This is a genomic window from Pseudomonas sp. v388 (assembly GCF_003935425.1).
GTDB lineage: Bacteria > Pseudomonadota > Gammaproteobacteria > Pseudomonadales > Pseudomonadaceae > Aquipseudomonas.
Genome location: NZ_RHQN01000007.1, coordinates 57,672 through 115,342, shown reverse-complemented (window position 1 = coordinate 115,342; position 57,671 = coordinate 57,672). Strand labels below are relative to the sequence as shown.

General features: G+C 61.4%; 43 protein-coding genes and 3 tRNA genes (2 of these 46 cut by a window edge). 15 read left to right on the top strand and 31 right to left on the bottom strand.

What is annotated here, in order from left to right; all coding sequences use genetic code 11:
* The 3 genes from EGJ27_RS17445 to EGJ27_RS17435 form a co-directional block, all read right to left on the bottom strand.
* Positions 1–2,753: the 5' portion of a dermonecrotic toxin domain-containing protein gene (locus EGJ27_RS17445; RefSeq protein WP_125831985.1), read on the bottom strand. 2,296 nt of this gene lie to the left of the window's left edge; 2,753 of the gene's 5,049 nt are visible here — the first part of the coding sequence; its start codon is at positions 2,751–2,753; its stop codon lies off the left edge, out of view.
* Positions 2,754–2,903: 150 nt separating this feature from the next.
* Positions 2,904–8,054, bottom strand: coding sequence for a dermonecrotic toxin domain-containing protein (locus EGJ27_RS17440; protein WP_125831984.1), 5,151 nt, complete (start codon positions 8,052–8,054; stop codon positions 2,904–2,906).
* 132 nt (positions 8,055–8,186) lie between these two features.
* The gene (locus EGJ27_RS17435; RefSeq protein WP_125831983.1) at positions 8,187–8,741 is read right to left on the bottom strand and encodes an NADPH-dependent FMN reductase; all 555 of its coding nucleotides are present in this window, start codon (positions 8,739–8,741) and stop codon (positions 8,187–8,189) included.
* Positions 8,742–8,973: 232 nt separating this feature from the next.
* On the opposite strand from EGJ27_RS17435, the gene EGJ27_RS17430 reads away from it, so the two are divergent.
* On the top strand, positions 8,974–9,186 hold the full coding sequence (locus EGJ27_RS17430; RefSeq protein ID WP_125831982.1) for a hypothetical protein: 213 nt from the start codon (positions 8,974–8,976) through the stop codon (positions 9,184–9,186).
* A 44-nt stretch (positions 9,187–9,230) separates the two neighbouring features.
* On the opposite strand, the gene EGJ27_RS17425 is transcribed toward EGJ27_RS17430, so the two are convergent.
* Genes EGJ27_RS17425 through EGJ27_RS17410 form a run of 4 tightly spaced genes read right to left on the bottom strand, consistent with a single transcriptional unit; the run spans position 9,231 to position 11,922 of the window.
* Positions 9,231–9,788 (bottom strand): GNAT family N-acetyltransferase, encoded by a 558-nt coding sequence (locus tag EGJ27_RS17425; RefSeq protein WP_125831981.1) that lies wholly within the window; start codon positions 9,786–9,788, stop codon positions 9,231–9,233.
* A 42-nt stretch (positions 9,789–9,830) separates the two neighbouring features.
* A complete protein-coding gene (gene dnaQ / locus EGJ27_RS17420) occupies positions 9,831–10,610 on the bottom strand; it encodes a DNA polymerase III subunit epsilon (RefSeq protein ID WP_125831980.1) in 780 nt (259 codons plus the stop codon).
* Positions 10,611–10,662: 52 nt separating this feature from the next.
* Complete coding sequence (gene rnhA, locus EGJ27_RS17415; protein ID WP_125831979.1) at positions 10,663–11,109, bottom strand: ribonuclease HI; 447 nt, start codon at positions 11,107–11,109, stop codon at positions 10,663–10,665.
* Between the two features lie 54 nt (positions 11,110–11,163).
* Positions 11,164–11,922, bottom strand: a complete 759-nt coding sequence (locus EGJ27_RS17410) for a methyltransferase domain-containing protein (RefSeq protein WP_125831978.1) — start codon at positions 11,920–11,922, stop codon at positions 11,164–11,166.
* Between the two features lie 83 nt (positions 11,923–12,005).
* On the opposite strand from EGJ27_RS17410, the gene gloB reads away from it, so the two are divergent.
* From gloB to fabI, 8 genes are all read left to right on the top strand, one after another.
* Positions 12,006–12,785 carry a hydroxyacylglutathione hydrolase gene (gene gloB / locus EGJ27_RS17405; protein ID WP_125831977.1) on the top strand — a complete coding sequence of 260 codons (780 nt, stop codon included), beginning with the start codon at positions 12,006–12,008 and terminating at the stop codon, positions 12,783–12,785.
* A gap of 99 nt (positions 12,786–12,884) precedes the next feature.
* Entirely contained in the window at positions 12,885–14,459 is a 1,575-nt protein-coding gene (locus tag EGJ27_RS17400) for a LysM peptidoglycan-binding domain-containing protein (RefSeq protein WP_125831976.1), read from the top strand.
* Between the two features lie 124 nt (positions 14,460–14,583).
* Positions 14,584–16,413 carry an extracellular solute-binding protein gene (locus EGJ27_RS17395; RefSeq protein ID WP_125831975.1) on the top strand — a complete coding sequence of 610 codons (1,830 nt, stop codon included), beginning with the start codon at positions 14,584–14,586 and terminating at the stop codon, positions 16,411–16,413.
* Positions 16,410–18,266, top strand: coding sequence for an extracellular solute-binding protein (locus EGJ27_RS17390; RefSeq protein WP_125831974.1), 1,857 nt, complete (start codon positions 16,410–16,412; stop codon positions 18,264–18,266). The genes EGJ27_RS17395 and EGJ27_RS17390 overlap by 4 nt, the downstream gene beginning before the upstream one ends.
* 1 nt (position 18,267) lies before the next feature.
* Positions 18,268–19,341, top strand: coding sequence for a microcin C ABC transporter permease YejB (locus EGJ27_RS17385; protein WP_125831973.1), 1,074 nt, complete (start codon positions 18,268–18,270; stop codon positions 19,339–19,341).
* A 1-nt stretch (position 19,342) separates the two neighbouring features.
* Complete coding sequence (locus EGJ27_RS17380; RefSeq protein WP_125831972.1) at positions 19,343–20,362, top strand: ABC transporter permease; 1,020 nt, start codon at positions 19,343–19,345, stop codon at positions 20,360–20,362.
* 1 nt (position 20,363) lies between these two features.
* Positions 20,364–21,974: an ABC transporter ATP-binding protein gene (locus EGJ27_RS17375; RefSeq protein WP_125831971.1), complete on the top strand. Its 1,611-nt coding sequence runs from the start codon at positions 20,364–20,366 to the stop codon at positions 21,972–21,974.
* A gap of 18 nt (positions 21,975–21,992) precedes the next feature.
* On the top strand, positions 21,993–22,787 hold the full coding sequence (gene fabI / locus EGJ27_RS17370; RefSeq protein ID WP_024687900.1) for an enoyl-ACP reductase FabI: 795 nt from the start codon (positions 21,993–21,995) through the stop codon (positions 22,785–22,787).
* A 229-nt stretch (positions 22,788–23,016) separates the two neighbouring features.
* On the opposite strand, the gene EGJ27_RS17365 is transcribed toward fabI, so the two are convergent.
* From EGJ27_RS17365 to EGJ27_RS17325, 9 genes are all read right to left on the bottom strand, one after another.
* Entirely contained in the window at positions 23,017–24,891 is a 1,875-nt protein-coding gene (locus EGJ27_RS17365; protein WP_125831970.1) for a SurA N-terminal domain-containing protein, read from the bottom strand.
* A gap of 208 nt (positions 24,892–25,099) precedes the next feature.
* Entirely contained in the window at positions 25,100–25,372 is a 273-nt protein-coding gene (locus EGJ27_RS17360; RefSeq protein WP_002552737.1) for an HU family DNA-binding protein, read from the bottom strand.
* A 147-nt stretch (positions 25,373–25,519) separates the two neighbouring features.
* On the bottom strand, positions 25,520–27,916 hold the full coding sequence (gene lon / locus EGJ27_RS17355; RefSeq protein WP_125831969.1) for an endopeptidase La: 2,397 nt from the start codon (positions 27,914–27,916) through the stop codon (positions 25,520–25,522).
* Between the two features lie 209 nt (positions 27,917–28,125).
* Positions 28,126–29,409, bottom strand: a complete 1,284-nt coding sequence (gene clpX, locus EGJ27_RS17350; RefSeq protein ID WP_125831968.1) for an ATP-dependent Clp protease ATP-binding subunit ClpX — start codon at positions 29,407–29,409, stop codon at positions 28,126–28,128.
* 106 nt (positions 29,410–29,515) lie between these two features.
* The gene (clpP, locus tag EGJ27_RS17345) at positions 29,516–30,157 is read right to left on the bottom strand and encodes an ATP-dependent Clp endopeptidase proteolytic subunit ClpP (RefSeq protein ID WP_002552734.1); all 642 of its coding nucleotides are present in this window, start codon (positions 30,155–30,157) and stop codon (positions 29,516–29,518) included.
* 91 nt (positions 30,158–30,248) lie between these two features.
* Positions 30,249–31,559: a trigger factor gene (gene tig / locus EGJ27_RS17340; protein WP_125831967.1), complete on the bottom strand. Its 1,311-nt coding sequence runs from the start codon at positions 31,557–31,559 to the stop codon at positions 30,249–30,251.
* A gap of 371 nt (positions 31,560–31,930) precedes the next feature.
* Positions 31,931–32,015: transfer RNA gene (locus EGJ27_RS17335), tRNA-Leu, on the bottom strand.
* 57 nt (positions 32,016–32,072) lie between these two features.
* Positions 32,073–32,148, bottom strand: a tRNA-His gene (locus tag EGJ27_RS17330).
* 51 nt (positions 32,149–32,199) lie between these two features.
* A tRNA-Arg gene (locus tag EGJ27_RS17325) sits at positions 32,200–32,276 on the bottom strand.
* Positions 32,277–32,571: 295 nt separating this feature from the next.
* Here EGJ27_RS17325 and folD point away from each other — a divergent pair.
* Positions 32,572–33,426 carry a bifunctional methylenetetrahydrofolate dehydrogenase/methenyltetrahydrofolate cyclohydrolase FolD gene (gene folD, locus EGJ27_RS17320; protein WP_125831966.1) on the top strand — a complete coding sequence of 285 codons (855 nt, stop codon included), beginning with the start codon at positions 32,572–32,574 and terminating at the stop codon, positions 33,424–33,426.
* 60 nt (positions 33,427–33,486) lie between these two features.
* Here the strand turns inward: folD and EGJ27_RS17315 are convergent, their stop codons facing one another.
* The 6 genes from EGJ27_RS17315 to EGJ27_RS17290 form a co-directional block, all read right to left on the bottom strand.
* Entirely contained in the window at positions 33,487–35,259 is a 1,773-nt protein-coding gene (locus tag EGJ27_RS17315; RefSeq protein WP_125831965.1) for an ABC transporter substrate-binding protein, read from the bottom strand.
* Between the two features lie 88 nt (positions 35,260–35,347).
* Positions 35,348–35,620: a DUF2160 domain-containing protein gene (locus EGJ27_RS17310; protein WP_125831964.1), complete on the bottom strand. Its 273-nt coding sequence runs from the start codon at positions 35,618–35,620 to the stop codon at positions 35,348–35,350.
* Between the two features lie 10 nt (positions 35,621–35,630).
* The gene (locus tag EGJ27_RS17305; protein ID WP_125831963.1) at positions 35,631–36,431 is read right to left on the bottom strand and encodes a carbohydrate ABC transporter permease; all 801 of its coding nucleotides are present in this window, start codon (positions 36,429–36,431) and stop codon (positions 35,631–35,633) included.
* Between the two features lie 9 nt (positions 36,432–36,440).
* Entirely contained in the window at positions 36,441–37,304 is an 864-nt protein-coding gene (locus EGJ27_RS17300) for a carbohydrate ABC transporter permease (RefSeq protein ID WP_125831962.1), read from the bottom strand.
* Positions 37,301–38,410: an ABC transporter ATP-binding protein gene (locus EGJ27_RS17295; RefSeq protein ID WP_125831961.1), complete on the bottom strand. Its 1,110-nt coding sequence runs from the start codon at positions 38,408–38,410 to the stop codon at positions 37,301–37,303. Before EGJ27_RS17295 ends, EGJ27_RS17300 begins: the two co-directional genes overlap by 4 nt.
* Positions 38,410–39,504 carry an ABC transporter ATP-binding protein gene (locus EGJ27_RS17290; protein WP_125831960.1) on the bottom strand — a complete coding sequence of 365 codons (1,095 nt, stop codon included), beginning with the start codon at positions 39,502–39,504 and terminating at the stop codon, positions 38,410–38,412. Before EGJ27_RS17290 ends, EGJ27_RS17295 begins: the two co-directional genes overlap by 1 nt.
* A 290-nt stretch (positions 39,505–39,794) precedes the next feature.
* On the opposite strand from EGJ27_RS17290, the gene EGJ27_RS17285 reads away from it, so the two are divergent.
* The gene (locus EGJ27_RS17285) at positions 39,795–41,630 is read left to right on the top strand and encodes a sigma-54-dependent Fis family transcriptional regulator (protein WP_125831959.1); all 1,836 of its coding nucleotides are present in this window, start codon (positions 39,795–39,797) and stop codon (positions 41,628–41,630) included.
* A gap of 160 nt (positions 41,631–41,790) precedes the next feature.
* On the opposite strand, the gene cysS is transcribed toward EGJ27_RS17285, so the two are convergent.
* Entirely contained in the window at positions 41,791–43,173 is a 1,383-nt protein-coding gene (gene cysS / locus EGJ27_RS17280; RefSeq protein WP_125831958.1) for a cysteine--tRNA ligase, read from the bottom strand.
* A gap of 9 nt (positions 43,174–43,182) precedes the next feature.
* Positions 43,183–44,877, bottom strand: coding sequence for a glutamine--tRNA ligase/YqeY domain fusion protein (locus EGJ27_RS17275; RefSeq protein WP_125831957.1), 1,695 nt, complete (start codon positions 44,875–44,877; stop codon positions 43,183–43,185).
* Positions 44,878–45,086: 209 nt separating this feature from the next.
* On the opposite strand from EGJ27_RS17275, the gene EGJ27_RS17265 reads away from it, so the two are divergent.
* The gene (locus tag EGJ27_RS17265; RefSeq protein ID WP_125831955.1) at positions 45,087–45,590 is read left to right on the top strand and encodes a peptidylprolyl isomerase; all 504 of its coding nucleotides are present in this window, start codon (positions 45,087–45,089) and stop codon (positions 45,588–45,590) included.
* A complete protein-coding gene (gene lpxH, locus EGJ27_RS17260; RefSeq protein WP_125831954.1) occupies positions 45,587–46,333 on the top strand; it encodes a UDP-2,3-diacylglucosamine diphosphatase in 747 nt (248 codons plus the stop codon). The genes EGJ27_RS17265 and lpxH overlap by 4 nt, the downstream gene beginning before the upstream one ends.
* A 161-nt stretch (positions 46,334–46,494) precedes the next feature.
* Here the strand turns inward: lpxH and EGJ27_RS17255 are convergent, their stop codons facing one another.
* The 5 genes from EGJ27_RS17255 to EGJ27_RS17235 all read right to left on the bottom strand — a co-directional run bounded on the left by EGJ27_RS17255 (position 46,495) and on the right by EGJ27_RS17235 (position 52,063).
* The gene (locus EGJ27_RS17255) at positions 46,495–48,033 is read right to left on the bottom strand and encodes a DHA2 family efflux MFS transporter permease subunit (protein WP_125831953.1); all 1,539 of its coding nucleotides are present in this window, start codon (positions 48,031–48,033) and stop codon (positions 46,495–46,497) included.
* A 63-nt stretch (positions 48,034–48,096) separates the two neighbouring features.
* Positions 48,097–49,302 (bottom strand): efflux RND transporter periplasmic adaptor subunit, encoded by a 1,206-nt coding sequence (locus EGJ27_RS17250; RefSeq protein WP_125831952.1) that lies wholly within the window; start codon positions 49,300–49,302, stop codon positions 48,097–48,099.
* A gap of 5 nt (positions 49,303–49,307) precedes the next feature.
* Complete coding sequence (locus tag EGJ27_RS17245) at positions 49,308–50,807, bottom strand: efflux transporter outer membrane subunit (RefSeq protein WP_125831951.1); 1,500 nt, start codon at positions 50,805–50,807, stop codon at positions 49,308–49,310.
* Positions 50,804–51,292, bottom strand: coding sequence for a MarR family winged helix-turn-helix transcriptional regulator (locus EGJ27_RS17240; RefSeq protein WP_125831950.1), 489 nt, complete (start codon positions 51,290–51,292; stop codon positions 50,804–50,806). The genes EGJ27_RS17245 and EGJ27_RS17240 overlap by 4 nt, the downstream gene beginning before the upstream one ends.
* A 159-nt stretch (positions 51,293–51,451) precedes the next feature.
* A complete protein-coding gene (locus tag EGJ27_RS17235; RefSeq protein ID WP_125831949.1) occupies positions 51,452–52,063 on the bottom strand; it encodes a tRNA-(ms[2]io[6]A)-hydroxylase in 612 nt (203 codons plus the stop codon).
* Between the two features lie 147 nt (positions 52,064–52,210).
* On the opposite strand from EGJ27_RS17235, the gene EGJ27_RS17230 reads away from it, so the two are divergent.
* On the top strand, positions 52,211–53,074 hold the full coding sequence (locus EGJ27_RS17230; protein WP_125831948.1) for a universal stress protein: 864 nt from the start codon (positions 52,211–52,213) through the stop codon (positions 53,072–53,074).
* A 121-nt stretch (positions 53,075–53,195) separates the two neighbouring features.
* Here the strand turns inward: EGJ27_RS17230 and EGJ27_RS17225 are convergent, their stop codons facing one another.
* Entirely contained in the window at positions 53,196–53,660 is a 465-nt protein-coding gene (locus tag EGJ27_RS17225; RefSeq protein WP_125831947.1) for a DUF1289 domain-containing protein, read from the bottom strand.
* Between the two features lie 400 nt (positions 53,661–54,060).
* Here EGJ27_RS17225 and acnB point away from each other — a divergent pair, with 400 nt between their 5' ends.
* A complete protein-coding gene (gene acnB, locus EGJ27_RS17220) occupies positions 54,061–56,670 on the top strand; it encodes a bifunctional aconitate hydratase 2/2-methylisocitrate dehydratase (RefSeq protein ID WP_125831946.1) in 2,610 nt (869 codons plus the stop codon).
* A 216-nt stretch (positions 56,671–56,886) separates the two neighbouring features.
* On the opposite strand, the gene EGJ27_RS17215 is transcribed toward acnB, so the two are convergent.
* Positions 56,887–57,671 carry the final stretch of an NAD-glutamate dehydrogenase gene (locus EGJ27_RS17215; RefSeq protein WP_125831945.1) on the bottom strand. Its footprint extends 4,072 nt past the window's final position, so only the last 785 of its 4,857 coding nucleotides appear in the window; its start codon lies off the right edge, out of view; the stop codon is at positions 56,887–56,889.

Here is a 57,671-nt window from a genome sequence, read left to right as displayed (position 1 = left end):
GAGGTCACCGGCGCGATGGCATAACGCGTCGTGGTCACGCTGATGAGGTCGGGGTCCAGGTCATGGCCGGGGAAATCACGTTGCAGGGCTTCGAGCAATCGCTGCCGGGCAAAGTCATGCAGCAGCGGCACGTCGGCCAGGAAGTCATCGGCCGGGGCGTTATCGCGGAAATACGCTTGCAGCAGTGCGGTGTAGAGGTCCAGATCCTCCAGCGAAGCCATGGTCACCCAGTCCGGCATCGCGCTGGTAAACAAGAGGTTCTGGATGCGGATCGCCATTGCATCCAGCCAGGTCAACAGCCAGTCATCGTTGCTCGCCAGATCCACACTGCCTGTGAGCGCCTCGACGGGCAGATGCTGCTGCCGGGCGTCTCGCAGCGCGACGGCGTACTCATCCACCACGCGTTGCCGGCCATCCTGTTGCATGCGCTGCAGAAAATCCCCGTCGGCCCGATCCAGGGTGACGGTCACCGACGCCCCGGCGGCCAGCCTGCTGTCCACCCACTGACGATCCTGGCCGGGGAACATCTCCAGCCATCGGGTACGCCAGTCGGGATTGGCCAGCCGGGCCTGCAGCCACGTTTGCAGCGCCGCTCGGGAATTCATCATTTTCAACCCGATGAACGGCGACCAGAACAACAGGTTCTGCTCCGGCTGATCGGGCAACTGCATGACCCAGGCGACATTGAGCCCAAGGGCAAACCGCTTGCCGTTGAAGCCGATGCTGACGGCATGCACGTCCACCAGATCGCGATGCAGTGTGCTCGAGGGGCGGTCCAGCACGCTTTGCAGCAGATCGAGCAACGACGGAGCAACGGCGTACTTGCGGCGTGCCACCACCAGTTCCAGACGCAACAACTGCTCGCGCAGGGCGCGCAAGGTCAGGCTGACCCGCTGTTGCGTCCTGGCGCTGCGCAACGGCTGCTCGTAGAAGGCCTCGATGCTCGCCGTGCAGGTGGCCTCAAGGGTCGTGGCGACCCTGCTGACCATCTGCTCGAGCAGCTCGGCATTAATCATGTCCTCCCCTTCGCCGCCGGTCGGCCACGTCGCTAACGGGGCGCGGCGTGCGCCACTGAGGCGTTCGAGCACCTGCTCGCTGCAGGTGAGCCGAAGATGGTCGCCTGCGCCGGGTCGGGAATAACCCAGTGCCGCGAGGTACGGGTGCAAGAGCTGTCCGGCCAGCTGTTGCAACGACGGGCGTCGGTCGCTGATTTCGCTGAGGGTGTCCTCGATCCGGCTCAGTTGCTCGCCCCACGACGGCACCGGCGCCTGCGTCGCCACCGACACCGGCTTTGCCGCAGCAGGCCAGGCGCTGGGAAAATGCATCGGTTCGCTCAGCCAGCGACCGCCGCCGCCCATGCCCGGCAGTCGGCCGTCGATCAGCAGTCGGACATCCAAAGCATCGTCAAGCATCGCCCGCAGCTCGCCCTCATCCCGGCAACGCTGCCTGAGCGCCGTAGCCAGGTTACTCATCTGCAGACCGATGACGGCTTCGATGCAGTGATAGAACAGAGGTTGCTCCAGCGGATGGTCCGTGATCCGAAGGCTCACCCAGGCTTCCAGGGCCGGCAGCGCATTCTGGTCTTTCAGGCTCAGGTAGTTGCGCAGTTCGCGGCGGCCTGTGGGGCTGTCGAGCAAATCATTCAGGGCCTGCCGGTTCTTGAGCAGCCGCAGGCCCTTGAAGGGTGAGTAAAGCCCGTACGACCCCTGCTCCAGTCGGAGCAGATAAAGGCTGACCAGCTTGCAAGGCTCGCCCCCGTCGACCGTCAGCGCCAGCCGGCTGACGGGCACGCTCGACGGCTCGTACAGCGGCGAGGTGGCAAGCCGGGCCAGAAGAGTCGTGGAAACAGACGCCATGTCGCTCTGCACCAGCACGTGATGAGCGAACAGGTCCGCCAGCGCCTGGGCGAACCGCTGACGACGGGTCACTGCGCAGCGATCGGGGTTGTTCCAGTAATCGCCGATCAAGTGTTCATATTCATCCTCAAGACTGTCCATGCGCAGGTCGAAGTCGGACATGCCGATGGTGTCCAGCGGCTGCCCCGCAAGCCCTGTGAAACGGCGCCGCTGCCCGGCGGGCAACCGCTTGCCGGTCAACACTTCAAGGGCCAGCTGTTCGAAATTCTGGACCCGAACGGGATGCTCGCGGCTGGCACCGTGCCTGACCCCGGTATGCTCCACCACCTGCACCAGTGGAAGCTGGAGATCGACCTCGCCATTGGGCCAGAGGCTGCTGAGCCTGGCAGCCAACAGCCGGTTCAGCACCTGACTGAGGGTCGGCAGTGCTTGCAGGTCATTCGCCAGCCGGCGCAAGGTCTGCGCCTGATGGTCGATGGCCTGCCACATGCACTGCTGGAACATCGGGCCCTCCACGAGCCGGATGTAAAAGGGAGGATTCTGCTCGACGGCTACCGAGAACGCCGTCTTGAGGTAGGCACTGAACAGCTTTTTATCGGAGAAGCGCAGCAGACCATGGGCCAGCGTGTCGAGGTACAGGACCTGCGCGTCAAGGGTCCAGCGTTGCACCAGCAAGGCGGTGACCATGCCGAAGGGCTCGGGCGAGCCGTCTTCAAGAATCAGGCGGTACACCTCGCACGAGTCCCGGGGCGAGGCCATTGTCTGCTCGGTGTCGACCAGATGCTTGAGGTAGCTGAACTCCTCGGCGTCGATTCGTTGCTCGGTCCGAGCGATTCGCAGGTTACGCAGGAAACGCTGACGCAGCGCCTCGCTGTAAAAATAGGGGGTAGCAGGCATGGCAAATGTCCTTTTGCACGAGCGCCATGGGCGCTCGGGCGCCCGTGGCAGATAAAGGTGCAAAAGAGCCTAACCAGACGCCGCCGCAGATCTGCCGTAGATATTTCAACCCCGGCCATTTCTCGGCACACCGCCCTTCCCGGTGCTGACTTAGCGTTGGAAACGCTCACGCCCCAGCAGGGAAATCAGCATGGCGACCGAGTCGGCATTGCCCAGAATCACCCGACAGCGCGCTGTCACGTTGGTCAGGAAAGCCTGGCGCGCGCCGGCCAGGGTGCGCTGGCCGGTCAGCCTGAGGATCTTGCCGAACGTGACGCCGTCGGTGTGATCGAAGTCGCGCCAGACACCGCCGCCATTGCGGGTGCGGAACAGTTCTGCGGAGGGCGTTCTGTGGGACAGCGACTGGGTCCGCAACTCCTGCAGCACCCGCTTGTACCAGGCGGCCATCGGCACGTTGTCATCGAGCAGGTCCGTCGGCGGCGCGCAAGCGTCCAGGTACGCGATGTCTTCGGTTTCGCTCTGCAGATGCGACAGCTCGTGCAGCAACGCCATGACTCGAAAATGATCATCGGCATTGAAGGCCCGGTCGCCGGGCAATGCGTTCTTGAGGAAATACGAAGGCGGTGAAAAAAACATCTCGCCCAGAAACAGGCGTCGCTGTTGATCGCCCTTGAACACGAAAGCGGCCAGCCCCTCGTTACCGGCCTTGACCGCGCCGACCACGAAACGCCCGGAATCGAGGATCGACAGCGACGGGTCCGACAGGCCCTCGAACAACTCCAGGATTCGTTCCCGCACTCCATCGATCAGCCTGGGCTCGATGTCCTGCACGCCGAAAAAGTCCCGCAGGATGATCTGCACAGGCTGCGCCAACCCGCCGCCGAACGGCGTGCGAAGGTTGAACAGCGCGGTTTGCAGATAGCCCAGCGCCTGGTGGACGCCCATGCTGATCCGCCGGGCCTGGTCCCGCGAGTAGGCGCGAATATCCGGCATGCCCTGGGCGAAGACCTCCATGTAGCTGCGCAGCTCGACCTGCAGCTCATGTTCCTGCAGGTTGAGAATGGTCGGAGCACCACCGCGCAGGCCCATATCCAGTTTCAGTTGCCAGCGCTGGTCCTGGCTCAGTTGCAGCTTCGGCCCGTCGGCACTGTCGCCACGGATGCTCCACACGCCAAATCGCTCGTGGACCTGATAGACCTTGCCGTCCACGGCGGCGTACTTGGCCTGGGTGAGCGGGTCCAGGTACAGGTTGTACAGACTGTCGTACTGCAGGCTCGCCAGCTCGACATCATGTCTTTCGAACGTTCTCAGGCGCTGCATCAATTCCGGGGTCAGGACCGCATTGCTCCAGGAAAACACCGTCGGGCGTGGGGCCGGCCGGATACCCGAGGTTTCGTATTCGTCCTGGGTGCGAGCGCTCACCAGTGTCACCAGGGCTGCGGAGAATTCCGACAAGGCCCGGCCCCAGCGCTGCTCGGACACTGAACTGACCGACGCGCGCAACAGCGACTGGCTCTGCCACAGCGAAATCAACAACCCCAGCTTGCCGGGCATGAACATCAGTACCTGCTCGGTGCTCAACGTCATCAGGTGCAGGAACGACGCCCAGTCGGCCTGGGCACTGGTTACCGTCTGCTGGCGACTGAGCACCTGCATCAGTTGCAGGCTGGTCTCGAACAGATGACGCAAGGCGTTGCCTTCGATGACGCGGTTGCCCAGGCTGACCTCACCGGGCTGACCGAACGGCACGTCCATGACGCCTTCGGTACTCCAGGGAATATGCGCCTCGATCAGACCGCCGTTGGCGTATCGCGAGCGTAGCAGCGGCTCGACCCGATCAAGCACCAGTTGCTGCAACGGTCCCTCGCGACGCAACTGTTCCAGCAGTTGGTGCCGATCACGAAATTCCACGAAGCCGAACGACTCGCTGAAAAGGCTGTGCAGCACCACCGGCCCCTGGTCCGGGTCTTGCGGGCCGATCAGAAACAGGCCCTGGACACGATCAGCAGCCATGTCCGCACGCGGCAACAGGGTCAAGGGCCGCAACACGATCGTCCGGCCGTGCACCGGGTCGCGGGCCTTGCCATCGGGCATGGTCACCACATTCTCGATGTAATCGTAGGCTTGCTGGCTCAACTGCCCCTGCAGCTTCATTTCCAGCGCCGGTGCCAGCAAGCGCGCCGGCGCCTGCACCATGAAGCGCTCACGGCGCTGCGGGTAATCCGCGCGCGCCGGGTTGAAGCGTTCGGCAAGCAGGTTCTGATAGCGCAGGCCCACATCCAGGGTGTGTACCAGCCCGGCGAGGTAGTCGGCGGTCAGGCCCGCCGGCAGCGGCGCATCCGGCGATGGCTCCAGGCTCAAGGTGCCGCCATGGCGCGTGGAGAAGTGGTTGAGCGCATAGCCCACCAGGCTTTCGCTGCGCACCAGGGTGGCCGCCGGCACCGCCGACGGCAGGCTGCCGGGCGGCACAGGGGCCGGAACATACTCGGTGAGGGTGAGGATGATGCGTCGCGGGTCCAGGTCATGATCGGGAAAATCCCGTCGCAACGCCTCCAGCAGCTGCTGGTGGGCAAAGACCTGCAACCGGGGAATATCGCTGAGGTAATCCTGCGCAGGGTCACTGAAACGGAAATAATCGGAGAGCACGTCGGCGTAGCGCCCCAGGTCTTCCAGCGAGGCATTGCCGAGCCAGTCGGGCAATGCGGTCGAAAAGAGCTGGTTCTGGATACGGATCGCCAACGCGTCGAGCCAGGCCTGAAGCCGGTCATCGCTGCTGGCCAGGGTCACATAGCGACTGAACGGCAGCGCGGCCAGGCCAGTATCCTTGCCCTGGCGCAAGGCGCCGGCAACCTCCTGCTTCTGACGTTGCTGTTCGTCCTGCTGGATGCGCCGCAGAAAATCCCCTTCGACCCGTGCCAGCGACAGGGTCAGCGTCTCGCCGTTGGCCAGCGCTTGATCCAGCCATTGCCGCTCTTCGCTGGCAAACAGCAGCAACCATCTGCTACGCCAGACCGGTTCCTGCAGCCGCTGCGCCAGCCGCGTCTGCAACTGCGCGCCGGAACTCACCGCCTGCAACCCGCTGAATACCGACCAGAACAGCAGCTCAGCGTCGATCCGACCCGGCTGGCGAATGGCCCAGGCAATATTGAGCCCCAGAGGAAAATGCCGGTCGCCGATCTCGACTCGCAGGGCGTACACCTGGGCCAGGTCGCGACGCCCGGCGCTCAAGGGGCAGTCCAGTACCTGTTGCAGACAGTCAAGCAATGACGGCGCGATGATCTCCAGACGACGGGCCACCGCCAGCTCCAGGCGCAGCAGGTTGTCACGCACGCTATCGGCGATCTGGTCGAAGCGCCACTCGAACTTCGGGTTGCGCCAGGGCCGGTTGTAGAAGACATCGACCCCGCCGATGCAGAGCGCCTCCAGCTCGTCACGGCTGCGGGACAACACATATTCCAGCGACGCTACGCTGAGTGGCGACTGCCCAGCCCCCAGAGAATCGCGGGGGACATTCACTTGGGTGTGCGAGGGGAGCGGCGCGGTCGATTTTCCACTCACCCGCTCCAGCAGCAGGTCGGTCAGGCTCTGGATGCGAAGACCTTGCGCCTGTGCCGGTGCGTTGCCGCCGGCGCCGGCCGCACCACCCTGGCTGAACCAGCTCAGCAGAATCTTCTCCCCTTCATGGGGCTTGGGGTAACCGAGTGCCGCCAGATACGGACTCATGACCTGACGGGCCAGCAGTTCAATGCCCGGACGCTGGTTTTCAAGCCCACTGAGTACCGAATCGAGCAGGGTTAGCTGCTCCATCCATGACGCAGCCGGAGTCGCGGGTGGCCGCATGGCGGGCACCAGCGACGCGGGCCAGCGGGTCAGGAAATTCGCCGGTTCCCGCCACCAGCGACCGGCAGCGTCAATGTACGGCAGACGCGCATCGAGCAGGCTCCGTACGTCCAGCGCGTCATCGAGCATGGCAAGCAACTCGCCTGCCTCGTTGCAGCAGCGTTGCAGCGCGATGTTGATGTTGCGTTGCTGCAACCCGATGATCGCATCGAGGCAGTCAAGAAACAGCGGCTTGTCCAGCGGGTAGCCATGCAGTTGCCAGCCCGAGGCAGCGGTTACGGTAGCCAGGTCACCCAGTGACAGATACTCATTGAGTTCCAGGCGTCCCTGCGGGCTGCCGATCAGGTCGGTCAGGGCGTTCCAGTCGGTCAGGTGGCGGATGCCCCGCGCCGGCGAGTACAGCACGTAGGCGCCCTGCTCCAGGTGAATCAGATACAGCCCCACCAGCTTGAACGGCCCCAGGCCATCGGCCATCAGCGACAGTCGGCTGACGGCCACCGGCGCCAGCGCGTACAGCGCCGCACCGAGAATGCCGGTCAACGCGGTTGCCGCGGCCCCCAGGGTCCGTTCCTGCATCCAGACCTGATGACTGAAGCCGTCGGCCAGTGTCTGGGCGGCCCGCTCACGCCGGGTCACGCCGTGCCGGTCGGGAGCGGTCCAGTAAGTGCCCAGCAGGTGCTCCAGGTCATCTTTCAGGTCAGGCAGTCGCAGACGCAGATCATCGACGGTGAGCGTGTCCAGTGGCCGGCCCTCGAGGCTTCGAAAACGAAAACGCTGACCGGCGGGCAGCGTCTCGCCCGTCAGCGCATCCAGGACCAGCCGCTCGATACTCTTGACCAGCACGACGTGCTCCTGACTCGCGCCGGGTGGCTGCGGGGCGGTTTCGACCAGTTGCACCAGCGGCGCCTGGAGATCGGGCCGGCCGTCGGGCCAGATGGCAGTCAGCTTCGCGGCCAGCCGCTGCGGCAGCACATGGGGCAGCGACGGCAATTGCTGCAAGTCGTTGGCCAGCCGACGCAGGGAACGGGCCTGGTGGTCGACGATTCGCCACATGCCCAGCTCGAACGGCGAGCCCTCCAGCACCTGGTATTCGAAGTCGGGTTCCAGATCGGCGCGCACCGCGAACAATCCTCTGAGGTACGTCGCAAGCTGCAGATGATCGGTAAACCGCTTGAGGCCATGGGCCAGGGTGTCGAGGTACAGGGTTTCGTCGCTGGCATTGCGACGCACGATCAGCAACGCCGAAACCAGCCCCAGCGGCTCGGGCGAGCCGTCCTCCAGCAGCACGTGGTAGAGCGCCGGCTGGGCCTGACCTGCCGCCGTGGGTTGGCGGGCAGCCACCAGGCGCTGCAGGTCCTGCAATTCATCGGCCGTGATCAGCGCGCCGGCATAGGCGTCCTGCAGATGCTGTGCGAAACGCTGGCGCAGCGCTTCGCTGTGAAAATAGGGTGTGGCGGGCATGGCAAGCTTCCTTTTGCACAAAGCGCCACCGGACGCGCGAGGCGCCGGTGGCGGTAACAGTGAAAAAGGAGCGTAACCAGCGATAGCCGGGAGCCTGCCGTATATATAGCAACCGGCCGGGCGGGAAGCGGACTAGCGGTTTTTCTCGACCCAGGCAGCGAACGCGTCAATGAAGCTTTGCAGGAAAGGCCGGGTGTTGTCCGAAAGCACCCCCGACTCGTCGAAGAATGAACCGGCGCCGCCCAGGTAGGATTCGGGCTGCTGCAGACAGGGCACGTCAAGGAACACCAGCGACTGGCGCAGGTGGTGATTGGCCCCGAAACCGCCGATGGCACCTGGTGAGGCGCTGATAACCGCGCCCGGCTTGCCGCTGAAGGCGCTTTTGCCATAGGGCCGCGAGCCCACGTCGATGGCGTTTTTCAGCACGCCGGGCACCGAGCGGTTGTATTCGGGCGTGACGAACAGCAGACCGTCGGCAGACGCGAGTTTTTCACGAAAAGTGGCGTAGGCTGGAGGAGGTACAGGGCCGTCGATGTCTTCGTTGTACAGCGGCAGGTCGCCGATTTCGACGATATTCAGATCCAGGCTCGGCGGAGCCAGCTCTGCGAGCGCGAGAGCGATTTTACGGTTGATGGAGTCTTTGCGCAGGCTGCCGACCAGCACTGCAATGGAGTGGACCTGGGTCATCTAGCGTCACCGTTTGCGGATTCGAGGAAGGGTTAGTTATAGATCAGTTCCCGGTTATAGACGACGCACAGGGCTTTTCATAGCATCGATTTTGCGCCGCAACGGCCCGGATTATTTTTTCCCGGCCGGCAAACTACCCTGGCAATCGACGGTCTACAGGGCCGGTTGCCCGCTGTCGATGAGACGGCATGTCAGGCAAAACAGGCGGTTATCTTCAGAGGTTACTAAGCAAATGGCTTCAGTTCGCGTCGGACAGTTTCATGCAAGAGATGCGGAAGGCCGTATCTACCCGGTGCATGTTTTTCAGGATTCAACGGCAGATACTGCCGATGGCAAGGAACCGGTAATGACCTATCGACTGGCAATCGGCGACCGGGTCACTCACTTGGGCGGGGATGATTTCGAACTGGCTCAGTCCGGAATCAGGATGACGCGCATTCCCTGATCGCCGTTCGGAGTGCACGGGCAATGGCCGGCGCGAGTGGCGATTCAGGCATCTGAAAAGATCAGGTACCAGAATATCGCTGCTTCGCGGGTCTTTGGGTCCAGTCCGCGATAGCGCAGGTGGTCGACGCCGCCGACCCGATAACCGCAGCGTTCGTACAACCGGCAGGCCGCCAGGTTGTTGTTCTGGGTTTCCAGCATCACGCCTGGCAAACCGCGTTTGCGGCTCCAGAACTGCGCCACGTCCAACAGCGAACGGGCCACGCCGAGGCGCCGCGCCGACGCGTCCACCGCCAGCTCGTCCACATGCGCAAAGCCGTTCCAGTGGGTGCTGAGCACCACATGCCCTACCGCCCGGTCGCCCAGCCAGGCGACCAGCACCGTGCTGTCGGCGGCCTCACGATGGTCACAGAATTCCTGGGAATCGATCCCGTAGTTCTTGCGGTAAGGCTCGACCGCCTCGACCGGCCAGCTGGCGACGCTCTGGCCCATCAGGACCTGCGCATACCCGCTGACCAGAAAGGTGAATTCACTGTTGAGGATGTAGTCCTCGAAGCATTCGTCAGCTACCCGAATGCTCAGGCCGGAATCGGACACCGTCATTGCGCCACCGCCCGGCAGGTGCCCGGCGTGCGGCCCGCGCCGTCAGGACGAGGCAGCCGCACGGGCTTCCTGAAGCTGTACCCACAGCGCAGGCGCACCGGCGGCCTTGGCGATGGCCGCCATGCGCGCTTCATGTTCGGCCAGTTCGCTGTCGGAGGCGCGAATGACCCGGCATGGCTGGCGCCCGGCCGGCAGGCGACGGATCTCGCTGCCGCGGCTGCCCGAGCCTTCGCCCGAGCCATTGCCGTCAGTGGCGTTGCCGGCCAGCGACAGGCTGGTCTGCCCGCCGGTCATCGCCAGATAGACGTCGGCCAGAATTTCCGAGTCGAGCAAGGCGCCGTGCAATTCGCGGCCGGAGTTATCGACCCCGTAGCGCTTGCACAACGCATCCAGGCTGTTGCGCTGGCCCGGATGCCGTTCACGGGCCATCGCCAGGGTATCGAGGACCGTGCAATGCTGGGTGATATCGGCCCGGTCGTGGGCACCCATCAACGCGAATTCGTTGTTGATGAAGCCAACGTCGAACGCCGCGTTATGGATGATCAGCTGCGCGCCCTTGATGAATTCGAAGAATTCATCGGCCACCTCAGGGAAACGCGGCTTGCCGACCAGAAATTCGTTGGTAATGCCGTGGACGCCGATGGCGCCCTCGTCACTTTCGCGGTCCGGTTGCAGGTAAACATGGAAATGCCGCCCGGTCAGGCGGCGGCCGATCACCTCGACACACCCGATCTCGATGATGCGGTGGCCGTCGGTCACCGGCATGCCGGTGGTCTCGGTATCGAGAACGATCGAACGGTTATCTAGGTTTTGCGATGCCATTGACTGTTGCCTCGTTTGCAGGCGGCGATCTTAACACGGCAGGCGCAGCGCCTCAGCCCTGCCTGCGGACCTCGTCCACACCCCGATTGGCGAGCTGGTCGGCACGCTCGTTGCCGGGATGGCCGATATGGCCGCGCACCCACTGCCACTTCACGGTATGGCGATTGACCTGCTCGTCGAGCAACTGCCAGAGATCGGCATTCTTGACCGGTTCCTTGGCGGCGGTCTTCCAGCCGCGCTTCTTCCAGTTGACCATCCATTCGGTGATGCCTTTCATCACGTACTGGGAGTCGGTCACCAGGGTCACTTCGCAGGGCCGCTTGAGTTCTTCAAGGCCGCGGATGGCGCCGGTCAGCTCCATGCGGTTGTTGGTGGTATTGGCTTCGCCGCCCCACAGCTCCTTTTCGACGCCCTTGCAGACCAGCAAGGCGCCCCAGCCGCCGGGGCCGGGATTGCCCTTGCAGGCGCCGTCGGTGAACAGTTCAACGCTATCGCTCATTACAGACTATCCAGATTCGAGAGGCTTCATTGCGCGGCATGGGCAGGCGGGGGGTCAAGGCTCCTGGCTTTGCCGACTGACCTTGGCCATCGGCAGCGGAATCAGCTTGCCCATCGGTTCGCGACGGGCCTGACGCAACGGCCGAAGCCCGACCACCAGTTTGCGGGCAACCAGCAGGTAGAACCCGCCGCCAGGGCTTTGCCGGCCATCGCCCAGGCATTCGAGCCCGGCGAGCCGTGTCTGCCATGCCGCAGAAGCAAGGGGCGGACGATAGCATCCGAAGCGGCGTTTCTCCAGCGCGAAGCCCAGCAGGTTAAGCCAGTCGGCGACCCGCGACGGCGAGATGCAGCGCGCCTTGCGCAGGGCATCGCGGGCGAAGACATGGCGCAGCCCCCAGGTGCTCCAGGGGTTGATGCCGATGATCAACAGATGCCCGCCGGGGCGCACGCTGCTGGCCGCTTCGCGCAGCAGGCCGTGGGGCGACAGGCAGAAATCCAGGCCGTGCTGCAACACCACGACGTCGGCGGCATGTTCGCTCAACGGCCAGGCCTGTTCTTCACAGACAATCTCGACTCCGGGCAACGGCGCGCCAAGGCGCACGTTGCGCTGTACTTGCTGTGCGACCGGCGGGCTGTCGGCCGAAGGCCCGTAATGCACCAGGTAACCGCCGAAATAACGCCCCAGCTCGTCGTCCAGAACCCGCCGTTCTTCGGCCAGCAGCAACTGGCCCAACGGCCCGGCCAACCATTCGCGGGCCGCGCAGACCAGGGCCAGCCATTCGGGGTCGGCCTGGGCGAACGCTTCATCGGTCATGTGTGATCTCCTCCAGGGGTGCTCGCATACAGCAGGCTCAGCGCCTAAGATGCACCATTGTCTTCCGCTATGCGAACTGCGCCATGATACAGATCCACGCCCTGCACGCTTTCAGCGACAACTACATCTGGTTGTTACAAGACCTTTCGACCCAGACCTGCGCCGTGGTCGATCCCGGCGATGCCGCGCCGGTGCTGGCCTGGCTCGAAGCGAACCCGGCCTTTCGCCTGACCGATATCCTGATCACCCACCACCATGCCGATCATGTGGGAGGCGTCGTGGCGGTCAAGCAGGCCACCGACGCCCGAGTATCCGGGCCTGCCAACGAGAAGATTCCCGCTCGTGACGTGGCGCTGATCGACAACGACCGGGTCAGCGTCCTGGGGCTGGACTTCGTGGTACACGCGGTGCCCGGTCACACCCTGGGGCATATCGCGTTTTTCCACGCTGACGCCGAACGGCCCTTGCTGTTCTGTGGCGACACGCTGTTCGCCGCTGGCTGCGGCCGACTGTTCGAAGGCACGCCGCAACAGATGCACGAGTCGCTCCAGCGCCTGGCTGCCTTGCCAGATAGCACGCTGATCTACTGCGCCCACGAATACACCTTGAGCAACCTGCGCTTCGCCCAGGCGGTCGAACCCGGGAACAGGGACATCGCCGAACGGCTTGCGCAGGTCACTCAATGGCGCAATGAAGATCGCATCAGCCTCCCTTCCAATCTAGCTCTGGAAAAACGTACCAATCCATTTCTGCGCACCGATGAAACATCCGTTAAAGAAAAAGCGGACGAACGGGCGGGACGGGCTCACACCCGGCAGACAGAGGTTTTTGCCACCTTGCGGGGCTGGAAAGATAATTTTTGAGCAGACAGCCAAACGGCAACAAAATTCTGAAAGGTTGACCATCTGCAGGCCGCTTTCTAGAATCGCCCGACATTTTCGCCTGGATACACCCCCCAGACAATGTCGTCATTTATCAGTAAGCCCCGCAATCCGGACACATTGACTCGGTTGGCCCAGGCTGTGGCCGTCGCTGCGACTGCGCTGCTGGCAGGCTGCCAGACCACCGCCCAGGTCGAGCCCGCCGCCACTCATCGCGCGCCCAACCTCACGGCCGCAATCAAGCAGAAGCCGATCTTCCTGACGCATAAAGCCAACCCTGCGGCACCGCCGCAGGATGTCTGGGAACGCATGCGCGAGGGCTTCCAGCTTCAGCAGGGCAACGACCAGAACCCGCGTATCGACCAGCAGCGCCTGTGGTTCGCCAATAACCCCTCGTTCCTGGAGAACGCCGGTGAACGTGGCAGCCTTTATATGCATTACATCGTCGAGCGCCTCGAAGAGCGCAACATGCCGCTGGAACTGGCCCTGCTGCCGGTCATCGAAAGCGCCTACAACCCGATGGCGATCTCCCGCAGCAAGGCCGTGGGCCTGTGGCAGTTCATTCCGTCCACGGGGCGCTACTTCAACCTGCGCCAGACCAACTTCTATGACGGCCGTCGCGATATCCAGGCCTCCACCGTGGCGGCGCTGGATTACCTGACCCGGCTGCACGACATGTTCAACGGCGACTGGCTGCTGGCCCTGGCCGCCTACAACGCCGGTGAAGGTACGGTCAGCCGCGCCATCGAGCGCAACGACAAGCTCAACCTGCCGACCGATTACTGGAACCTGCCGCTGCCGCAGGAAACCCGCGATTACGTGCCCAAGCTGCTGGCATTGTCCCAAGTGGTGTTGTCGCCCGAGGCCTATGGCGTCAACCTCAACCCCATTGCCAACGAACCCTATTTCGAAGTCGTCGAACTGGACAAGCGTGTCGATCTGGCCAAGGTCGCCAGCGCGGCCAACATCGACGAAGACGAGCTGATCCAGCTCAACCCGGCCTTCAAGAAGCGCCTGACCATCGACGGTCCGCAACACTTGCTGGTGCCGACGGCCAAGGCGCAGGAGCTGACCGCCAGCCTCTCGACCATGAAGCAGGAAGAGCTGGTGGCCTGGCAGCCTTATCGCGTGCGCCGCGGCGACACTCTGGAAAGCCTGGCCAGCCGTTATCAGGTCTCGGTCAGCTCAATCAAGGGCAACAACAAATTGTCCGGCAGCCGCCTCAAGGTCGGCCAGTCGCTGAGCATTCCGGTCAGGCCCGGCGTCACGCCGTCCCAGCCGGTATTCCAGACCCTGGCCAGCACTGACAAGCCGGCTCGCAGCCGCAACTACACGGTGCGCAGCGGCGACAACCTGACCAACATCGCCAAGGCCAACAAGGTCGCGGTCGAAGACCTGCAGCACTGGAACAAGCTGTCGGGCCATCAGCTCAAGGTCGGCCAGACCCTGGTGATGGAAGACAACAGCAAGGCGTCGAGCACTGCCAGCACCAAGGGCGAAGGCAAGTCGATGCAGTACAAGATCCAGAAAGGCGACTCGATGTATCTGGTCGCCAAGCGTTTCAACGTCGAGATGCAGCATCTCAAGCGCTGGAACCCGCGCAGCGGCAAGGCCCTCAAGCCGGGCCAGACCCTGACTGTCTACCTGCCGCATTGACGAGTTCGGCCATTCGCTTGCGAGTGGCCGACACGCCCTCCCCTGAACCGCCATGCCGGCAGTCTTTTTCCAGCCCGGACAAGCTGTTACTGTTAGCGACCCTAAAGCCCAAGCTGCCTGGATCGTGATACGACCCTTCCTGTTCATCGCCAGTCTGGGCTTGAGCTTCTGCGCCGACGCAGCCATCACTGAAAGTCATGGCTATGCGCAATTCGGCGTTCTCAAGTACCCGGCCAGCTTCACTCACTTCGACTGGGTCAATCCCGAGGCGCCGAAGGGTGGCACCTTGCGAATGATGGCGTTTGGGACTTTCGATACGCTCAATCCTTACACCTTCAAAGGCACCAGCCCGGTTTCCACCGGCAATTTCCTGCAATACGGCGTCAACGAGCTCAATGAGCCGCTGATGGTCGGTACCGGGCAATACGACCCTTCCGGTGACGAGCCGACCTCCAGCTACGGCCTGGTCGCCCAGAGCGTCGAGTACGCCGAAGACCGAAGCTGGGTGGTGTTCAATATCCGGCCACAGGCACGCTTTCATGACGGCAAGCCCATGACCGCCTATGACGTGGCGTTTTCCTACCGCACGTTGCTCAAGGACGGTCATCCGCAATACCGCACCGCCCTGCAGGAAGTACAGCGGGTCGACATCCTCAACCGGCACCGCATTCGCTTCGTGTTCAAGCGCGCCGGCAACCCGCTGCTGATCCTGCGCCTGGGTGAGCTGCCGGTGCTGCCGCAGCACTACTGGAAGGACCGCGACTTCAAGGCCACCACCTTCGAGCCGCCGCTGGGCAGCGGGCCGTACCGCATTACCCGAGTCAGCCCGGCGCGGCAGCTGCTGTTCGAGCGGGTAAAGGATTACTGGGGCAAGGACCTGCCAGTCAATCGCGGCAAATACAATTTCGACCGGGTCGAGGTGGATTTCTATCGCGACAGCAACGTCGCTTTCGAAGCGTTCAAGGCCGGGGAATTCGACATCTACATCGAACACCAGGCCAAGAACTGGGCCAACGGCTACAACTTTCCGGCGGTGGCCAACGGACAGGTGATCAAGGCGCAGATCCCGCACCGGATACCGACCCAGAGCCAAGGGTTGTTCATGAATACCCGGCGCCCGGCGTTCTCTGACATCCAGGTGCGTGAAGCCCTGGGGCTGCTGTTCAATTTCGAATGGACCAACCGCACGCTGTTCAGCGACGCCTATTCACGCTCGACGAGCTATTACCCCAACAGCGAGTTTTCCGCGACGGGACTGCCGACCGGGCATGAATGGCTGTTGTTGGCGCCATATCGCGACCGACTCCCGCCCAGCCTGTTCACCCAGCCTTACACACCGTCGAAAACCGACGGCGGCGGCATTCCCCGGGACACCCTGCGCAAGGCGCTGGGCCTGCTCGACAAAGCCGGCTGGACGTTGTCGGCTCAAGGCCTGCTCAATGCCAATCGACAGCCTTTGCGGTTCGAGATCCTGCTGGTCAACCCCAACCTCGAACGCATCCTGCAACCCTACATCGAAGACCTGCGCCGCCTCGGCATCCAGGCCGGCCTGCGTACCGTGGACCGGGCGCAATACAAGCAACGCCTGGACCGTTTCGACTTCGACATGATCCTCATGACGTTGCCGCAGACCCTGAGCCCTGGCCTGGAGCAGTGGCAGTATTTCCATTCCAGCCAGGCATTGGTGAACGGCAGCAAGAACTACGCCGGCATTGCCAACCCGGTGATCGACGACCTGCTCAACAAGCTGCTGGCGGCTCAGACCCGCGATGAACAGGTGGCGGCAACCCGCGCCCTGGACCGCGTCCTGCTTTCGCAGCACTACAGCATTCCCAACTGGTACCTGAACAATCATCGCCTGGCGTATCGCAATCGATTCGCCATGGTCACCACCCCGCCCTACACCCTGGGCTTGCGTGCGTGGTGGCTCAAGACTCTGGAGGAGACCCGATGACCCCTTTGCGCACCTTGCTTGGCGGCGTGTTGCTGGCCGGTCTGGCCTGCACTGCCCAGGCTGCACCGCGACACGCGCTGACGCTGTACGACGAAGCGCCCAAGTACCCGGCCGACTTCAAGCATTTCGACTACGTCAACCCCGACGCCCCCAAGGGCGGCACCTTGCGCCAGGCCGGCTTCGGCGGGTTTGACAGCTTCAACCCGTTCATCAACAAGGGCGTTGCGGCCGAAGACATCGGCATGATCTACGACACCCTGGCCCGCGCCAGCCTGGATGAGCCGTTCACCGAATACGGCCTGATCGCCGAAAAGATCGAAAAGGCCCCGGACAACAGCTGGGTGCGCTTTTACCTGCGCCCCGAAGCCCGCTTTCACGACGGCCATCCGGTGCGCGCCGAAGACGTCGAATTCAGCTTCAAGACCCTGATGGAACAAGGCGCGCCAATGTATCGCGGCTACTACGCCGATGTAGACAAAGTGGTGGTCGAAGATCCGCTGCGCGTGTTGTTCAAGTTCAAGCGCACCGACAACCGCGAAATGCCGCTGATTCTCGGCCAACTGCCGGTACTGCCCAAGCATTTCTGGGCCAACCGGGAATTCGCCGCCGGCAACCTGGACTTTCCCCTCGGCAGCGGTCCGTACAAGGTTGCAGCCGCCGAAGCCGGACGCTCGGTACGCTATGAACGAGTCAAGGATTACTGGGGCAAAGACCTGCCGATCAACAAGGGCTTCTACAACTTCGACGTGATGGCCTACGACTATTACCGCGACAACACCGTCGCGCTGGAGGCCGGCAAGGCCGGGCAGTTTGACTACTGGCTGGAAACCAGTGCCAAGAACTGGGCAACCGCCTACAACACTCCGGCCGTCAAGGAAGGCCGGCTGATCAAGGAAGAGCTGCCCAACGGCAACCCGACCGGCATGCAGGGCTTTGTCTTCAACATGCGCAAGCCGATGTTCCAGGACGTGCGGGTGCGTGAAGCGCTAACCCTGCTGCTGGACTTCGAATGGACCAACAAGCAACTGTTCAACGGTTCCTACACCCGTACCCGCAGCTACTTCGAGAATTCGGAGATGGCGGCCACCGGCCTGCCGTCGGCCCAAGAGCTGAAAATCCTCGAACCGTTGCGCGGCAAAATCCCGGACCGGGTCTTCACCGAAGCCTTCCAGCTGCCGGTCACCGACGGCAGCGGCATGCTCCGCCCGCAACAGCGCCGCGCCTTCCAGTTGTTGCAGGAAGCGGGCTGGAAAGTGGTGGACGACAAAATGGTCGATGCCCAGGGCAATCCGATGAAGATCGAGTTCCTGGTGGCACAGACCGAGTTCGAGCGGGTACTGCTGCCCTTCAAGCGCAACCTCAACGACCTGGGCATCGAACTGGTGATCCGCCGCTCCGATGTGTCGCAATACATCAATCGACTGCGTTCCAGGGACTACGACATGATCGTCAGCAGTTTCCCGCAGTCAGCCTCGCCCGGTAACGAACAGCGGGTGTATTTCGATTCCTCCAGTGCCGACAATCCCGGCAGCCGCAACTTCATGGGCCTGAAAGATCCGGCTGTGGACGCGCTGGTCGCCGGGCTGATCAATGCCGACTCGCGCCAGAGCCTGATTACCCATACCCGCGCCCTGGACCGCGTGTTGCAGTGGGGTTTCTACGTGCTGCCCAACTGGCATATCAAGACCTGGCGCATTGCCTATTGGGATCACATCGCTCACCCGCGCACTGGCGATCAGGGCTTGTCCGATATCGGTATTTCAACCTGGTGGGCCAAGCCCGACGCCAAGCCGGCGACACCCGTGAATGCCAACGGCGCGGGCCAACCTGCAAGCAACGCCACGGAGCACTGACATGCTGGCTTATATTTTCCGGCGCCTGCTGCTGATCATTCCGACGCTGCTGGGTATTCTGATCATCAACTTCATCATCGTCCAGGCGGCGCCCGGCGGGCCGGTGGAGCAGATGATCGCCAAGATCGAAGGCTTCGACGGCGCCACCAGCCGTATCGCTGGCGGTGGTGCCGAGGTGGCGGTGGCAGGCTCCAACTACCGGGGCGCACAGGGCCTGGACCCGGCGCTGGTCAAGGAAATCGAGCGCATGTACGGCTTCGACAAGTCGCCGCCCGAGCGCCTGTGGCTGATGATCAAGAACTACGCGCAGCTGGATTTCGGCGACAGTTTCTTCCGCGACGCCAAAGTCATCGACCTGATCATCGAAAAGATGCCGGTGTCCATTTCCCTCGGGTTGTGGAGCACGCTGATCATGTACCTGGTGTCGATCCCGCTGGGCATCGCCAAGGCCACCCGGCATGGCAGCGCCTTTGACGTGTGGACCAGTTCGGCGATCATCGTCGGCTATGCGATCCCGGCGTTCCTGTTCGCCATCCTGTTGATCGTGCTGTTCGCCGGCGGCAGTTATTTCAACTGGTTCCCGCTGCGCGGACTGACGTCGAACAACTTCGACGAACTGAGCACCCTGGGCAAAGTGCTCGACTATTTCTGGCATCTGGTGCTGCCCGTCACCGCGCTGGTGATCGGCAACTTCGCCACCATGACCCTGCTGACCAAAAACAGCTTTCTCGACGAGATCGGCAAGCAGTACGTGGTCACCGCCAAGGCCAAGGGCCTGTCCAACAACCGGGTGCTGTACGGTCACGTATTTCGCAACGCGATGCTGCTGGTGATTGCCGGGTTCCCGTCGGCGTTCATCAGCATCTTCTTTACCGGTTCCCTGCTGGTGGAGGTGATCTTTTCCCTCGACGGCCTGGGCCTGATGAGTTTCGAGGCGGCGATCAATCGCGACTACCCGGTGGTGTTCGGCACCCTGTTCATCTTCACCCTGCTGGGCCTCGTCGTGAAGCTGATCGGCGATATCACCTACACCCTGGTGGACCCGCGCATCGACTTTGAAAGCAGGAAGCATTGATATGAAGCTGTCTCCTCTCAATCGCCGCCGCTTCGAACGTTTCAAGGCCAACAAGCGCGGCTGGTGGTCGCTGTGGCTGTTTCTGATCCTGTTCGGCCTGAGCCTGGGTGCCGAATTGATCGCCAATGACAAGCCGCTGGCCGTGCGCTACGACGGCAGCTGGTATTTCCCGGTGCTGGAGCGCTACCCGGAAACCACCTTCGGCGGCGAGTTTCCGCTGGAGGCCAACTACAAAAGTCCCTACATCAAGGAGCTGCTGTCGGCCAAGGGCGGCTGGACGCTGTGGGCGCCGATTCCGTTCAGTTACGAAAGCATCAACTACGACCTGAAAGTCCCGGCCCCCGCTCCGCCGTCCAGGGAAAACCTGCTGGGCACCGATGACCAGGGCCGCGACGTGCTGGCCCGCGTGATCTACGGCTTCCGGATTTCCGTGCTGTTCGCCCTGACCCTGACGGTGCTCAGCTCCATCATCGGCGTCATCGCCGGCGCCTTGCAGGGTTTCTACGGCGGCTGGGTCGATTTGCTTGGCCAGCGCTTCCTGGAAGTCTGGTCCGGGCTGCCGGTGCTGTACCTGCTGATCATTCTGGCCAGTTTCGTGCAGCCCAATTTCTGGTGGCTGCTGGGCATCATGCTGCTGTTTTCCTGGATGAGCCTGGTGGATGTGGTACGCGCCGAATTCCTGCGCGGCCGCAACCTGGAGTACGTGCGGGCGGCCCGGGCGCTGGGCATGCAGAACGGCGCGATCATGTTCCGCCACATCCTGCCCAATGCGATGGTCTCGACCATGACGTTCATGCCGTTCATCCTCACCGGTGCCATCGGCACTCTCACCGCGCTGGATTTCCTGGGCTTCGGCCTGCCCGCCGGCTCGCCCTCGCTGGGTGAGCTGGTCGCGCAAGGCAAGGCCAACCTGCAGGCGCCGTGGCTGGGCATCAGCGCCTTCGCGGTACTGGCCCTGATGTTGACCCTGCTGGTATTCATCGGTGAGTCCGCCCGCGATGCTTTCGACCCAAGGAAATAAGATGAACGATGACAATCTGATCGAAATCCGCGATCTGGCGGTCGAGTTCGTGGCGGGCGATTCGCGTCAGCGCGTGGTGGAGAGCATCAGCTTCGACATTCGCCGTGGCGAAACCCTGGCGCTGGTCGGCGAAAGCGGATCGGGCAAATCCGTCACCGCGCACTCGATCCTGCGCCTGCTGCCCTACCCGGCCGCCAGCCATCCGCAAGGCAGCATCCATTACGGCGGCGACGACCTGCTCAAGGTAAACGAAAAGAAACTGCGCTCGATCCGTGGCAACCGGATCGCCATGATCTTTCAGGAGCCGATGACCTCGCTCAACCCACTGCATTCGGTGGAAAAGCAGATCAACGAAGTGCTCGGGCTGCACAAGGGCCTGACCGGCCAGGCGGCGACTGAGCGCACGTTGGAGCTGCTTGAGCTGGTGGGCATCCCCGAGCCGCGCAAACGCCTCAAGGCGCTGCCTCACGAGCTGTCCGGCGGGCAGCGCCAACGGGTGATGATCGCCATGGCACTGGCCAATGAGCCGGAGCTGTTGATCGCCGACGAGCCTACCACCGCACTGGACGTGACCGTACAACTCAAGATCCTCGAATTGCTCAAGCACCTGCAGGCCAGACTGGGCATGGCATTGCTGTTGATCAGCCACGATTTGAACGTTGTCCGGCAAATTGCGCATCGCGTATGTGTCATGCAGCGCGGTTGCATCGTCGAACAGGCATCGTGCGAAGAGCTGTTCCGTTCGCCGCAGCATCCGTATACCCGGATTCTGCTGGGTGCCGAACCCAGCGGTGGCCCTTCGCCCAACCCGGCCGGGCCTGCGCTGCTTGAAGTCGAGAACCTGAAAGTCTGGTTCCCGATCAAGAAAGGCCTGCTCAAGCGCACCGTCGATCACGTCAAAGCGGTAGACGGCATCGGCTTCAGCCTGCCCAAGGGGCAGACCCTGGGGATCGTCGGCGAAAGCGGATCGGGCAAATCGACGTTGGGCCTGGCTATTCTTCGGCTCATCGGCAGCCAGGGAACCATACGGTTCCAGGGTGAGGCGCTAGAATGCCTGTCGCAGCAACAGATTCGCCCGTTGCGCAGGCAGATGCAGGTGGTGTTTCAGGATCCCTTCGGAAGCCTGAGCCCACGGATGTCGGTGGGTGAAATCGTTGGCGAAGGCCTGCGGATTCATCGCATGGGAACGGCCGCGGAGCAAGAAGCGGCCATTATCGAAGCACTCAGGGAAGTAGGCCTGGACCCGGAAACCCGGCACCGCTACCCCCATGAGTTCTCCGGTGGGCAACGGCAGCGCATCGCCATTGCTCGTGCACTGGTGTTGAAACCGGCGCTGATTCTGCTGGACGAGCCGACTTCGGCCCTCGACCGGACGGTTCAGCGCCAGGTGGTGGAGCTCTTACGCTCGCTGCAAACCAAGTACAACCTGACGTATTTGTTCATCAGCCATGACCTGGCTGTCGTCAAAGCGCTGAGCCACCAACTGATGGTGGTCAAGCAAGGCCAAGTGGTCGAACAGGGTGCGGCGCAGGCTGTCTTCGCCGCACCGCAACATCCTTATACACAGCAGCTGCTGGAGGCCGCCTTTTTGGCGCCGGTAGCTGTCGATTAACCTGAAGAGGAACAACACATGGGTTTTCTCGCCGGTAAGCGCGTCCTGATCGTCGGTGTCGCCAGTAAACTGTCCATCGCATCCGGCATCGCTGCCGCCATGCACCGTGAAGGCGCCGAACTGGCCTTCACCTACCAGAACGACAAGCTCAAGGGCCGTGTCGAAGAGTTCGCCGCAGGCTGGGGCTCGGGTCCTGAGCTGTGCTTCCCTTGCGACGTGGCCAGCGACGAAGAGATCAACAAGGTCTTCGAAGAGCTGAGCAAGAAGTGGGACGGCCTGGACGTGATCGTTCACTCGGTCGGCTTCGCACCGGGCGACCAGCTCGACGGCGACTTCACCGAAGCCACCACCCGTGAAGGCTTCCGCATCGCTCACGACATCAGCGCCTACAGCTTCGTGGCCCTGGCCAAGGCCGGTCGCGAAATGATGAAAGGCCGCAATGGCAGCCTGCTGACCCTGTCGTACCTGGGCGCAGAGCGCACCATGCCGAACTACAACGTGATGGGCATGGCCAAGGCCAGCCTGGAAGCGGGCGTCCGCTACCTGGCCGGCAGCCTCGGTCCCGAAGGTACTCGCGTCAACGCGGTATCGGCTGGTCCGATCCGTACGCTGGCGGCTTCGGGTATCAAGAACTTCCGCAAGATGCTGGCTGCCAACGAAGCGCAAACCCCGCTGCGTCGCAACGTGACCATCGACGAAGTCGGCAACGCCGGCGCGTTCCTGTGCTCGGACCTGGCTTCGGGTATCAGCGGTGAGATCATGTACGTCGACGGTGGCTTCAACACCACCGCGATGGGCAACATCGAAGAGTAATAGCTACAACGCTGCACAAAGAAGGCCGCTCGTTGAGCGGCCTTTTTTTGCATGTCCGAACGTACGTCCGCAGGAGCGAGCCTGCTCGCGAAGACGTTGGCACAGTCGCAAACGATGTATCGGCCGTACAGACGTTTTCGCGGACAAGTCCGCTCCTGCAGGAATTGCGTTCGGACGCCCACAGAAAAGGCCGCTCAATGAGCGGCCTTTTCTGGAGCGAGGTCGAAGCTTAGAACTTCTCGATCTTCGCCTTGCTTTCCAACTCGGCGCGGTAGGCAGCGAAATCCTGCTGACCGGCACGTGAAGCGAGGAAGCGACGGTACTGCGTCTTCTCGGCATCCGTCGGCGCAGCCGCCTGATTAACACCGTTGAGACGCACAATCACGAAGCTGCCATCCGCCGCGGTCACGCTGGCGAACTCCGGCTTGTCCTTGCCTTCAGGCTTGGGCATGCGGAACAGCGTTTGCAGCACGGTTGGCTCTACGCCTTCCTGATTGCGAGTCACCGCTTCCAGCACTTTCCACTCCCGGCCGTCCTGCTTGGCCGCCAATGGTACCTTGCCATCACGCAAACCGGCCAGCAACGCCTCGCCCTTGGCTTTCGCCGCAGCGCTGGCGTGATCCTTGACCAACTGGCCGCGAATCGCAGCGGCAACGGTCTCAAGCGGCAACTGCTGTGGCTGCAGATGCTCCTTGGAACGGACCACCACGACAGTCTCCGGGTCCAGTTCCAGCGTGTTGCTGTTGGAACCTTCCTCAAGGACTTCCGGGCTGAATGCGGCCTGGATAATCGCACGGTTGGCCGTCAAGCCTTCGCCGCCTTCACGGCCGAATGGCGCAGTCGTCTGAACCTTCAGGCCCAGTTCCTGAGCCGGCTGAGCCAGGTCGGAAGATTCGAAAGCCAGATCTTCCAGCTGCTTGGTCACTTCGACGAACTTCTGCTCGACCTGTTGGGATTTCAGGTCGGTGGTCAGCTTGTCCTTCAGGCTGGCAAAGGTCGGGACCGACGGTGCTTCGACGCCCAACAACTTGATCAGGTGCCAGCCGAAGTCCGTACGCACGGGCTGCGAGACCTGATCCTTGTTCAGCGCATACAGCGCCTGCTCAAACGCCGGATCATAGACGCCCTTGCCTGCGTAACCCAGATCGCCGCCCTTGTTGGACGAACCCGGGTCCTGCGAGAACTCCTTGGCCAGCTTGGCGAAGTCTTCACCCTTGGCCAGACGCTGCTGAATATCTTCCAGCTTGGCCTTGGCCTTGGTTTCGTCGCTTTCTTCGATCAGGATGTGAGCGGCACGACGCTGTTCGGAGAGATTGGCGATTTCCTTCTGGTAAGCCGCCTGCAAATCCTCGTCCTTGACCTGCACCTTGTCGAAGAAGGCCGATTTCTTCAGCTCGACGTACTCCAGCACCACCTGCTCAGGACTCATGAATTCCTTGGCACGCTCGTCGTAGTGCGCCTTGACCTCATCGTCGGTCACCTTCACCGCCGCCGGATCGGCCGGCAGAGTGAGGGAAGCGAAGTCGCGGGTCTGCTTTTCCAGACGGGCAAACGCATCGACCTGCGCGTCGGTCACGAACGCACTGCCGGCCACACCGGCCCGGACCTGACCGATCAGCATTTCCTGGCCAAGCATCTGGCGGAACTGCAGGCGGCTGTAACCCAGCTGACGGATCACCTGATCGAAGCGATCGGCATTGAACTTGCCGTCCACCTGGAATTCAGGCGTCTGCAAAAGCTGTTGGTCCAGCGAAGCGTCGGAAAAGGAGAACTTGGCATCGGCTGCACCTTGCAGCAGCAGCTTGCGGTCGATCAGCCCCTTGAGCGCGGATTCGCGCAGCAGCTTCTCGTCCAGCATTGCAGGATCGAAATCCTTGCCCAACTGCTGGGCCAGTTGCTGGGCAAGCTGGCGACGCTGCATGTCCACGGCCTGGCTCAACTCGTTCTGAGTGACCTCTTCGCCGTTGACCTCGGCCGCGTTCTGTTTGTTGCTGGTCGCGGTAAACATCGCCTCGATGCCGGTGAAGGCCATCAGCGCGATGATGATCCCGATGATTGTCTTGGCAATCCAGCCCTGTGAATTGTCCCTGATGTTCTGCAGCATTGCGTCCCCCAAAACGGTTGAACTGACTAACCAACCGCGGAGCGTGGGTAGAAAGCGGATAGAAGAAAGGCGCATCCGAGGATGCGCCTTCTCGTAACTGACGGAGCGGAAGGGCTCGACCCCTTCGACAGCGCAGACTGATGTCGCACTGCCGCTCCGCTACCGGCCCGGACTGAATCCGAACCGGCGGGCAAAGGCTTCTGGAAGCTTAGTTTACGGCTTCTTTCAGTGCTTTACCGGCCTTGAAACCTGGTTTCTTGGCAGCAGCAATTTCCAGCGTCTTACCGGTCTGAGGATTGCGACCAATACGAGCAGGACGGTCTGTAACGGAGAACGTACCAAAGCCAACCAATACAACAGAGTCGCCAGCCTTCAGAGCGCCAGTGACGGATTCGATCACTGCGTCCAGCGCGCGGCCAGCAGCAGCTTTCGGGATATCAGCAGATGCGGCGATAGCATCAATCAGTTCCGACTTGTTCACTCTAAGTCCCCTTATCTCTATATTGAGTATGTTTCTAAGTTTTAGGTGTTAAGCAAAACGAGCGCTGGAAGGCTTGCAGGTACTTGCTTGAAAGAGCCGCTTTATAACAAGGGCTCCAAAAAGCTGTCAAGGAAGCCTCACACAGTCTTAATGCGTGCTAATTCTTTCCTTAGAGTCAGACTCGCGTTTTTCATCCTTCGCAACCAGATCGGGAGCCACATCCGGCAAGGGCTCCGGCGCGTATTGCAGCGCAATTTGCAGGACTTCGTCAATCCATTTAACAGGCTTGATTTCAAGATCCTGCTTGATATTGTCGGGAATTTCCTTCAAATCACGTACGTTTTCTTCCGGAATGATCACCGTCTTGATGCCGCCGCGATGCGCGGCCAGAAGTTTTTCCTTCAGACCACCAATGGCCAGCACCTGTCCGCGCAGCGTGATCTCACCCGTCATGGCGACATCGGCACGCACCGGAATCTGGGTCAATGCCGACACCAGCGCCGTGCACATACCGACGCCCGCGCTCGGACCGTCCTTGGGCGTGGCACCTTCGGGCATGTGGATGTGCGTGTCGCGTTTCTCGTGGAAATCCGGGGCTATGCCCAGGCTTTTCGCGCGGCTGCGCACTACGGTCAAGGCCGCAGTGATCGACTCGACCATCACATCGCCCAACGAACCGGTCTTGATCAGGTTGCCTTTGCCCGGCACCACGGCCGCCTCGATGGTCAGCAATTCGCCGCCGACCTGAGTCCACGCAAGCCCCGTCACCTGTCCGATCTGATCCTGCTGCTCGGCCAGACCGTAGCGGAATTTACGCACGCCCAGGAAGTGCTCGAGCATGTCCGCCGTGACACGAATTGCAAAACGTTTTTCCAGCGCATGCTCTTTCACGGCCTTGCGGCAGACCTTGGCGATCTGACGCTCAAGGCCGCGCACGCCCGCCTCGCGGGTGTAATAGCGGATGATGTCGCGGATCGCCTCTTCGTCAAATTCGATTTCACCCTTTTTCAGACCATTGGCCTGAATCTGCTTGGGCGAAAGGTATTTCACGGCGATGTTGATCTTTTCGTCTTCCGTGTAGCCCGGCAGACGGATCACTTCCATACGATCGAGCAGCGCCGGCGGAATATTCATCGAGTTGGACGTGCACAGGAACATGACGTCCGACAGGTCGTAATCGACTTCCAGGTAATGGTCGTTGAAGTTGTGGTTCTGCTCCGGGTCTAGCACTTCAAGCAGCGCCGAGGCCGGATCGCCACGCATGTCGCTGCCCATCTTGTCGATTTCGTCGAGCAGGAACAGCGGGTTGCGAACCCCCACCTTGGTCATCTTTTGTATCAATCTTCCTGGCATCGAACCGATGTAGGTGCGGCGATGACCACGAATTTCGGCTTCATCACGTACCCCGCCTAGCGCCATGCGCACGAATTTGCGGTTGGTGGCGTTGGCGATTGACTCGGCCAGGGAGGTTTTACCCACGCCCGGAGGACCGACCAGGCACAACACAGGGCCGCGAATCTTCTTCACCCGCTTCTGCACCGCGAGATACTCAAGGATGCGTTCCTTGACCTCGTCCAGGCCGTAGTGATCGGCATCCAGGATCGCCTCGGCACGCGCCAGGTCCAGACGAACCTTGCTCTGCGCCTTCCACGGCACCTGGACCAGCCAGTCGATGTAGGAGCGAACCACGGTGGCTTCAGCCGACATGGGCGACATCTGCTTGAGCTTGTTCAGCTCGGCAGTGGCCTTGGCCAGCGCATCCTTGGGCAGGCCCGCAGCATCGATGCGCTTTTTCAGCTCTTCGATTTCGTTATGGCCTTCGTCGCCATCGCCCAGCTCTTTCTGAATGGCCTTCATCTGCTCATTCAGGTAGTACTCGCGCTGGCTGCGCTCCATTTGTTTCTTGACGCGACCGCGGATGCGTTTTTCGACCTGCAGCAGGTCGATTTCAGCATCCAGCAACGCCAGCACGTGCTCGACGCGCGACGGCAGGTCAATGATTTCGAGAATGTCCTGCTTCTGCTCGATTTTCAGCGCCATGTGGGCGGCCATGGTATCGACCAGGCGACCCGGCTCATCGATGCTGTTGAGTGAGGACAGCACTTCGGCAGGCACTTTCTTGCCCAGCTGAACGTACTGTTCGAACTGCGCCAGCAGGCTGCGTACAAAAACTTCGGACTCGCGGTCCGGGGCATCGACTTCGTCGATCAACGCGACTTCGGCGCGGTAATGGCCGTCGACCTCGATGAAGCGCTCGACCGAACCGCGCTGCTCGCCTTCGACCAGCACCTTGACGGTGCCATCGGGCAGTTTGAGCAGTTGCAGGACGGTGGCAACGGTACCGACGCTGTACAGGGCCTTCTCGCCCGGATCATCGTCGGCAGGGTTTCTCTGCGCGAGCAACAGGATCTGCTTGTCGCCGGTCATCGCCGCCTCAAGGGCTTCGATAGACTTCTCGCGCCCCACGAACAGCGGGATAACCATGTGCGGATAAACCACAACATCACGCAATGGCAAGAGAGGCAATTCAATGGTGGTCTTCATGATTTCGCCTCTACGGCGGCCAATCGGCCGTGGACAGATGGAATAAGCTTGAAGCCAAGATGGGGGCAGTTTTCAAAAAAAACAAGCCTTGACGTCCGGGCGCTTGAATAACTGCATGGAATGCGTGATAGGGGCCACGCCCTGAAAATGCAAAAAGGGCCCGAAGGCCCCTTTCGTGTCACTTGGCACATCCACGCGGCAAGGCCGGTTTATGCGTCAGGAGCGACCTTGGCAGGCGGCTCGCTGTTTTCGTAGATCAACAGCGGCTTGGACGTGCCTTCGATCACGCTTTCGTCGATCACCACCTTGCTCACGTCGGTCTGCGACGGGATTTCGTACATGGTGTCGAGCAGAACGCCTTCGAGGATGGAGCGCAGGCCACGGGCGCCGGTCTTGCGCTCCAGCGCGCGACGGGCAACCGATTTCAACGCGTCGGTACGGAACTCGAGATCCACACCTTCCATTTCGAACAGCTTGGCGTACTGCTTGGTGAGCGCGTTCTTCGGCTCGGTGAGAATCTGCATCAACGCAGCCTCATCCAGTTCGTCCAACGTGGCCAACACCGGCAAACGACCGACGAATTCCGGGATCAGACCGAACTTGACCAGATCGTCAGGCTCGACTTCACGCAGGGATTCGCCGACCTTCTTGCCCTCTTCCTTGCTGCGAACCTCGGCATTGAAGCCAATGCCACCACGGGTGGACCGGTTCTGGATGACTTTCTCCAGGCCCGAAAAGGCGCCGCCGCAAATGAACAGGATATTGCGCGTGTCCACCTGCAGGAATTCCTGCTGGGGATGCTTGCGCCCGCCTTGCGGAGGAACGGAAGCCACGGTGCCTTCGATCAGCTTCAGCAGAGCCTGCTGTACGCCTTCGCCGGACACGTCACGAGTAATCGAAGGGTTGTCGGATTTGCGCGAGATCTTGTCGATTTCGTCGATGTAGACAATACCCATCTGGGCCTTCTCTACGTCGTAATCACATTTCTGCAACAGCTTCTGAATAATGTTTTCCACGTCTTCACCGACATAACCGGCTTCGGTCAGGGTCGTGGCGTCGGCGATGGTGAACGGGACATTGAGCAGGCGGGCCAGGGTTTCAGCCAGCAGCGTCTTGCCCGAGCCGGTAGGCCCGATCAGCAGGATGTTGCTCTTGCCGAGTTCGACATCGTCGTTCTTCTTGTCACGCTGATTCAAACGCTTGTAGTGGTTGTACACCGCTACTGCGAGAACCTTCTTGGCACGTTCCTGACCAATGACGTATTGATCTAGGATGCCGCTGATTTCTTTGGGCGAAGGCAATTTATGCGCACTGCTTTCGGCCTGGGCTTCCTGCACCTCCTCGCGGATGATGTCGTTGCACAGGTCGACGCACTCGTCGCAGATAAAGACCGAGGGGCCGGCAATCAATTTGCGCACTTCATGCTGGCTTTTGCCACAGAAGGAGCAATAGAGCAGTTTGCCGTTGTCCTCGCCGTTGCGGGTGTCAGTCATTCGATCGATCCAATCCGGTAGGCTTGCAACACAAGATGAAGGCTATCGCGGGCTTTTTCAAGTCCGCGGGCGGCAGGTTGTGCCGCCCGCCCACATTTTGCGCAGCTTAAGCAGGCATTTGACGCTTGTTGATCACCGAGTCGATCAGGCCGTATTCCGCCGCACGCTCAGCGCTCATGAAGTTGTCACGCTCGGTGTCACGCTCGATGGTCTCCAGGCTCTGGCCGGTGTGATGCGCCAGCAGCGAGTTGAGGCGGTGGCGAATATGCAGGATTTCCTTGGCATGGATGTCGATATCCGACGCCTGACCCTGGAAACCGCCCAACGGCTGGTGAATCATCATGCGCGAGTTGGGCAGGCAGTGACGCTTGCCTTCGGCGCCGCCAGCGAGCAGGAACGCGCCCATGCTGCAAGCCTGGCCGATGCAGATGGTCGACACGTCCGGCTTGATGAACTGCATGGTGTCGTAGATCGACATACCTGCAGTCACCGACCCGCCTGGGGAGTTGATATAGAGATGGATATCCTTGTCCGGGTTTTCCGCTTCCAGGAACAGCAATTGCGCCGCGATCAGGTTGGCCATGTAGTCTTCAACCGGCCCGACCATGAAAATCACGCGCTCCTTTAACAGGCGCGAGTAGATGTCATAGGCGCGCTCGCCGCGGGCGGACTGCTCGATAACCATCGGGACCAGGCCGCCAGCGGCCTGGATGTCAGAGTTCTGCTGAATATAAGAATTGCGGGACATGTCCTGCATTCACTCCCAAATAGTCGAGTCTTGAATACGCACAAGCCAGCGCGAAGGCTGGCTTGTGGGTGTTTTCGAACGAAAGGAGAAATCAGTCGGCTTTTGGAGCTTCCACCGGCTTGACTGCTTCTTCGTAGGAGACCGATTTGTCGGTCACGCTAGCTTTCTGCAAAACAGTATCTACAACTTGCTCTTCAAGCACAACAGAACGCACTTCGTTCATTTGTTGCTCGTTCTTGTAGTACCAGGCCACAACCTGCTCAGGCTCCTGGTAGGCCGAGGCCATTTCCTGGATCAGGTCACGTACGCGGGCATCATCGGGCTTGAGGTCGAACTGCTTGACGACTTCAGCAACGATCAGGCCCAGCTCGACGCGGCGCTTGGCCTGCTCTTCGAACAGCTCGGCCGGCAGCTGGTCAGGCTTGATGTTGCCACCGAACTGCTGAACAGCCTGCACGCGCAGACGGTTGACTTCGTTTTCCAGCAGCGCCTTAGGCACTTCGATCGGGTTGGCGGCCAGCAGACCGTCCATGACCTGGTTCTTGATCTTGGACTTGATCGCCTGACGCAGCTCGCGCTCCATGTTCTTGCGAACTTCGGCGCGGAAACCGTCGATGCCGGTTTCCTTGATGCCGAACTGCTTGAAGAACTCTTCGTTCAGCTCAGGCAGCTTTGGCTCGGAAACGCTGTTGACGGTAACGGTGAACTCGGCGGCTTTACCAGCCAGCTCCAGGTTCTGGTAGTCCTCGGGGAAGGTCACGTTCAGTACGCGCTCTTCGCCGGCCTTGGCGCCCACCAGACCGTCTTCGAAACCAGGGATCATGCGGCCGGAGCCCAGAACCAGCTGGGTGCCGGTGGCGGAGCCGCCAGCGAAGACTTCGCCGTCAACCTTGCCGACGAAATCGAGGTTCAGCTGGTCTTCGTTCTGAGCGGCACGCGAGGTCTCTTCAAAACGAACGTTCTGCTTGCGCAGCACTTCCAGCATGTTGTCCAGGTCGCTGTCGGCCACTTCGGCGGACAGACGCTCGACGGAAATGGTGTCGAAACCCGCAACGGTGAACTCAGGGAACACTTCGAAGGTTGCGACGTATTCCAGATCCTTGCCCTTTTCGAAGGACTTGGGCTCTACGGCAGGTGCGCCGGCAGGGTTCAGCTTCTGCTCGACCACGGCTTCGTAGAAAGTAGCCTGGATCAGGTCGCCCAGCGCTTCCTGACGCGCGCCGTCTTCATAACGCTGGCGGATCACGCTCATAGGCACCTTGCCTGGGCGGAAGCCCGGGATCTTGGCTTTACGTGCGGTCTGCTGCAGACGCTTGTTGACTTCAGTCTCGATGCGTTCGGCAGGCACGCCAATGGTCATGCGGCGCTCAAGAGCGGAAGTATTTTCAACAGAAACTTGCATGGATATTCCTCGTTGCACAGACGTTAGCCGGCCGTTTCCGACCCCAGAATCAAGGGCATGCATTCTAGTGGGTCAAACTCAAGAAGTCACCCTACTGAAAAAGGGCAAGTTAGGAGGACGGAACCGGTTCGTCGACAGGAGCGGCCAGAACATCGTTTGCCTTGCCGCCGAGGCGTCTGGCACAGGCTATATAAAGGAAGCACCTGCGCCGGACCACTACCGGCTCCATCCACGTAGCGCGCCCTGCTCGACCGACGGCGCAAGCCGGCGGATCAGCGGGACGATAATTCCAATACGCTGAAACAAAAAAAGCCGCACTAGGCGGCTTCTTGCGTAACAGGAGTGATGCCACTCAAGCTACTTACACATCTTGGTGCGGACGGAGAGACTCGAACTCTCACACCTTTCGGCGCTGGAACCTAAATCCAGTGTGTCTACCAATTCCACCACATCCGCGTTACAAGCTTTTAAAGCAAAGGCGCCAGATCATAAACCTGGCGCCTTTTCTGAATATGGGGTGGACGATGGGGATCGAACCCACGACAACAGGAGTCACAATCCTGTGCTCTACCAACTGAGCTACGCCCACCATATTGCATGTAACCGCTACATCTACTTGCTGTGCCAAAGCTGCCTTGAATGGCGCACCCGGCAGGACTCGAACCTGCGACCATCCGCTTAGAAGGCGGATGCTCTATCCAGCTGAGCTACGGGCACTTATATAATCTGCATTCACGAACGATCACAAATTAAAAGGCTTTCAATCACACCGAGCCGATTTGCAACTCTGCCTGACCTAATCAACCAGTGCTAGCTTAACCAGTGCTGGGCTCTGCCCGGCAAGTGCGACGAATCTTATAGACGACCCCGAAGGTCGTCAACTCTTTTTTAAAAAAAATTCAGTTAGATAAAGGAGTTAGCTGATTATGCGCGCCAAGCGCCTTTGCCCTCGCGTCAGGTCATGCGAGAATGCGCGCTCATTTTATTTCCTCTCGATGGTTAATTACGCGTCATGACTGCACAACTTATCGACGGCAAAGCGATCGCCGCCAGCCTGCGCCAGCAGATCGCCAAACGTGTCGCCGAACGTCGCGAGCAAGGCCTGCGTACGCCGGGCCTCGCGGTGATTCTGGTGGGCAGCGACCCCGCCTCCCAGGTCTATGTTTCCCACAAGCGCAAGGACTGCGAGGAAGTAGGCTTCATTTCCCAGGCCTACGACCTGCCGGCCGAGACGAGCCAGGTTGCCCTGACCGAGCTGATCGATCGCCTGAATGACGATGCCGACATCGACGGCATCCTGTTGCAGCTTCCCCTGCCTGCGCACCTGGACGCTTCCCTGTTGCTGGAGCGCATTCGCCCCGACAAGGACGTGGACGGTTTCCACCCTTACAACGTCGGCCGCCTGGCCCAGCGTATTCCTCTGCTGCGCCCCTGCACGCCGAAAGGGATCATGACCCTGCTGGAAAGCACCGGTGCCGATCTGTACGGCATGGAAGCGGTAGTGGTCGGCGCATCCAACATCGTCGGCCGGCCGATGGCGATGGAGCTGTTGCTCGCCGGCTGTACCGTGACCGTGACCCATCGCTTCACCAAGGACCTGGCCGGTCACGTCGGCCGTGCCGACCTGGTAGTGGTTGCCGCCGGCAAGCCGGGGCTGGTCAAGGGTGAATGGATCAAGCCAGGCGCTATCGTCATCGACGTCGGCATCAACCGTCAGGACGACGGCAAGCTGGTAGGCGACGTTGTGTACGACACCGCGCTGCCCCGCGCCGGCTGGATTACCCCGGTTCCCGGCGGCGTCGGTCCCATGACCCGCGCCTGCCTGCTGGAAAACACCTTGTACGCAGCGGAAAGCCTGCACGGCTGATCCGATCCGTACACAACAAAAACGGCACCCTGGGGTGCCGTTTTGCATTTCAGCTGTTAATTACTTGCGCGCCGCCTCCCAGCTTTTGAGCAGCTCGTTGTAGCCGACTGTTTCACCCTTGGGCTTCTCGTTGGCCAGCTTGCGCTGTGGCGCGGCCCAGCCGTCGGGGCTTGCCTCGCCTTTCTTGTACCACTCTTCAGCCGTGGTTTCGGGGTTGAGTTTCGGTGCACAACCGCTCTTCTCCTGCGCCTTGGAGCGTTCCAGTCGCATCAGAATCGCATCCTGATCCTTGGCCAGGCCGTCGAGCGCCTGCTGGGCAGTCTTCTCGCCGGTAACCGCTTCCGCCACATGGCTCCACCACAGCTGCGCCAGTTTCGGATAGTCAGGAACGTTGGTGCCGGTCGGCGACCACTGGACCCGCGCCGGGCTGCGATAGAACTCCACCAGGCCACCAAGCTTCGGCGCCAGGGCGGTCATTTCCTTGGAGTTGATGTCCGACTCGCGAATCGGCGTCAGACCGACAATGGTCTTTTTCAGCGACACAGTCTTGGAGGTCACGAACTGCGCGTACAGCCAGGCCGCCAGGCGCTGCTTCTCCGGTGTGGAGTACAGGAACGTCCATGAACCCACGTCCTGATAGCCCAACTTCATGCCGTCCTTCCAGTAAGGCCCTTTGGGCGACGGCGCCATGCGCCACTTCGGCGTACCATCGGCATTCATCACCGGCAGGCCCGGCTTGGTCATGTCTGCGGTGAACGCGGTGTACCAGAAGATCTGCTGAGCGACGTTACCCTGGGACGGCACCGGGCCCGACTCCGAGAAAGTCATGCCTGCGGCTTCCGGCGGCGCGTAGGCCTTGAGCCAGTCGATGTATTTCTGGGTGGCGAACACCGCCGCCGGGCCGTTGGTGTCGCCGCCACGGGTAATGCTCGACCCCACCGGATGGCAGTTTTCCGCGCGAATCCCCCACTCGTCCACAGGCAAGCCGTTGGGCAGGCCCTTGTCACCGCCGCCGGCCATGGAGAACCAGGCATCGGTGAAACGCCAGCCCAGCGATGGGTCCTTCTTGCCGTAATCCATGTGGCCATAGACACGCTTGCCGTCGATTTCCTTGACGTCTTCACTGAAGAACCTGGCGATGTCTTCGTACGCCGACCAGTTCACCGGCACGCCCAGCTCATAGCCGTACTTGGCCTTGAACTTCTCCTTGAGGTCGGCCCGCTCGAACCAGTCAGCGCGGAACCAGTACAGGTTGGCGAATTGCTGGTCAGGCAGTTGGTAGACCTTGCCGTCGGGCGCGGTAGTAAACGACAGGCCGATGAAATCCTTGAGGTCCAGGGTTGGCGAGGTCACCTTCTTGCCGCTTTCGCTTTCCATCAGTTCGGTCAGCGACTGCGCCTTGCCATAGCGAAAGTGGGTACCGATCAGGTCGGAATCGTTGACCCAGCCGTCGTAGATATTCTTGTCCGACTGCATCTGGGTCTGGATTTTCTCGATCACGTCACCTTCCTGCACCAGGTCGTGAGTCAGCTTGATGCCGGTGATTTCCGAGAACGCCCGCGCCAGGGTCTTGGATTCGTACTCATGGGTGGTGAGGGTTTCCGACACCACCTTGATGTTCATGCCACGAAACGGCTCGGCGGCCTTGATGAACCATTCCAGTTCGGCCATTTGCTGCTGGGGAGAAAGGGTCGAAGGCTTGAATTCCGCGTCGATCCACTTTTTCGCGGCATCCTGATAGGCGTCCGCCCATGCCGTCACGCTCAATCCACTGCATGCCAGCATCGAAGCCAGCGCCACGCTATGTCTCAGCTTGTTGTTTTTGTAGAACATAGACACCTCCAGTTGATTATTACGACGCCCTTCCCGATCCTCACTTCATCGTGGCCGGCAGCCGCCCTTGCGCTTCAGATCGCTTCGGTCAACCCCAACGCATCACCACCAGCAACCACACCAGCGACAGCGCCGAGGCAACCCACAAACTCCAGTCCGTCACCCCCACGACCAGCAGATGAACATAGGCGCTGACCAACAGGCCGATGAACAGTCGGTCGCCGCGAGTGGTGGCGATAGGCAGGAAACCCCGCCGCTCGACGCAGGCCGAGCTGAGTTCCCAGATCGTCATGCCTGCCAGCACCAGCGCCACGGCCCCGAAAAACGCCGCCGTGATGGGTGTCCACGCCATCCATTCCATTTGCGCCTCCTCAGACGCGGCCAAGGGCAAAGCCCTTGACCACATGATTACGAACGAACCAGATCACCAGCATGCCCGGCAGGATGGTCAATACACCGGCAGCCGCCAGCACCCCCCAGTCGATCCCCGATGCGGAAACGGTACGGGTCATCACCGCCGCGATGGGCTTGGCGTTGACCGACGTGAGGGTCCGCGCCAGCAGCAACTCGACCCAGGAGAACATGAAGCAGAAGAACGCCGTGACGCCGATGCCCGAGCCAATTAGCGGCACGAAAATTTTCACGAAGAACCTCGGAAAACTATAGCCGTCGATGTAGGCCGTTTCGTCAATTTCCTTGGGCACACCGGACATGAAGCCTTCCAGAATCCACACTGCCAGCGGCACATTGAACAGGCAGTGCGCCAGCGCCACGGCGATGTGGGTATCGAACAGGCCGATGGAGGAATACAGCTGGAAGAACGGCAATAGAAACACTGCCGGCGGCGCCATGCGATTGGTCAGCAGCCAGAAAAACAGGTGCTTGTCGCCGAGGAAGCGATAGCGGGAAAACGCATAGGCCGCCGGCAACGCCACGGTCAGGGAGATCACAGTGTTCAGGCATACGTAGTACAGCGAGTTGATGTAGCCGCTGTACCAGCTGGGGTCGGTAAAGATCACTCGGTAATTGGCCAGGGTGAAGGTTTCCGGCCACAGCGTCAGGCTGCCGAGGATCTCGGTATTGCTCTTGAACGACATGTTCAGCAACCAGTAGATCGGCACCAGCAGAAACAGGATGTAGATCAGCAACGGAATCGCCTTGCGCGCATTCATGGTCGATCCTCACTTGTTCTCGTTGTGGGTCATGGCGGTGTAGAACAGCCACGACACCAGCAGGATGATCAGGAAATACACCAGGGAAAACGCCGCCGCAGGCCCCAGATCGAACTGGCCGACCGCCATTTGCGTCAGGGTCTGGCTCAGGAAAGTGGTGGCGTTGCCCGGCCCGCCGCCGGTCAGCACGAAGGGTTCGGTGTAGATCATGAAGCTGTCCATGAAGCGCAGCATCACGGCGATCAGCAGCACGCTTTTCATCTTCGGCAGCTGGATATGCCGAAACACTGCCCAGGCCGAGGCGCGATCGATGCGTGCAGCCTGGTAGTAAACGTCAGGGATCGCCCGCAGCCCGGAGTAGCACAACAGCGCCACCAGCGAGGTCCAGTGCCAGACATCCATTACCAGCACCGTGACCCAGGCGTCCATGGTGTTGGCCGCATAGTTGTAGCTGATGCCCAGGCTGTTGAGCCCCCAGCCCAGCAGGCCGATGTCCGCGCGGCCGAAGATCTGCCAGATGGTGCCGACCACGTTCCAGGGAATCAGCAGCGGGATGGTCATGATGATCAGACACAGCGACGACCAGCGGCCCTTGGTCGGCATGGTCAGGGCGATGGCGATGCCCAGCGGGATTTCGATCAGCAGCACGCAGCCTGAGTAAATGAACTGGCGCAGCAGCGAGTCATGCAGGCGCGGGTCCTGCAACACCTGGCGATACCAGTCGGCGCCGACGAAATAGCGGTTGGACTGGTCGAAGATGTCCTGCACCGAATAGTTGACCACGGTCATCATCGGCACGATGGCGCTGAAGGCCACCAGCAGGAACACCGGCAGCACCAGCCACCAGGCCTTGTTGTTCTGGACCTTGTTCATGCGTCACCTCGTTCGTGGCCCGGTTCGAGCAGAAACTCGTCGGCATAGAGCATCAGCCATTGCGCCGGAAAACTGATCCACGCCTGACCCTGGGGCACAGGCTTGTCCTCGGGCAAACGCACCTTGAGCGGCTGGCCGGCCAGGGACAGGGTCAGGATTTTGTAGGTGCCCAGATCCTCGACATGCACGACCTCGGCGCACATCGCTTCCTCGTAAGGCCCATCCCAGACGTGCACGAACTCCGGCCGGATACCGATCTTCAAGGTCTGGAAGGAAGTTCGGGCGATCAACTGGCGCATCAGGCTGGACATTCCGATCTGCACGTCGCCGAACCCGACGCCGTCGCCCTGGGGCTCGACGTCGATCAGGTTCATGCCGGGGCTGCCGATGAAATAGCCGACAAAGGTGTGGCGTGGTTTTTCAAACAGCTCGCGGGGCGTACCGAATTGCACGATCTGGCCGCCGTACATCACCGCGATCTTGTCAGCGAAGGTCGAGGCCTCCAACTGGTCGTGGGTGACGTAGACCATGGTGATGTTGAACTGCTCGTGGATCTGCTTGAGCTTGCGGCGCAGTTTCCACTTCAGGTGCGGATCGATGACGGTCAAAGGCTCGTCGAACAGGATCGCCGACACATCATCGCGGACCAGCCCGCGGCCCATCGAGACCTTCTGCTTTTCATCTGCGGTCAGGTTTCGGGCTTTCTTGCCAAGCAGCGGCTGCAGGTCCAGCACGTCGGCGATTTCCTGAACCTTGGTACGAATGCGCGTCTCGTCCATGCCCTGGTTGCGCAACGGGAAGGCCAGATTGTCGTACACGGTCATGGTGTCGTAGACCACCGGGAACTGGAAAACCTGGGCGATGTTGCGCCGTTCCGGGCTCAGCTCGTTGACCACCCGGGCGTCGAACAGTACCTGCCCTTGGGACGGGCTGAGCAGCCCGGAAATGATATTGAGCAAGGTCGACTTGCCGCAGCCGGAAGGCCCGAGCAACGCATACGCCCCGCCCTGCTCCCAAACGTGGCTCATTTCGCGGATCGCATAATCGTCCGGCCCCGGGTTGGCGCTGTAGCTGTGCGCCAGGTTCTGCAAACGGATCTCGGCCATCAGGCAACCCTCGCGATACGCACGCCGGGCGCCTGGATCAGCTTGCCCTGCTGGTCAAAGACAAACAGTTTGTGAGTCGGGATATACACGCGGATCGCCGCATCGACGTCGTAGCCGTGCACCCCCGGCAAATGCAGCACCAGCGGAAACAATTCGTTGCGCACGTGCAGGAAGGTTTCCGAGCCGCTGATTTCCGCCAGTTCGACGGTCACCGCCAGCTCCAGGTCGTCGTCGTTGGACGGCACCAGGCTCAGGTGGCTGGGCCGCACGCCGAACTGGTAATCGCCGTCGCCGATGGCGCGCAGGTCGGCGTTGAGCCGGAAATGCACGAAATTGGCGAAGCTCACCTCGTTGCCGTCGATCCGTCCCGGCATCAGATTGATCGGCGGTTCGGAGAACAGCTCGGCGGCCAGCACCGTGCTGGGCTTGTGATAGACCTGCGCGGTCTTGCCGGTCTGCACCACCCGCCCTTCATGCAGAATCGTGGTGGTTCCGCCAAGGGCCAGGGCCTCGTTGGGCTCGGTGGTGGCGTAAATCGCAATGGTGTGGCGTGCCGCGAACAGGTCGCGCATTTCCTGGCGCAGTTCTTCGCGCAGCTTATAGTCCAGATTGACCAGCGGTTCGTCGAACAGGATCAGCTCGGCATCCTTGACCAGCGCCCGGGCCATGGCGGTACGTTGCTGCTGGCCGCCGGACAATTCAAGCGGGTAGCGCTGCAGGAATTTCTCGATACGCAGCATCTTCGCGGTGTCGTGGACGCGGCTGTGAATCTGCTCCTTGGCCATTCCGGCCTGACGCAGCGGCGAGGCGATGTTCTCGAACACCGTCATGCTCGGATAGTTGATGAACTGCTGGTAGACCATCGACACATTGCGCAACCGCACCGGACGCTGCGTGACGTCGACACCGTTCATCAAGACCCGGCCGCTGTCAGGCTTGTCCAGGCCGGCCATCAGGCGCATCAGGCTGGTCTTGCCCGACAGGGTGCGGCCCAGCAAGACGTTGAAAGATCCCGGCTCAAAGCTCAGGGAGGCGTCGTCGATCCAGATTTGGCCATCGACGGCGCGGCTGACGTGCTCCAGCGTTAGAGACATGGCGTGCCCTTTATCATTTTTATTCGGGGTTGCTCGCCCTGTGTATTAGCGACAAGCGTGCCAACACGCTGCGCGCTGCCGCCAGGCCCGGTCTAGAGCCGTGCACTGTTTCGAAAGCGCCGCACCACCTTCACAGCTGAACAAAAATGAACAACAAACGCTGAACACTTGAACAATCTGAACATTGACTTTGAACAATTCTGAACGACACTGGATGAACGCTGCGGGCAGGGATGGCTACGCACGACAGACCTGAAAACAATAACAACACGTCACGTCCAGGCACCCTCATGGCACATTCCAGCGCTTCGCTCGCTCACGACCGTATCGTCCAGGACTCATGGAGCCGTTGTCGCGACTTCGGCCTCGATCATCAGACTCGTCCATCTTTTGGCCGCTTGCCCGGCAATGAGGTGTCCCAGCTGCTGGAACGCCATCAGGCGCTGGTGCAGACCACGCATCAGGAAGTGCTGCCCTACTACGAAAATATCCTGAGCAATTCCAATTGCCTGATCCTGCTGGCCGACCATCACGGCCAGTTGCTCAAGTCCTGGGGCATGCAGCGTTTCGTCGATCCTTCCCAGACCCAAGGCTTCCTGGCCGGTGCCAGCTGGAGCGAGCGCGGCACCGGCACCAACGCCATCGGCACGGCGCTGGCCTGCGAGCAGGCCATTCACATCGAGCCGGATGAACATTTTCTCAAGGCCAACCGCTTCATGACCGGCTCCGCCTCGCCGATCTTCGATGCCCAGCGCCGCCTGATCGCGGTGCTGGACGTCTCCAGCGACAGCTTTCTACCGCCCTCGCATACGCTGGGCATGGTCAAGATGATGAGCCAGTCGGTGGAAAACCGGCTGATTCTTGACCAGTTCCGCGACAGCCATTTCCAGCTCACTTTCAACACCGGGCTGAACAACCTCGACAGCCAGTGGGCCGGCCTGCTGGTGTTCGACGAAAGCGGGCGGATTCATTGCGCCAATCGCCGGGCCGACAATCTGTTGGGTGCCAGTCCGTCCGGCGCCACCATCGAAGCCCTGTTCCGCTGCCCGATCCTGCACCTGCTCAGCGAGCCGGAAGGCCGGCCGTTCGCGTTGCATGCCCTGGGCAATAATCGGTTTCAATGTGTGCTGAAACGCCCTCGGCGCAAACCGCTTGCGCTGCATGCCGTCGCCGTCGCCCCCTCGACGTCGGGATCGCAGGCATTGGCGCTGGATGCCGTCGACCTGGGCGATGAGCGGGTCGCCAAGGCCGTAAGCCAGGCCCGTCGCTTACTGGAAAAGGACATTGCGCTGTTGATCCACGGCGAGACCGGGGTGGGCAAGGAAGTGTTCGTCAAGGCGCTGCACCAAGCGAGTTCCAGAGCCGATCGGGCGTTGATTGCCGTGAATTGCGCGGCGATCCCCGCTGAACTGGTGGAGTCCGAACTGTTCGGCTACGCCAAGGGCGCGTTTACCGGGGCGCATCACAAAGGCAGCATCGGCCTGATCCGCAAGGCGGACCGAGGCACGCTGTTTCTCGATGAAATCGGCGATATGCCGCTGCCGGTGCAGGCACGCCTGCTCAGGGTTCTGCAGGAACGCTGCGTTCAGCCACTGGGCAGCAGCGAACAGTATCCGGTAGACATTCGCATCGTGTCGGCGACCAATCGCTGCCTGCGAAACGCGGTGCGGGACGGGCATTTTCGTCAGGATCTGTATTACCGCATCAGCGGCCTGAACATCGAACTGCCACCGCTGCGGGAACGGACCGACCGGCCGGCGCTGATTCAACGAATCTTCGAGCGACACCGGGAAACGCACCAGCGCGCCGGGTTTTCACCGGCGGTGCTGGCCCTGTTCGACAAGCATCCGTGGCCGGGCAACCTGCGTCAGCTCAACAGTGTGATTCAAGTGGCGCTGGCCCTGGCAGACGACCAGCCGGTGGACGTCGAGCACTTGCCGGAGGATTTTCTGCTGGATATACACGAGCGGGAGATCCGGCAGTTGCCCGTTTCGACCATCACGGCCAACGACGATCTGACCGGTTTGCTTCAAGCGGCAGGTGGAAACATCTCACAGCTGGCAAAGCGGCTCGGAGTGAGCCGCAATACCTTGTACAAGCGGTTGCGGGAGCAGCAGCGGGGCTAAGGGCGCGCTTTTGTGGATTGCCGGGGGAGTCTGTAGGGGCGACCTTGGTCGCGAAGCAGCCGGAACATCCGCGCCGTTGTATCGCACGGAAATCCGGGTTCGCGGACCAGCGGAGCGCCGCCCGGTCCGCTCCTACAGGTTCGGCACTGTTAGCGCAGGATCAATCCGCCAGGCGCCAGGTCGTGCCGCCCTTGCCGTCTTCCAGCACCACGCCCATGGCGGTGATCTGGTCACGGATGCGGTCCGATTCGGCCCAATCTTTCGCGGCGCGAGCCGCCAGACGCGCCTGGATCAACGCTTCCACTTCAGCAGCGTCCACCCGGCCTTCGGCACCGGCACGCAGGAAATCATCCGCTTCAAGCTGAAGCACACCCAGCACACTGGCCAGTTGCTTCAAACGCGCCGCCAGACCGGCCGCCGCAGCGGCATCGGCCTCACGCAGGCGATTGATTTCGCGGACCATCTCGAACAGCACCGCACAGGCTTCCGGCGTGCCGAAGTCATCATTCATTGCCGCCGTGAAACGCTCGACGAACGCTTCGCCACCGGCAGGCTCCGCTTCCGGCAAGCCCTTGAGCGCGTGATAGAACCGTTCCAGCGCCGCCTTGGACTCGCGCAGGCTGTCTTCGGAGTAGTTGATCGCGCTGCGATAGTGGCTCGACACCAACAGGTAGCGCACCACTTCTGGATGGTACTTTTCCAGCACATCGCGGATGGTGAAGAAGTTGTTCAAAGACTTGGACATCTTCTCGCCGTTGATGCGGATCATGCCGCAGTGCAACCAGGCATTGGCGTAAGTCTGGCCGGTCGCGGCCTCGCTCTGGGCAATCTCGTTCTCGTGGTGCGGGAATTCCAGGTCGCTGCCGCCGCCATGAATATCGAACGTGTCACCCAGGCAGCAGGTGGACATCACCGAACATTCGATATGCCAGCCCGGACGGCCCGGACCCCACGGCGAATCCCAGCTCGGCTCGCCGGGCTTGACGCCTTTCCAGAGCACGAAATCCAGCGGGTCGTCCTTGGACTCGTCCACTTCGATGCGCGCGCCGATGCGCAGGTCTTCGATCTTCTTGCGCGACAGCTTGCCGTAGCCGACGAACTTGCCGACGCGGTAATACACGTCGCCATTGCCCGGTGCATAGGCGTAACCCTTGTCGATCAGGGTCTGGATCATGGCGTGCATGCCGGGGATATGATCGGTGGCACGCGGCTCCATATCCGGCTTGAGGATATTGAGGCGCGCTTCGTCCTCGTGCATCGCGTCGATCATCCGCGCCGTCAGAGCGTCGAAGGATTCGCCGTTGTCACGGGCACGGTTGATGATCTTGTCATCGATGTCGGTGATGTTGCGCACGTACGTCAGGTCGTACCCGCTGAAACGCAGCCAGCGGGTAACCAGATCGAATGCCACCATGCTGCGGCCATGCCCCAGGTGGCAGTAGTCGTACACGGTCATCCCGCAGACGTACATGCGCACCTTGTTGCCATCCAGCGGCTTGAAGACTTCTTTGCTCTTGGTGAGCGTGTTGTAGATGGAAAGCACGTATGCCCCTTAAGACCAAGAATCTCTTAGCGTTACAGTCCGATTGAAAACCGGGCGACCAGGCTGGGTGTCCTTGATGTCGGCGCAGAAGTAGCCTTCACGCTCGAACTGGAACCGGTCTTCCGGCTGCGCTTGCGCCAGCGAAGGTTCGGCACGACAACCGGTCAGCACCTGCAGGGAGTCAGGGTTGATGTTTTCCAGGAAAGTAGCGCCGTCTTCAGCCTTGTCCGGGCTCGACGAGCGGAACAGACGGTCGTACAGACGCACTTCGCATTCGACACTGGCAGCGGCCGGCACCCAGTGAATCACGCCTTTGACCTTTCGGCCCTCGGGGTTCTTGCCCAGGGTGTCCGGATCATACGAGCAGCGCAACTCGACGATATTGCCGTCGGCGTCCTTGATCGCCTCGTCGGCGCGGATCACATAGCTGCCGCGCAGGCGCACTTCGCCGTTGGGCTCCAGGCGCTTGTAGCCTTTGGGCGGCTCTTCCATGTAATCGTCGCGATCGATGTACAGCTCGCGTTCGAACGGCAGCGCCCGAACGCCCAGGTCTTCCTTCGGATGACGCGGCAGTTCGAGGTTCTCGACCTGGCCTTCCGGGTAGTTGGTGATCACCACCTTCAACGGGCGCAGCACGCACATGGCGCGTGGCGCGGTGCGGTCCAGGTCGTCGCGGATGCTGAACTCCAGCATGCCGAAATCCACCACGCCGTCGGAGCGGTTGGTGCCGACCATTTCGCAGAAATTACGGATCGATGCAGGCGTGTAACCTCGACGGCGGAAGCCCGACAGGGTCGACATGCGCGGGTCGTCCCAACCGCTGACGTGCTTCTCGTCGACCAGTTGCTTGAGCTTGCGCTTGCTGGTCACGGTGTAGCTCAGGTTCAGGCGCGAGAATTCGTACTGGCGCGGACGGGCCGGCACCGGCAGGTTGTCCAGGAACCAGTCATAGAGCGGACGATGGCCTTCGAATTCCAGGGTGCAGATCGAGTGCGTGATGCCTTCGATGGCATCGGACTGACCGTGGGTGAAGTCGTAGTTGGGGTAGATGCACCACTTGTCGCCGGTCTGGTGGTGATGCGCATGGCGGATGCGATACAGGATCGGGTCGCGCAGGTTCATGTTCGGCGAGGCCATGTCGATCTTGGCGCGCAGTACGCGGGCGCCGTCCTCGAACTCACCGGCCTTCATGCGGGCGAACAGGTCCAGGTTTTCCTCGACGCTGCGCTCACGGAACGGGCTGTTCTTGCCCGGTTCGGTCAGGCTGCCACGGTATTCGCGGGCCTGTTCGGGGGTCAGGTCGTCGACATAGGCCTTGCCCGACTTGATCAGTTCCACCGCCCAGTCGTGCAACTGGTCGAAATACTGCGACGCGTAGCGGACTTCACCGGCCCACTCGAAGCCCAGCCACTTGACGTCGCTCATGATGGCGTCGATGTATTCCTGGTCTTCCTTGGCCGGGTTGGTGTCGTCGAAACGCAGGTGCGTTGCGCCGCCGAACTCATTGGCCAGCCCGAAGTTCACGCAGATCGATTTGGCATGCCCGATGTGCAGGTAGCCGTTGGGCTCCGGCGGGAAGCGGGTGATGATCTTGCTGTGCTTGCCTGAGTCCAGGTCGGCCTGCACGATCGGGCGCAGGAAATTGGTAGGGACGACAGGGCCTGCCTTTGAATTCGCAGCGGGTTCTGGAGTGGGCTTGCTCATAGGATCCTTGGACATACTCGTGCGCGGCCAGGGTAGGCCGACTAAATCAAAGCGCTTATCATAGCCGAAGCTGTCAAGGCCCTGACAACAGAGTGCGCATTGGAGGCTATAAAAGCTGCAAAACCCATGAAATATGTAACCTCCCCTGTAAACTGCACGTCAGGGTGATATTGCGCCCATTCTTCAATGCCCAAAAGAGCGACTTCGATATGTCCAAAGTAAAATTGACCACCAACCACGGCGACATCGTTCTGGAACTGAACGCTGAAAAAGCGCCGCTGACCGTAGCCAACTTCATCGAATACGTTAACGCCGGCCATTACGAAAACACCATCTTTCACCGCGTTATCGGCAATTTCATGATCCAGGGCGGTGGTTTCGAGCCTGGCATGAAGGAAAAGAAAGACAAGCGCCCAAGCATCCAGAACGAAGCCAACAACGGCCTGCCGAACAAGAAGTACAGCATCGCCATGGCCCGCACCATGGACCCGCATTCGGCATCCGCCCAGTTCTTCATCAACGTGGCTGACAACAGCTTCCTGAACCACACCGCCGCGACCACCCAGGGCTGGGGCTACGCAGTATTCGGCGAAGTGGTCGAAGGCACCGACGTCGTCGACAAGATCAAGGGCGTTTCCACCGGCAGCAAGGCCGGTCACCAGGACGTGCCGACCGAAGACGTGATCATCGAGAAAGCCGAGATCGTTGAGTGATACTGCTGATCTCCGACCTGCACCTTGAGGAAGGACGCCCGGATATTACCCGGGCGTTTCTGGATCTACTCCACGGCCGTGCACGCTCGGCCGAAGCGTTGTACATCCTCGGAGACTTCTTCGAAGTCTGGATCGGCGACGACGCGATGTCGCCCTTCCAGGCCTCGATCTGCCAGGCCCTGCGCGATGTGAGCGACAGCGGCACACGAATTTTCCTGATGCACGGCAACCGTGACTTCATGCTTGGCAAGCGGTTCTGCCAGGCGGCCGGCTGCACGCTGCTGCCCGACCCAAGCGTGGTGCCGCTCAACGGTGAGCCGGTGCTGCTGATGCACGGCGACAGCCTGTGCACGCGCGATGAAGGTTATATCCGGATGCGCCGCATTCTGCGCAATCCCGTTACCCTCTGGGTGCTGCGTCATCTGCCGCTGAAAACCCGCCACAAGCTGGCGCGCAAGCTGCGCAACGAAAGCCAGGCGCAGACGCGCATGAAAGCCAACGACATCGTGGATGTCACCGCAGATGAAGTGCCGCGCATCATGCAGCAGTTCGGCGTGCGCACCCTGGTCCACGGCCATACCCACCGCCCGGCAATCCACAAACTGCAGATCGGTGACCAGGCCGCACGGCGCATCGTGCTGGGCGACTGGGACCGTCAGGGCTGGGCCTTGCAGGTGGATGAGCAGGGGTTTGCGCTGGGGGCGTTTGATTTCGTGCCTGAGCCGGTCAAGCTGCTGAACTGATCGGTTCGAATGAGAATTCTTGTGGACGATTCTTGTGGGAGGGAGCTTGCTCGCGACTGCGGTGCTTGAGTCACGCTTCGGTGCCTGACCCGGCAGGGTCGCGAGCAAGCTCCCTCCCACAGATCATCTGGAGCACGTAATGCTGCCGGCCGCTCCTTCAATCAATGCCCGCCGCCGCCCGGCGGGCCGGCCTTGGCAGCGAATGGCGGTCTGGCCAGCCAGACCAGCAGAATCAGACCCATGAACACCCAACCCAGCATGTGGAAATAATCCACCGTGGACATCATGTACGCCTGTCCGTTGAGGGTCTGCTCCAGCTGCGCATAGGCCTGCGGGCTGGCGCCGCCAAGACTGTCCAGCGCGTGTCGGGTCGCCGGATCGAAAGTACTGATGTTTTCGCTCAGGTACGCATGATGCTGATCGGCACGGCGGATCCAGATCCAGGTGGTCAGCGAAGCGGCGAAACTGCCGCCCAGGGTGCGCAGGAAGGTCGCCAGGCCCGAGCCGTCGGCGATCTGGTCCGGTGGCAGGTCTGACAGCAGAATACTCAGGGTCGGCATGAAGAACAGCGCCACACCGATACCCATGAACAGTTGCACCATGGCCACATGCTGGAAATCCACCTCGTTGGTGAACTCGGCGCGCATGAAACAGCTCAGGCCCATGGCCAGGAACGCCAGCCCGGCCAGAATCCGCAGATCGAAGCGATGCGCGTACTTGCCGACGAAGGGCGACATCAGCACCGGCAGAATCCCGATCGGAGCCACTGCCAGCCCGGCCCAGGTCGCGGTGTAGCCCATCTGCGTCTGCAGCCACTGCGGCAGCAGCAGGTTGATGCCGAAAAAACCGGAATAGCCGCCGATCAGCACCAGCGTACCGATGCGGAAATTACGAAACGCAAACAGCCGCAGATTGACGATCGGGTGCTTGTCGGTCAGCTCCCAGATAATGAAGACCGCCAGGGCCACCAGCGAAATCACCGAGCCCACGACAATGAAGTTCGATTCGAACCAATCCATGTCGTTGCCCTTGTCCAGCACCACCTGCAACGCGCCGACGCCGATGATCAATGTCATCAGGCCGATATAGTCCATCGGCTGGCGACTGGTCTTGACCGGGCGCCTGGCCATCTGGGTACGCACCACGAACGCGGCGAACAGCCCGATGGGAATATTGATGAAGAAGATCCACGGCCAGCTGTAGCTGTCGGTGATCCAGCCGCCAAGGATCGGCCCGGCAATCGGCGCCACCACCGTGACCATCGCCAGCAGCGCCAGCGCCATGCCCCTCTTGGCCGGTGGATAAATGGCTATCAGCAGGGTCTGCGTCATCGGGTACAACGGCCCGGCGACCACCCCTTGCAACACGCGAAAGCCCACCAGTTCCGGCATGGACTGGGAAATCCCGCACAGAAACGAGGCCAGCACGAACAGCAGCGTGGCCCATAGGAACAGCTTTACTTCGCCGAAGCGGCGGCTGAGCCAGCCGGTCAGTGGCAGCGCGATGGCGTTACTGACCGCAAACGAGGTGATGACCCAGGTGCCCTGCTCGGAACTCACGCCCAGGTTGCCGGAAATGGTCGGCAAGGCCACGTTGGCGATGGTGGTGTCGAGCACCTGCATGAAAGTCGCCAGCGACAGACCGATGGTACACAGCAGCAGGCTGGGCGGCGTAAAAGAAGCCGGAGCGTTATTACTCATCGCGAATCCTTTGAAACTCTGACGGCGCCCCGGCTTGGGGGCCGAGGCATGCGGATTGGCGAATCAGCGGCGTGCGGTGGTCTTGCCGCCGAGCGCGCTGTTGTCGTGGATCAGGCGGGCAATGAGCGCATCGGCTTCGGCCAGCTGACCGGCGTAGATATCGGTACTGAACGTCGCCTGGCGTGGAGGTTGCTGGGCCAGCACCGGGCCGCTCTGGTCATGCAGATTGACCTCGACGGTGGTCGACAGGCCGACACGCAGCGGATGGTCCGCCAGTTCCTGGGCATTGATGTGTACCCGCACTGGCACTCGCTGGACGATCTTGATCCAGTTGCCGGTGGCGTTCTGCGCCGGCAGCAACGCAAACGCACTGCCGGTACCGGCGCCCAGGCTGTCGATGGTGCCGGTGTACTTGACATCGCCACCGTACAGATCGGTACTGATTTCCACCGGCTGGCCGATGCGCATCTTGCCCAGCTGGGTTTCCTTGAAGTTGGCGTCGATCCACAGCTGATCAAGCGGAATCACCGCCATGGTCGCGGTGCCCGGCTGAACCCGCTGGCCCAGTTGAACGGTGCGCTTGGCGACATAGCCGGTGACCGGCGCCAGCAGCGTGGTGCGGGCGTTGGCCAGATATGCCTGGCGCAGCTGCGCAGCGGCGGCCTTCACGTCAGGATGCGACGAGACTTCGGTGTCATCCACCAGCGCCACGTTGCTCGCCAGTTGCTGCTGGATATGGGTCAGCGCGCTCTGGGCGCTGGTCAGGTCGTCCTTGGCGTGGGACAGCTCTTCCTGGGAAATTGCCCCGCTGGCCGCCAGATTGCGCCGACGGTTGTAGTTGTCCTGGGCCTTCTGCACTTCCGCACGCTGGGCTGCCAGTTGGGCCTTGATGCCGTCGACGTTGCTGTAGAGGCCACGCACCTGGCGCACGACCTTGCCCAGATTGGCTTCGGCACTTTGCAGGCCGACTTCGGCGTCGCTGGGGTCGAACTTGAGCAATACCTGGCCTTCGCGAACCAGATCGCCATCGTCGGCGGCAATGCTGATGACGGTGCCGGTGGTCAGCGGCGTGATTTCCACCACGTTGCCGTTCACATAGGCGTCGTCGGTGCTTTCACTCCAGCGACCGTAGAGTTCATGCCAGGCCCACACGGCCAGGCCGCAGACGATGACGACCAGCGCCAGGCCGATCAGCAGGAGCTTGCGTTTGCCCGGGTTCTGATTCTTCTGATCGGGTGCAGATTGATGTTCGGAAGCGGCAGCAGCCATGACGATTACCTTGTAGTCAGCGAAGCAGTTGAAATGGGCGCCGGGTCGGCTGCGGTCGAAAGCTGCTCATGTTCCGGGGCGGCGCCTTCGAAACCGCCGCCCAGGGCCTGCATCAACTGGATCGACAGATCGATTCGTTCAGCGTTGAGGTCAGCCAGTTGGCGTTGGGATTGCAGCAGTTGCTGTTCGGTGGTCAGCACGTCCAGATAATTGCCGATGCCAGAGCCGTAACGCCGGGTGGCGGTGGCAAAGGACTGCTGGACCACATCGGTGGCGTGCTGGCGAGCCTTGATCTGGCCGTCGATGTCGCGCAACTGGCCAATGGTGTCGCTCACTTCGCCCAGCGCACGCACCAGGCTCTTGTTGTACTGCGCCACGGCCAGGTCGTAGTCGGCATCGCGGGCATCGAGGTCGGCGCGCAGGCGACCGCCGTCGAACAGCGGCAACGAGACAGTCGGCTTGATATTGAAGAAGCGACTGGCCGAACCGAACATGGCGTCGCCCAGCAACGACTCGACTCCGGCTGAAGCGCTGAGGTTCAGGTTCGGGTAAAAGCGCGTCTTGCTGGCTTCGATATTGCGACCGGCCGCCTCGACGCGCCAGCGAGCGGCGACCAGGTCCGGACGTCGGCCAAGCAATTCGGCAGGCAGGCTGGACGGCAAGGCTACCGCTGCGGGTCGCAACAGGTTCGGCCGAGTCAGCGCAGCGCCGCGATCCGGGCCTTTGCCGAGCAGCACCGACAACGCAATCTGCGCGCTGCGCAGACGCTTGTCGGCATCGAGCAGCTGTTCCTGAGAACCGGCTTGCAGACTTTCGGTCTGCTGCAACTGGAACTGGCTGTCGATCCCGGACTTGAAGCGACTGCTGCCCAGATCGAGCATCTGCCGGGTGCGCTTCAAGTCTTCGGCGGCCAGATCGCGGACGATGTACGCCTGCCCCAGATCGCTGTAGGCGCGGGCCACATCGGCGGCCAGCGTCAACTGCGCAGCCTGCTGATCGACTTCCGCCGCCCGGGCCTGACCTAGAGCGGCTTCCCAGGTGGCGCGTTGCCCGCCCCACAGATCAAAGCTGTAATCGAAGCTGGCGCCCAGGCTGCGCAGGGTGCTGTAACGCCCGCCTACACCGAGCGGGTCTTGATCCCGAGCCAGACGCGAACGGCTGACCGAAGCACTGGCATCGACGCGGGGCATGCGTGAAGCGTCGGCGGCATAGGCGGCAGCCGTGGCCTGATGGGTACGGGCGCTGGCGACCTGCATATCGGGGCTGTCACGCAGGGCCTCGGCAATCAGGCTGTCGAGCTGTGAATCACCCAGGTTTTTCCACCAGTCAGGGGCCGGCCAGCCGGCGGGTGACAGACTGACATCGGCCAGGCTTTTACCGGTTTCCAGGCTCCGGGCGTCCAGGCGGCGGCCTGCGGTATCCAGCCCGCTGTAACTGGCGCAACCGGCCAGGCCCAGGGCCATGGCGAGCAGGCTGGCGCTGACGCGTAATGTCGTGGCGTTCATTTCGTACTCTTGGGAAGAAAGCTCAGACGCGTAAGGGTGATGTGGTCATCGGCGGCCACCAGCACCTTGGTCAGAATCCGTTGCAGGGTTTGCACTTCCTCGGCGTCGAGGGCGGCGAAGGTATCGTTCATCGCGTCGGCACCGATCTGCGGCAGCAGGTCGGTCAACGTGCGGCCTTGTGCCGTCAACTCCAGATGCACCTGACGCCGGTCGGTTTCCGAACGGGTGCGCACCACCAATTGTTTCTGCTCCAACCGATCAAGCATTCGGGTCATGGAGCCACTGTCCAGCGACAGGTGCCGACACACTTCCACCGGCGTATCCGCTGCAAACTGGGCCACGATGATCAGCACCTTGAACTGTGCCGACGTGACGTCGTAGGGCTCCAGGTACTTGTCCAGCATCCGGTCCTTCAGGGCATTGGTGCGACCGACCAGCATGCCCATCAGACTGGAATCGACGTTGTCGGGACTGAAATGTTTCAAGGCTTCACCCAATAAAGCTGCCTAGGCAGTGATTACAAAATGTTACTGCCTAAGCAGCGAATGTCAAAGCATTTGTTAGCCTGCTTATCAAATTCGCCGACGGATGCGCATAAAAAAACGACCGTAAGAACGGTCGTTTTGGGTGTTACCTGAAACAGGTCAGGCGGCAATCGGCACGCCACTGTGAAACCGGAAATCTTCATCCGGGCTTTCGATCAGTTCACGTTCGGCAAGCCGTATTTCTTCGATCTTGGCGTCGACGTCCGCCTTGTCGCCATAGGTGTAGGCCAACTTGAGGTAATCCTGGAAATGCCGGGCTTCGGACTTGAGCAGGCCGCCGTAGAACTTGGCCAATTCTTCGTCCAGATGCGGCACCAGTGCCGCGAAGCGCTCGCAGGACCGGGCTTCGACGATGGCGCCGACAACCAGCGCATCGGTCAGCCGGTACGGGTTGTGGTTGCGCACGCGCTTGCGCAACGAGCCGGCGTAGCGCGCCGAGCTGATATTGGCCATGGGGATCTGGCGCTTCCTGATAAGGCTGATGACCTGCTCGAAGTGTCGTAGCTCTTCGCGAGCCAGACGCGACATCTTGCTCAGCAGGTCGAATTTGTCACCGTATTGAAACATGAACTGGAACGCCGCCCCGGCCGCCTTCTTTTCATTGTTCGCGTGGTCGATCAGCAAAATATCCAGATTGCGCAATGCAGCCTGGACCCAACTGTCGGGAGTGCGGCAAAGCAGGAAGGCTTCGATTTCAGGGATCGGGTGCATAGGCTCACAGATGACCGAGGGCAAAGCCGGGCATTATACGAGCGGCCCGCGCTGTCGGCGACCCAAATGCGCTGATCCGGATCAGCCGCGGGGCGGATTCAGGCCGACTATAGTTAGCGGCAGGCCCACATCGTGCGGAGCGCCGTCATGCAATCGATTCGCAGCATTCTGGTCGTCATCGAACCGGATCACCCCGATAGCCTGGCGCTCAAGCGCGCCTGCCTGCTGGCGGAAGTCACCCAGGCCCACCTGCATCTGCTGGTCTGCACCCGGAAGCCGGTGCACGACCTGCTGCTCGAAGACCTGCGAGCGGGCCTGGTCGAAGAAGGTTTCACGGTCAGTATCGAACAGGACTGGGACGATTCAGCCCACAAGACCATCATCAAGGCCCAGCAGGCACGCGGCTGTGACTTGGTGGTCAAGCAGCATCTGCCCGACAACCCGTTGAAAAAGGCGCTACTGACGCCCGACGACTGGAAACTGCTGCGCTACTGCCCAAGCCAGGTATTGATGGTCAAGACCGAGCGACCCTGGACCGGCGGCGTGGTTCTGGCGGCAGTGGATCTGGGCAACCGGGAAGCGGAACACAAGGCGCTGCATTACAGCATCGTCGACTACGGTCACGGCATCGCCGCGCTGGCCCAGGGCGAACTGTACGTGGTAACCGCTTATCCTTCGCCAATGCTGGCGGCGGCCGACCCGATCTACCGACTGCGGGAGAGCATCGAGGCGCGCTATCGGGACGAGTGCCAGGCATTCCAGGCGCAGTTCGACGTCGACACCGATCATTTGCATATCGCCGAAGGTCCGGCCGACGTGCTGATCCCGCATACCGCCCATCACCTGCAAGCGGTACTGACCATCATCGGCACCGTGGCCCGTTCCGGCCTGTCCGGCGCGCTGATCGGCAACACCGCCGAAGCGGTGCTCGATGCTCTGGAAAGTGACGTGCTGGTGCTCAAGACCGAGGCGGTCATCGCGCATCTGGAGGAGGGTCTGCGCAAACCGTGAAGCTATCGAAGCTGTAGGAACGGACTTGTTCGCGAAGACATTGGGTCGGCCACAGCAGATGTGCTGGCGGTACCGACCCTTTCGCGGACAAACGGAGCGCCGCCCGGTCCGCTCTCAAGAACTACAGGGCATCACGCAAAAAGTTCGGCGCGATATAGCGCTCGTAATGGGCCTCGGACAGCAGGAAGAATTCCCGATCAATGGCATCGCGCAATTCGGGAAGCGTCCAGTCGCGGAACTCGGGCAGCAGCACGAAACCGTAGGCTTCGACCTGGCTGATCACCCGCGCGCCGCGGGCAATCAGCTGGTAGGCCCAGCAATATTCGGACTGATGCGGGACAAAGCGAATCTTGCGCTGGGTCAACTGCATCCGCAGCTTCTCGGGATCAAAGACCTCCAGTTTGGCGGTCATCACCTGCACCAGCAGCTTTTCCAGCCGCAGCCACACCGCACGCTTCTCCTGCTCGTTATAGCCGTTCCAGTGGATCACTTCGTGATGGAAGCGCTTGCAGCCACGGCACACCAGATCCCCGTAAACAGTGGAGCAAAGGCCGACGCATGGGGTCTTGATGATTTGATCTGGCATGGCTGGACGGACAACGGCAGGCGAAACGAGCGCCCATGTTAGCCCTTTGTCTAACGAGGGTCACCCCCGAACGTGACCGGTTCAACTTACCTTCGGGGAAGAATTGCCGTAGAATCAGCGAGCCTTTTAAGGCGCCAATGTCCGTTGGAAGCTGTTTTCAAAGCGTCACGAGCACAGTCAAGTTAATCCGGCAGTACGGTGCCGACAGGCCATTCCCTCATCACGAATGGTTGTGTCGGCCGGCCCTCCCCCCGTCCTGCAGGCGTAAAACTTTGAAAACAGCTTCTGTGAGAAATCACCCAGACCCTGCCGACAACGCTTATAAGCCTTGCGTGGGTACGAGTGATTTCTGGATGAGCGTCCCGGACACCCATTTGGGACCACTGATGAGGGTAATACTGTGCTTGAAGCCTACCGTAAACACATCGAAGAGCGTGCCGCCCAGGGCATCGTGCCCCAGCCGCTTAACGCCGAACAAACCGCAGGTCTGATCGAACTGCTGAAGAACCCTCCGGCTGGCGAAGAAGCTTTCCTTGTCGACCTGATCACCAACCGCGTACCGCCAGGCGTTGACGAAGCTGCCTACGTCAAGGCCGGTTTCCTGTCCGCCCTGGCCAAGGGCGAAGTGTCTTCCCCGCTGATCGACCGCAAGCGCGCCACCGAGCTGCTGGGCACCATGCAAGGCGGTTACAACATCGTCACGCTGGTTGACCTTCTGGACGACGAGACCCTGGCGCCGGTCGCCGCCGAACAGCTCAAGCACACCCTGCTGATGTTCGACGCCTTCCATGACGTCGCTGAAAAAGCCCGGAACGGCAACGCTCACGCCAAGGCGGTCCTGCAATCCTGGGCCGATGGCGAGTGGTTCAAGAAGCGTCCGGTACTGGCCGACAAGATCAGCCTGCGCGTCTTCAAGGTCGCCGGCGAAACCAACACCGACGACCTGTCCCCGGCACCTGATGCCTGGTCGCGTCCCGACATTCCGCTGCACGCCCTGGCCATGCTGAAAATGGCCCGTGAAGGCATCGTGCCGGACGTACAGGGCTCCATCGGCCCAATGAAACAGATCGAAGAAATGCGCGGCCAGGGCTTCCCTATCGCCTACGTCGGTGACGTGGTCGGTACCGGTTCCTCGCGTAAATCGGCGACCAACTCGGTGCTGTGGTTCTTCGGCGACGACGTTCCCTACGTGCCGAACAAGCGTGCCGGCGGCTTCTGCTTCGGCAGCAAGATCGCTCCGATTTTCTACAACACCATGGAAGACGCCGGCGCCCTGCCGATCGAGTTCGACGTCAGCAACATGAACATGGGCGACGTGATCGACCTGTATCCGCATGCCGGCAAGGTCTGCAAGCACGGCACCGACGAAGTCCTGGCCACCTTCGAAATGAAGACGCCGGTCCTGTTGGACGAAGTCCGTGCCGGCGGCCGTATCCCGCTGATCATCGGCCGCGGCCTGACCGACAAGGCTCGCGCGGAGCTGGGCCTTGGTCCGACCGATCTGTTCAAGCTGCCTGAAGCCCCTGTCGACACCGGCAAGGGTTTCACCCTGGCGCAGAAAATGGTCGGCAAGGCGTGCGGTCTGCCGGAAGGCAAAGGTGTCCGTCCAGGCACCTACTGCGAACCGAAGATGACTACCGTCGGTTCCCAGGACACCACCGGCCCGATGACTCGTGACGAGCTCAAAGACCTGGCTTGCCTGGGTTTCTCCACCGATCTGGTCATGCAGTCCTTCTGCCACACTGCGGCTTATCCAAAACCGATCGACGTCACCACGCACCACACGCTGCCTGACTTCATCATGACCCGTGGCGGCGTTTCCCTGCGTCCGGGCGACGGCATCATCCACAGCTGGCTGAACCGCATGCTGCTGCCGGACACCGTCGGTACCGGTGGCGACTCGCACACCCGCTTCCCGATCGGCATCTCCTTCCCGGCCGGTTCCGGCCTGGTCGCCTTCGCCGCCGCCACCGGCGTGATGCCGCTGGACATGCCCGAGTCGATCCTGGTTCGCTTCAAGGGCAAGCTGCAACCCGGCATCACCCTGCGCGACCTGGTTCACGCGATCCCGTACTACGCGATCCAGAAAGGCTTGTTGACCGTCGAGAAGAAAGGCAAGAAGAACGCCTTCTCCGGCCGCATCCTGGAAATCGAAGGTCTGGAAACCCTGACCGTCGAGCAAGCCTTCGAACTGTCCGACGCCTCGGCAGAACGTTCGGCTGCAGGCTGCACCATCAAGCTGTCCAAGGAGTCGATCACCGAGTACCTGCGTTCCAACGTCACTCTGCTGCGCTGGATGATCGAACAGGGCTACGGCGACCCACGCACCCTGGAGCGTCGTGCCCAGGCGATGGAAGCCTGGATCGCCAACCCGGAACTGCTGGTTGCCGATGCCGACGCCGAATACGCCGAAATCATCGAAATCGATCTGGCCGACGTCAAGGAGCCAGTGCTCTGCGCGCCGAACGATCCGGACGATGCTCGTCTGCTGTCTTCGGTTCAGGGCGAGAAGATCGACGAAGTGTTCATCGGTTCGTGCATGACCAACATCGGCCACTTCCGCGCTGCGGGCAAGTTGCTGGATCAGGTCAAGGGCCAGTTGCCGACCCGTCTGTGGCTGTCGCCGCCGACCAAGATGGACGCTCACCAGCTTACCGAAGAAGGTTATTACGGCATCTACGGCAAGGCCGGCGCACGCATGGAAATGCCAGGCTGCTCGCTGTGCATGGGTAACCAGGCACGCGTCGAGCCGAACTCTACCGTGGTGTCGACCTCGACCCGTAACTTCCCGAACCGTCTGGGTGACGGCGCGAACGTCTACCTGGCCTCGGCCGAGCTGGCGTCCGTCGCATCGATCCTGGGTCGCCTGCCGACCGTCGAGGAGTACATGGGCTACGCCAACCAGATCGATACCATGGCAGCGGACGTGTACCGCTACCTGAGCTTCGATCAGATCGCCGAGTTCCGTGAAGCCGCCGCGAACGCCAACATCCCGGTCGTTCAAGCGTAAACACGAGCAGAAGCGTCAAAAAGAACCCCGCCTTGTGCGGGGTTTTTTATGGGCGCGTTTCCTGTAGCAACTGTCTTGCGATGATCTGTGGGAGGGCGCGGGTTTTGCGCAGAACCGGTGGGAGCGCCGCCCGGTCCGCTCCCACGAAAGTTGTATTGCCCCACAAAAAAACCCCGCACCTTTCGATGCGAGGTTTTCTTTTAGCAGCTCAACGCATCACACCACCGGCGTTTGCCCGCTCATTGCCAGGTCCAGCAGTTCGCGGTTGGCGACGGCATACATGGCGTAGTCGGTGCCGCTGGCTGCCCGCAGTTCGACCAGCATGGCGCGCCAGCGCTCGACCATCAGCGCGTGCTGTTCCAGCCACAGCGCCAGACGCTCTTCCACTTCCGAAGGACCATCGGCCATCTGCAGCACCGAAACGGTGATCGCCCGCTGCTGCCAGTCGATGTCGTCACGGAACGCTTCACGGGCCAGGGCCTGCCAGTTGTTTTCCACCGGCAGGTTGCTGATCTGTTGCAGATACCAGTTGAGGTCCAGCGCGCTGCCCACGGCGAAGTACACCTTGGCCACGTCGGCAGCGTCCTGGCCGGTGACATCCGAGGCTTCGATGATCGGCAACAGCGTGTACAGGTGGCTGGTGCCCGCGACCATCCGCGCCAACAGCTCCGGCACGCCGGCTTCGACATAGGCCTGATACCGCGCCTGCCAGACTTCCCGTGTCGGACCTTCCAGGAGTTCGTCGAGCTTGAGGCCCAGCGCCGCCAGATGCGGACCGAAGTGCGCCACGTCGCGACCAGCGTCCAGTTCGTTGCGACGGCTGCGCAGGAACCAGCGGGTGGCACGGCGTCCCAGGCGCATCAGCTCATCCATCAGCGACAGCTGGATTTCGGCCGGAACCTTGTAGTCCAGTGCCTCGATCTGGCGGAACCAGTGCGGCAGATGGAAGATATCGCGCACGGTCACGTAGGCACCGGCCACACTCGCGGCGCTCATGCCGG

What these genes read in the sequence shown, in the direction of transcription:
- EGJ27_RS17440 (WP_125831984.1), bottom strand. Translation starts at nt 8,054, where the DNA reads ATGCCCGCCACACCCTATTTTCACAGCGAAGCGCTGCGCCAGCGTTTC.
- EGJ27_RS17435 (WP_125831983.1), bottom strand. Translation starts at nt 8,741, where the DNA reads ATGACCCAGGTCCACTCCATTGCAGTGCTGGTCGGCAGCCTGCGCAAA.
- EGJ27_RS17430 (WP_125831982.1), top strand. Translation starts at nt 8,974, where the DNA reads ATGGCTTCAGTTCGCGTCGGACAGTTTCATGCAAGAGATGCGGAAGGC.
- EGJ27_RS17425 (WP_125831981.1), bottom strand. Translation starts at nt 9,788, where the DNA reads ATGACGGTGTCCGATTCCGGCCTGAGCATTCGGGTAGCTGACGAATGC.
- dnaQ (WP_125831980.1), bottom strand. Translation starts at nt 10,610, where the DNA reads ATGGCATCGCAAAACCTAGATAACCGTTCGATCGTTCTCGATACCGAG.
- rnhA (WP_125831979.1), bottom strand. Translation starts at nt 11,109, where the DNA reads ATGAGCGATAGCGTTGAACTGTTCACCGACGGCGCCTGCAAGGGCAAT.
- EGJ27_RS17410 (WP_125831978.1), bottom strand. Translation starts at nt 11,922, where the DNA reads ATGACCGATGAAGCGTTCGCCCAGGCCGACCCCGAATGGCTGGCCCTG.
- gloB (WP_125831977.1), top strand. Translation starts at nt 12,006, where the DNA reads ATGATACAGATCCACGCCCTGCACGCTTTCAGCGACAACTACATCTGG.
- EGJ27_RS17400 (WP_125831976.1), top strand. Translation starts at nt 12,885, where the DNA reads ATGTCGTCATTTATCAGTAAGCCCCGCAATCCGGACACATTGACTCGG.
- EGJ27_RS17390 (WP_125831974.1), top strand. Translation starts at nt 16,410, where the DNA reads ATGACCCCTTTGCGCACCTTGCTTGGCGGCGTGTTGCTGGCCGGTCTG.
- EGJ27_RS17385 (WP_125831973.1), top strand. Translation starts at nt 18,268, where the DNA reads ATGCTGGCTTATATTTTCCGGCGCCTGCTGCTGATCATTCCGACGCTG.
- EGJ27_RS17380 (WP_125831972.1), top strand. Translation starts at nt 19,343, where the DNA reads ATGAAGCTGTCTCCTCTCAATCGCCGCCGCTTCGAACGTTTCAAGGCC.
- EGJ27_RS17375 (WP_125831971.1), top strand. Translation starts at nt 20,364, where the DNA reads ATGAACGATGACAATCTGATCGAAATCCGCGATCTGGCGGTCGAGTTC.
- fabI (WP_024687900.1), top strand. Translation starts at nt 21,993, where the DNA reads ATGGGTTTTCTCGCCGGTAAGCGCGTCCTGATCGTCGGTGTCGCCAGT.
- EGJ27_RS17365 (WP_125831970.1), bottom strand. Translation starts at nt 24,891, where the DNA reads ATGCTGCAGAACATCAGGGACAATTCACAGGGCTGGATTGCCAAGACA.
- lon (WP_125831969.1), bottom strand. Translation starts at nt 27,916, where the DNA reads ATGAAGACCACCATTGAATTGCCTCTCTTGCCATTGCGTGATGTTGTG.
- clpX (WP_125831968.1), bottom strand. Translation starts at nt 29,409, where the DNA reads ATGACTGACACCCGCAACGGCGAGGACAACGGCAAACTGCTCTATTGC.
- clpP (WP_002552734.1), bottom strand. Translation starts at nt 30,157, where the DNA reads ATGTCCCGCAATTCTTATATTCAGCAGAACTCTGACATCCAGGCCGCT.
- tig (WP_125831967.1), bottom strand. Translation starts at nt 31,559, where the DNA reads ATGCAAGTTTCTGTTGAAAATACTTCCGCTCTTGAGCGCCGCATGACC.
- folD (WP_125831966.1), top strand. Translation starts at nt 32,572, where the DNA reads ATGACTGCACAACTTATCGACGGCAAAGCGATCGCCGCCAGCCTGCGC.
- EGJ27_RS17315 (WP_125831965.1), bottom strand. Translation starts at nt 35,259, where the DNA reads ATGTTCTACAAAAACAACAAGCTGAGACATAGCGTGGCGCTGGCTTCG.
- EGJ27_RS17310 (WP_125831964.1), bottom strand. Translation starts at nt 35,620, where the DNA reads ATGGAATGGATGGCGTGGACACCCATCACGGCGGCGTTTTTCGGGGCC.
- EGJ27_RS17305 (WP_125831963.1), bottom strand. Translation starts at nt 36,431, where the DNA reads ATGAATGCGCGCAAGGCGATTCCGTTGCTGATCTACATCCTGTTTCTG.
- EGJ27_RS17300 (WP_125831962.1), bottom strand. Translation starts at nt 37,304, where the DNA reads ATGAACAAGGTCCAGAACAACAAGGCCTGGTGGCTGGTGCTGCCGGTG.
- EGJ27_RS17295 (WP_125831961.1), bottom strand. Translation starts at nt 38,410, where the DNA reads ATGGCCGAGATCCGTTTGCAGAACCTGGCGCACAGCTACAGCGCCAAC.
- EGJ27_RS17290 (WP_125831960.1), bottom strand. Translation starts at nt 39,504, where the DNA reads ATGTCTCTAACGCTGGAGCACGTCAGCCGCGCCGTCGATGGCCAAATC.
- EGJ27_RS17285 (WP_125831959.1), top strand. Translation starts at nt 39,795, where the DNA reads ATGGCACATTCCAGCGCTTCGCTCGCTCACGACCGTATCGTCCAGGAC.
- EGJ27_RS17275 (WP_125831957.1), bottom strand. Translation starts at nt 44,877, where the DNA reads ATGAGCAAGCCCACTCCAGAACCCGCTGCGAATTCAAAGGCAGGCCCT.
- EGJ27_RS17265 (WP_125831955.1), top strand. Translation starts at nt 45,087, where the DNA reads ATGTCCAAAGTAAAATTGACCACCAACCACGGCGACATCGTTCTGGAA.
- EGJ27_RS17255 (WP_125831953.1), bottom strand. Translation starts at nt 48,033, where the DNA reads ATGAGTAATAACGCTCCGGCTTCTTTTACGCCGCCCAGCCTGCTGCTG.
- EGJ27_RS17250 (WP_125831952.1), bottom strand. Translation starts at nt 49,302, where the DNA reads ATGGCTGCTGCCGCTTCCGAACATCAATCTGCACCCGATCAGAAGAAT.
- EGJ27_RS17245 (WP_125831951.1), bottom strand. Translation starts at nt 50,807, where the DNA reads ATGAACGCCACGACATTACGCGTCAGCGCCAGCCTGCTCGCCATGGCC.
- EGJ27_RS17235 (WP_125831949.1), bottom strand. Translation starts at nt 52,063, where the DNA reads ATGCACCCGATCCCTGAAATCGAAGCCTTCCTGCTTTGCCGCACTCCC.
- EGJ27_RS17230 (WP_125831948.1), top strand. Translation starts at nt 52,211, where the DNA reads ATGCAATCGATTCGCAGCATTCTGGTCGTCATCGAACCGGATCACCCC.
- EGJ27_RS17225 (WP_125831947.1), bottom strand. Translation starts at nt 53,660, where the DNA reads ATGCCAGATCAAATCATCAAGACCCCATGCGTCGGCCTTTGCTCCACT.